Raw genomic sequence first — 57,671 nt, 5'->3', positions numbered from 1 at the left:
CAGGCTTCGGGGCGATGCACGCACTCTCAACGCGTAACGATGAGCCGACGCGTGCCAGCCGTCCTTTTGATAAGGATCGTGACGGTTTCGTCTTGGGTGATGGTGCTGGTGCGTTGGTACTCGAAAGTCTGGCGCATGCCAAGGCACGCGGTGCGACCATCTTGGCAGAATTGGTCGGCTTTGGGATGAGTGATGATGCCAATCACATCACCAGCCCATCAGCAGGCGGCGAGGGCGCGGAGCGTGCGATGGCAGCGGCACTACAGGATGCAGGCATCAAAGCCTCCCAGGTCGGCTACATCAATGCTCATGGCACCAGCACACCACAAGGCGATGTCGCTGAGAGTCAAGCCATCGAGCGACTATTTGGCAAAGATATCTTGGTCAGCTCAACCAAATCCATGACTGGTCACCTACTGGGTGCTGCAGGGGCGATTGAGGCGATTTTTACCGTACTTGCCCTACAAAATCAGCTGCTGCCACCGACCATCAATCTGGATAATCCTGATGAGGCCTGCACGCTTGACTACATCCCCCATACTGCGCGCCGTGTTGATGGTGTGAATTTTGCCATCTCAAACAGCTTTGGCTTTGGCGGTACCAATGGCTCGCTGCTGTTCCGCAAGTGGGATGACTAAACTAGCATCCAGCACGAAAGCTTTGGGCGATGGCTCAAGGCTTTTTTTGCGCCAAGTGGCTGTGAAGGTGTTGCTAGCAGCATTGGCAAAATTGTGGCATTTTCACTATAATGTGAGGCTGATGATGGCAAATTTGCCATAACCAACCCAATCGACCACTGTAGATGCCATGTCTGATTCTCACACCACTCAACAATCCTCTGCATTTTCACCTGCTACTGCGTCTCTGGCGCTCATCGTCATCGGACTGATGTTCGCTGCTGCCAACATGCGCTCGCCTTTGGTGATGATTGGCTCGATCGCACCGATGCTTGATCGAGACTTTGGCCTAAGTGCTGATCAAATCGGCTATCTGGGCGCGCTGCCGATGCCGTTGTTTGCATTGGGTTCTTTGGTGGCGGCGGTACTGGCTCGGCGCTTTGGGCTGGAGCGGATGATGATTTTGATGACGCTGTTGTTGGCTTGTGGTGTGGCGATGCGCAGCTGGTTTGGGGTGGCGGCATTGTTTTTTGGCACACTGATCTTGTCTTTTGCCATCGGCATGCTAAACGCTCTGACCGCACCATTCATCAAACAATATGCCCCAAATAACATCTCACTAGCCACAGGTGTGTTTAGCCTAAGTATGTCGCTGCTGGCTGGCATTGGCGCATGGTCTGTGGTGCCACTGGCAGACCATGTCGGCTGGCAGATGGCGATGAGTGCGTGGGCGGTGTTTGGCGTGGTGGCGGCACTGATTTGGTGGCGCATCTATCAGGCTCATAGAGGTGCAGCGAAGACGGCAAAGATGGCGCATAACGCTGCCATGATGAATCCTTGGCGCAAAAAAGCCGCTTGGCAAATGGCGGTGCTGCTTGGCTTGCAGTCATTCTTGTTTTATACCATCGCAAGTTTTTTGCCATCCATCGGCATGGGATTTGGGGCAAGTTTACAAGAAGCGACGCATCTGGCATTGGTTTTTCAGCTGATGGCACCGCCTGCGATCCTGATATTGACTTGGCTGATGCGACGCGGTGCATCGGCCAGAGCGTTGGCGCTGACAGGCTGTGTGATGAATGTCACAGGTGTGCTTGGGATGCTGTGGCTGCCTGCCGTGATGGCGCTGTGGTCGGCGCTGATGGGCTTTGGCTGTGCGCTGATATTTACACTTAGCCTAATGATGTTCTCACTGCGCACCACGAGCGCTGAGAGTGCGCGCGATCTGTCGAGCATGGTGCAGGCGGTCAGCTACAGTATTGCCATGTTTGGCCCTTTGATCATTGGCAAGCTGTATGCTTGGCAGGGCGACTGGCAGCTGCCTTTGATGGTGATGGCAGCATTGATGCTGGTCAATGTGCCGTTTGGCTATTGGGCAGCCAGCCAAAGCAAGATCGATACTTAGTTGCGCTTTGCTTTTTGATAACACCTGTTTTATAATCCTTAATAAGCACGGCCAACATAAAGCCAGAGACGATGGCCGCGCATCGGCTTTTTTGGTGTGCTGACTTTCACGATGGATCTTGCGCGCCTTGGATGATGGCGTCATAAGGGGGTGTTGATGATGGGATTGCAGCCATGGCATTGGGCAGTGATTGGCTTATTGCTCATGATTTTTGAGTTATTTTTACCAAGTTTTGCGGCCTTATGGTTTGGGGCGGCAGCGCTCATCACTTCGGTGGTGTCTTGGTTTGTGCCGATGGGTCTGCTTGCACAAGTCATGCTGTGGCTTGGGCTGTCGGTGCTGTTTTGTGTACTGTGGTTTCGCTTGGTGCAGCCGCGCATCAAGACGCGTACCAAAGCTGGTCTGGGTGGCGCGGTGATTATCGGTGAGATCGGTATGATCACGCAGGTGGTGTGTGATGGTGGTACGGGCATCGTGCGTTTTTCGGTGCCAAAAGTTGGTGCTGCCGAGTGGCTGTGCCGCAGCGCAGATGGTCAAGCCATCGCTGTGGGCGAGCGCGTCATCGTTACCCGCGTGATGGGCAATGAGCTGATCGTCACCAAAAAATAAAGCACAAATTCAAAGGATCGATCACGATCGTTATCATTGATTAATAAGGGGAAAATTATGGAGCTGAGCATTGTGGGTTTGGCGTTGATCGCCTTGGTGGTTTTCACCATTTATAAAGGGGTGAAAATGGTCTCCCAAGGCGAAAAATGGATCGTACAGCGACTGGGTAAATACCATCAGACGCTAGAGCCGGGTCTGAATTTTATCATTCCTTATGTGGATAATGTGGCCTATAAAGTCACCACCAAAGACATCGTGCTTGACATCCCAAGCCAAGAGGTCATCACCCGAGACAATGTCGTGATCATCGCCAATGCCGTGGCTTATATCAACATCGTGCAGCCTGAACACGCTGTCTATGGCATCGAAAATTATGAGCATGGCATCCGCAATCTGGTGCAGACCTCACTGCGCTCGATCATCGGCGAGATGGATCTGGATGCAGCATTGTCCAGTCGCGATCAGATCAAAGCGCAGCTCAAGCACGCCATCAGCGATGACATCTCCGACTGGGGCATCACCCTAAAGACTGTCGAGATCCAAGACATCAAGCCATCAGCGACCATGCAGCTGGCGATGGAAGAGCAAGCCGCCGCCGAGCGCCAACGCCGTGCGATGGTGACGCGTGCTGATGGCCAAAAACAAGCCGCCATCTTAGAAGCCGATGGTCGTCTCGAGGCATCGCGTCGTGATGCCGAAGCACAAGTGGTGCTGGCGCGTGGCTCAGAGGAATCGATTCGTCTGATCTCACAAGCGATGGACGGCAAAGAGATGCCGGTGGTCTATCTGCTGGGTGAGCAGTACATTAAGGCGATGAATGACATGGCGCAGTCAAACAACGCCAAAACTGTGGTACTGCCTGCTGATATTCTCAATACCGTCAAAGGACTGGTGGGCGATAAATTTAAGTCTTAATACCTCAAACCAAAACCCTTTGCCGTCACTTGTCAAAGGGTTTTGCTGGGGTATGTTATCAATGAGTTTTCGCCAACTGGTCTAATGGTCGGCACGCACCGCACCATGCGCATCCAAAAATGCCATGATTTCACGCACTTTCTCATCAAGCAAATCCGCATCGCCACGAGTTTCGATATTTAGGCGAATCAAAGGCTCAGTGTTGCTTGAGCGCAGATTAAATCGCCAATCGCCAAAGTCAAGACTTAAGCCATCAAGCGTATTTTTGGCAGGATTCAGCGCGCCATATTTATCTTCTAAAGCTTGGCTGATGGTCGCTGCATCAGACTGTCCAAGCTTGAAATTAAGCTCGCCTGAACTTGGAAATGCAGTAATATAGTCATCGACAAGTTCTGCCAAAGATTTGCCCGTCACTGATAACAGTTCAATCAATAGCAGCCACGGCACCATACCGCTGTCGCAGTAGAAAAATTCTTTGAAATAATGATGTGCTGACATCTCGCCACCATAGATGGCACCTGTTTCACGCATCACTTGCTTGATGAATGAATGTCCAGATTTACTCAGTGCTGGTGTGCCGCCCAGCTGCTCGATGACATGTTCGGTGTTATAAATCACGCGTGGGTCATAGACGATGGTCTCGCCCTGATGCTTTTGTAAAAATGCCGCTGCAAGCATACCGACAACATAACTGCCATCGATAAATCGACCATCGGCATCAAATAAGAAACAGCGGTCAAAGTCACCATCGAACGCCACACCAAAATCCGCCTGATGTGTAAGCACGGCATCACGGGTCGATGCTTGGTTGGCGATGATCATTGGGTTTGGGATACCATTTGGGAAGCTGCCATCAGGCGTATGATGCACTTTGATCAGCTCAATCGGTGCACCAGCTGACGCCAAGCGGGCTTCGATGGCATCAACCACAGGGCCTGCTGAGCCGTTGCCGCTGTTGACGATGATTTTTTTGGCGGTGAATTTGGCGGTATCCACAAAGCTCATCAGCTTATCGATGTAGGCAGTTTTGTCTGATTTTTCAATCACCCTCCCTTTTGGCGCATCAATAAACTCACCACTTTCTGCCAAGGCACGTACTTCAGCCAGTCCCGTATCAGCACTGATTGGGCGAGAATTTTCACGAACCATTTTTAAGCCATTATAATTAATTGGGTTGTGGCTTGCGGTGACTTCGATGCCACCGATAGCATCATAAAAACTGGTGGCAAAATACACTTCCTCAGTGCCTGTCATGCCAAGGTCAATCACATCGACACCGGCATCAGTGATGCCCTCGATGGCGGCTGATTTTAGGGCAAAGCTTGATGGGCGAATGTCTGCACCGATGACGATGGCAGGTTGGTTGTGTGTGGTGTTATTTGCCAAAATCTGTGCAAAAGCACGGCCGATGCGATAAGCGATGGACTCGTCCAGATTGACGCCAAGCTCGCCACGCACATCATAAGCCTTAAAGCAGTCGATGGTCATTGGGGCATATGTGCTCATAATTTTTCCTAATGAGTAGAGGTGATATTTGGTCTATTGTAGCATGACTTGGATGGATGTGTGACTGGATTTGGTAAAGTTTTGCAAAAGTGCTTATCTGCGCATAAGTTTATCAATTTTTAGACTAAGAATTTGGCGGTAAATTGTCAAAAAATTTGCTATGCTAATAGCACAATAATCACATCTAGGGAGTTTTTTTATGAAAATCGCCAAAAATATCACCGAACTCGTTGGCAACACACCGCTGGTTGAGCTATCAAACCTAACAGCAGGGCTGAAGGCTCGTGTGGTGGTGAAGCTTGAATCATTTAACCCTGCAAGCTCTGTCAAAGATCGTATCGCTCTTGCGATGATTGATGATGCCGAAAAATCAGGTCAAATCACCAAAGACACCACCATCGTCGAGGCGACCAGTGGCAATACTGGCATTGGCCTTGCAATGGTAGCAGCGGCGCGCGGTTATAAGCTTGTCATCACCATGCCTGAGAGTATGAGCCTTGAGCGTCGTGCACTACTGCGTGCTTATGGTGCTGAGCTTGTGCTGACACCAGCAGCTGAGGGCATGGGTGGTGCGATTGCCAAGGCGAATGAACTGGCAGCACAAGATGGCTACTTTATGCCACGCCAATTTGACAACCTTGCCAATCCACAAGTGCATCGTGACACCACCGCCCAAGAGATTTGGAATGATACTGACGGTCAAGTGGATATCTTGGTCGCAGGTGTGGGTACAGGCGGTACCATCACTGGTGTGGGTGAAGTGTTAAAAGCCAAAAAAGACAGCGTGCAAGTCGTCGCCGTCGAACCACAAGCATCGCCGGTACTCTCTGGTGGCCAAAAAGGCCCACACCCAATCCAAGGCATCGGCGCAGGCTTTGTGCCAGCAGTGCTGAACACCGAGATTTACGATGAGATTGTGACGGTGGCGAATGACGATGCCTTTAAGGTGGCTCGTGAGTTGGCTGCCAAAGAAGGTCTGCTTGTTGGTATCTCATCAGGTGCGGCAGTGAAGGCGGCACTGGAGCTGGCGGCTCGTGATGAGAACGCAGGCAAGCTGATTGTGGTGATTATCCCATCATCAGGCGAGCGTTATTTATCGACCGCATTGTTTGCAGATTTGGCACAATAATCCGCCAAGGCAAAACACTCAAAAACCATCGATTGTGGTATCATACCCATCGATGGTTTTGTACTTTAAATCACATTTATTCTTGCCCATAGATGATATATGTAGTATCTTCGACTTTGATAGCAATTTGAGAAAATATTTTAAAAAGCTTGCTATCCTCAGGGAGTGAATTTAAGGCACTCTTTTCCTGTTCAACAAGAATTTGCGTATCATCGGGATAATTCAATATTGTGATTTCAAGTGTGATTCTTTGATTTGTGATTTGATTAGTATTTGAATTAATATGACTGATCGCATTTTTATAAGTTTCACATAAATCAAAACTATCGGGTCTGTATTGCACACATGTATCTGGCGATGATGATGGTTTTGCATTAATGATGCAATGTAGTACACTGATATTTGTTTTGTGTTGCAGATCAAATTTCATATTTTACCTCCTAATTGGGTTTATTAGTCGTTTATCTTAACATAAACAAACTGGGTGAAAAAAATTAGTATAAAGGACTTATCATGACCAAACAAAATCTACCAACATTAGCAATCGCTGATACGCAAATTGCCCTATCTAGAGTAAGTACCAGCCTATCCATTGCCAATAAACTATTGGCAAATATCGATCCTTTTGAGCAACATTGGCGCTGGTGGAGTGGTCTTACAGTGGAATGGAAGTGGGGGCTAACTCAATCATATCTGCATTGGGGTGAGGAAATATGGGAGGTCGAGCATGACAAGCAGAGAATGCGAGACATATTAAGTGATTTGACTGCAAAATCAGGGTTAAGTATTCGTGGTTATTTATCTCAAGATGAATTTCAATATGTGCAATGTTTGTCTTATTTGAAAAATTTATCAGAGCTTAGCTTTGAGGATATGTCAGGGTATATTAAACTAGATTTTGTTCAATCCTTACCGAAGTTAAAAAGCCTAGAATTGGCAAACTACGAGTGTGGTATAATTTGGACTCCTTTAGATATTGATGATATTTCTTATTTGACGAGTTTAAAACATTTGGAGAATTTGGTTTTTGGCGGTCAAAAGCTCTATGATATTAGCCCTTTGGCACAATTGATAAGCCTAAAATCACTTGAGTTTACTGCAGAAAATATTTCTGATTTTTCATGTCTTGAAAATCTGAACAATTTGGTTTATTTAAGCATGGGGTGTGCTAAATCAATTCCTTATTTAAATCTTGAAAAGATGCATCATCTTAAAACTTTGGAAATTGAGTTTTGTTCTGACTTTAACTGGGGTAGGGTTGTTTTATCGGATTTGGCAAAGTTGGAGAGATTAAACATTCGTGGGAATGGATTATCAGATATTGAGCACTTATCTAAAATCAATTGTTATAATCTAAAAGAATTTGATTGTAGCTTTAATCATATTTCTGAAATATCTTGCTTACAAGACCTAAGCGGTCTTGAAGTTCTAAAGGCATTTTCAAATAATATTTCCAATATTCTCCCCTTAAAAAACCTAAAGAATTTAAGATTGCTAAGCTTGGGTGAAAATAATATCACTAATGTTGAAAGCTTGACAGATTTGGTGGATTTGGAGTTTTTGGATCTTAGGTCAAACCAAATTACCAATGTGACTTCATTGGCAGGACTCACAAAATTAACAGATTTGGTTTTAGTAGATAATCCAATCAGTCAATGGCAAATTGATCAACTAAGTACTTTATTGCCAAATTGCTCTATTTATTTTGGCGATGATTATCCACCAAATCAAGAAATTATTTTCTATGGTCATTCTATAGTCGAATTTAGAATGAGGATGCTTAACCATGCAAACTGAAGCGCTCTTTTCTAATATCGCCGAACGAATACAAACAGAAATCCAATCTGCCAAACAAGAGATTTATGTGGCAGTTGCTTGGTTTACTCACCGAGAACTGTTTGCTGCTTTGCTACAAAAAGCACAATCAGATGTTAAAGTACAATTGATGATTTCCAACGATGACATCAACCAAAATGCCATTGATTTTGAGCAACTCAATTTGGGTAAGTCTGCCATCTATCGGGTTGGCGATGGCAATATGGATTTGATGCATAATAAATTCTGTGTGATTGATGGCTATACAGTGATAACTGGTTCATACAATTGGAGTTATAAGGCTCAAAAGAATCATGAAAATATTATCATTACCAAAGGTGATGATGTGTTGGCGAGGCAATTTATCAATCAATTTGTTGCACTTCGTCAAATGTATTTTGGTTCAATGCAGAATGCACAATCGGTCGATTTTGATTTGAACAAAGTTATTCGGCGACTAGATATTTTAAAAAATTACATTTTGCTAGAAGACGAAGAGGATATTGCTAGAGAGCAAGATAAGTTGGCAGCATATCAGCATGATGAATTGGATTTGATTATTCAAAGTTTACATGCGCAGCAGTATCATCAGGCAATACAGCTGATTGAAGAGTTCATTCAGAAAAATAAGCAGATCACTTTGTTTGTTGATGCAGAATTGACCGCACTGAAGTTTGAAATTCGAAAGCTTGAGCATCAGCTGCTGGCATATGATACAGAAAAAACCGAGCTTGAAAAGTTGCTTTCAGATTTTCATCATGCTCATACAGAAGCACTGGGTGATTGTATTGAGCGTTTATTATTTCTCAAGAAACAGTTGGCAAGCAATGAAGAAGAATACCGAGAAGCAGAGCAGGATGAACAAGCTTATCGAAAGCAAGTAATTCAAGAGCGAGAAAAGCAAATTATTCAATTAAGCAATGAAGAAAAAAGAGCATTGAAACAGGCTTATCGCAAAGCCAGCCAGATATGTCATCCTGACCGAGTTAGTGATGAGATAAAAAATCAAGCTCAAGAAATTTTTGTTGAGCTTAACCATGCATATGAGAAGAATGATTTGCAAGCGGTGCAAAATATTTTGAAGCAATTGCAAAACGGTGTCTTTAAAGCCAAATCAGATACGGTCAACCAAAAAGACGAATTGCACGCCGAGATTGCAACACTAAAGGCAAAAATTGCCAAGCTAGAACAGCAAATTTGTACAATTAAAGACAGTGAAAGCTATCAAGAGATTATGCAAATCGATGATTGGCAGCAGTATTTTGCAGACATTAAAGTGCAATTGCAAGATGAAATCGTGCGACTCGAAGAGATGTTATAATTCCCATCGATGGTTTTATTTTAGGATAATCACATGACCCCAAGCCGAGACATTGCCGATTTACTTGCTTTGATGGCGCGCCTGCGACGCGACTGCCCGTGGGATGCCAAGCAGACCAACCAAAGCCTAGTGCCATACGCCATCGAAGAGGCCTATGAGCTTGCCGAAGCCATCGGGCGTGGCGATATGGATGATATCAAAGGTGAGCTTGGTGATGTGCTATTACAAGTCGTGTTTCACGCACATTTGTACTGTGAGCAGGGTAAGTTTGATTTTGGTGATGTGATTTATCAGTTGATGGAAAAGTTAATCCGTCGCCATCCCCATGTATTTGATAAAGAAAATCTAAAAACTGACGAAGATGTCAAACGCCGTTGGGATGAGATTAAAGCACTTGAAAATCAAGGCAAGCCGCCACGCCGTATCTTGGATGTCAATGCAGGCAGTAGTCTGATGCAAGCCCAAGATGTCCAAAAAGCCGCTGCCAAAGTCGGCTTTGATTGGGATCATCTTGATGGTGCTGTGGCAAAATTATATGAAGAAATCGGCGAGCTTGCCGAGCTGATCCGTGATGCCAAGGGTAATTATCTGGATAAAGCAAACATCAATAGCCAAAAGGTAAGCGATGAGATCGGTGATTGTTTCTTTAGCTTGGTGAATGTCGCTCGCAAGCTTGGTGTCAATAGTGAGATGGCGACTTTGGGAGCGGTGATGAAGTTTCGCCGACGCTTTGAGTTTATCGAAGATCGGCTCATCGAACAAGACAAATCGGTGAATGATGCGACGCTCGATGAGATGGATCGGCTGTGGGATTTGGCAAAGACAACAGGGCTATGATGAAAAGTTGTGCGCTATCCATACTGATATTATTAAGTATTACTCATCAGTCATTGGCAAATACAGTCACGCCCAAGCAGTGCTATCCTGATGCCATCAGCGCTTATGAGGCCTTAACAAAATATGATCGCACGCATGCCAAGATCATCAATATCAACACCGCCAGTGCTGCCGAGCTGACTTCATTGACAGGCATCGGGCATACCACTGCAGCTGCCATCATCGAGTATCGCAAAGCCAATGGTAGCTTTGGCAGTGTCGATGAGCTGTTATATGTCAAGGGCATTGGTGCTGCGACTTTAAACAAAAATCGCCATCGCCTAAGCGTCATGTCGCGTTAACCAAAGTTTGGCCAAATTGACAGGTTCACCACCGCATCGCACTGGCAGATTCTATGCCCCAAAAGGGTGGTGATGTGATGAAATTGTGTTTTTTATTCGCTTTTTTGGCAGATACGCGTTAAAATAAAGGGTTTAGTAAGATAACTTTATGGGACATTTCCCAACATCAAGGAGTAGGCATGGGCAGATCGCCTAAAAAGCCAAAACAAAAGAAAATCATGCGTAGCACGCATTCGGCAAAATCCCTGCAACTACAAAAAGGCAGCTTGCCGCACAGCATCGTCGAGGTCATCGGCGCACTCCATAAAGCAGGCTTTGAGGCGTACATCGTCGGTGGCGGTGTGCGTGACAGCTTGCTTGGCCTTGCGCCCAAAGATTTTGATGCCGTCACCGACGCACGACCTTATGAGATTAAGGCGATTTTTGGTGGTCGTTGCCGTATCATCGGGCGTCGTTTTCAGCTGGCTCATGTGTATTCTGGCCGTGAGATGATCGAGGTGGCGACTTTTCGTGCGCCGCCCAAAGATGACACGCACACCACGGATGAGGGCATGATTACCCGCGACAATGTCTGGGGCGATATTGAGCAAGATTTTGCGCGCCGTGATTTTAGTATCAATGCCTTGTATTATCAGCCGATCAAAGGTGAGGTACTGGATTTTTGTGGTGCGCTCGATGACATCGAAAATAAGGTTTTGCGCCTATTGGGTGATGCGCGTGTACGCATTGAAGAGGACCCTGTGCGCCTATTGCGCGCATTGCGCTTTAAGGCAAAACTGGGCTTTGAGTTTGATGATGCGTTGGCGGCTCAATTTCATGAGGATAATTGGGCGCTACTTGAGCAAGTATCAGCGCATCGTTTGTATGACGAGAGCCAAAAGATGTTTGGCGGCGGCTATTTGGCTGCGCTGTTGCCTTTACTATTTAAACATGGCGCGATGAACAGCTTGATGAATTATGCGCCAAATGAGCCGACTGTGCTGATGACAGCGGTGGCAATCAATACCGATCGTCGTGTGGCGATGGGCAAAAGCGTCAATCCTGCGTTCTTTTATGCAGCGATGCTGTGGGAAAATTATCTGCATCAATTGGCAAAATACAAAAAGCGCGGCCTGCCATTTCATGAAGCACAGCTCAAAGCTGCCGAAAAAACCATCGATGCTCAGCGGATTAAGACCGCGATTCCAAAGTTTGCCGAGCAATTTATCAGCGATATTTGGATCTTGCAGCCGAAGCTTGTCAATCCACGCGTGCGCGACATCGCCAACCTTGAACGCTTGCCGAAGTTTCGGGCGGCATTTGACTTTTTGGTGATGCGAGAAAGCCATGATAATCATCCGCTCACCGAGCCGACCAATGGCATGGGCGCATGGTGGCAAGCCTATCAAGAGGCATCGGCTTCTGATAAAGCGCTGATGATTGAGAATTTCGGATCCGAATCAGGCATTCCCAAGCGCCGCCGCCGCGAGCGCAATAAAGACGCCAAAAGCCGCGAACTTGATCAGCTGAGAGAGCTGTCACTGCGCAGTGATGAGGTGATCGCCACGCGCCCTGAGCCACTGTTCGTGGTGCCGGGCGCTGAGGCTGTGGTCAAAGATGCTGCCAAATCCTTAAAAGTAGCGCAGCTTGAGCCGACTAAGCCTGTGCCTGTATTTGATCCAGTGGAGTTTAGTGAAGCGGATTTTGCCAAATTGCTGGCCAATGACGAGCCATACATTCCGCCATCGCGCCATCGTAAGCGCAAGCCATCATCAAACTTATCCATCATCGAGCGCGAAGCTGGACTTAGTGAAAGCGATGTGGCAGCGCAAGATGATGGCTTATTCAGTCAAGAAAGCACCACGCCAAAACGCCGTCAGGCCAAACCAGCAGCCAGCAACAAACGCACCAAAGCTGCCAAGCCAAGCAGTAAAGCTAAGGCAAATCAATCAACAGCCAACTCCAATGCCGCTGTGGTGGCGGATGATGCGACAGACAAGCCAAAACGCCGTCGTCGCAAGTCCAATGCTAAGCCAAAGGCAGATGAGTGATGGATGGACAGATGACCATTTGTTATATCGGATTGGGCGGTAATATCAGTAATGCGCTTGGCACGCCCACCGAGCATATCGGCAACGCCATCACAGCGTTTGTGGATAGTGATGATTTTGATGATGTCAAGGTGTCATCGCTATATACATCCAAGGCGTATGGCGTCACCGATCAGCCTGATTTTGTCAATGCGGTATTGATGGCAAAGACCAGCTTATCACCCTTGGCATTGCTTGATTTTTGCCAAAGTCTTGAGACGGGTGCGGGGCGGGTACGGCTACGCCATTGGGGTGAGCGAAGTCTAGATGTCGATGTCCTGCTGTATGGCGACGCCATGATCGATAACGAGCGACTGATTGTCCCGCACAAAGAGTTGATGCTGCGTAATTTTGTGCTGATTCCACTGCTTGAGCTGACGCCTGACTTGATGGTACAGGGGCAAGCATTGGCACAGCTACCTGCCGCCCAAGATTGGCAAGGGCTTGAATTGGCAAAATAAACCACCATTAATCCAGCGATCGCCAAGCCATTTTTGGCTAAGATTTTGCAATGACAATTTTGGAATTATAATAATGAGCTATCTTGCCACACCTGCCAAGCCACCAGTCACCTTAAGCACGCTAAACAAACTCAAAGCCAAAGGCGAGAAATTCTCTTGCCTAACTTGCTATGATGCCAGTTTCGCCCATGCGATGGATCAAGCAGGGATTGAGACCATTTTGGTCGGTGACAGTCTGGGCATGGTGGTACAGGGTCATGATTCGACTCTGCCTGTGACGGTAGCGGATATGGCATATCACACTGCCAATATCGCTCGTGCCAATCGCACTGCACTGATTTTATGCGATTTGCCATTTTTGAGTTATGCCACTTTGTCTGATGCCATCAATAGTAGCCGTGCTGTGATGCAAGCTGGTGCCAATGTCGTCAAAATCGAAGGCGGTCGTGAGCTTGCCGAGACGGTACGAGTACTGGCACAAGCAGGCGTGCCGACCTGCGTGCATCTGGGGCTGACACCACAGCTTGTCAACGTCTTTGGTGGCTATAAGGTGCAGGGCAAGACTGATGAAGCTGCTGCCAAGCTACTGGAGGATGTGCAGATTTTGGTGCAGGCAGGTGCCGCGATGGTACTGCTTGAGTGCGTGCCAGCGGCACTTGCCAAGCAAGTGACCCAATCGGTCAGCGTGCCAGTCATCGGTATCGGTGCAGGCGTGGATACTGATGGCCAAGTGCTTGTCATGCATGATATGCTGGGCGTCTATACTCGTAAGCCTGCCAAATTTGTCAAAAATTTTATGACAGACAGCACCAATGTGACAGGCGATATCACAGGGGCATTTGCTGCTTATCATCAAGCAGTCAAGAGCCAAACTTTCCCAACCGATGAGCATACCTTTTAATCCCATAATTACAACAATAAGGATACGCTGATGCAAATTTTTCATACCATCACTGAACTGCAAGCCGCATTGTCTGCTACTCAAGGCAAAATCACCTTAGTGCCGACGATGGGTAATCTGCATGAGGGGCATTTGACCCTTACCAAAATCGCTCGCACCCATGCTGATGTCGTGGTGGTGAGTATTTTTGTCAATCCGACTCAGTTTGGCGTGGGTGAAGATTTTGACAGCTATCCACGCACACTGGATGCGGATGTGGCGGCACTCAGTGATGTGGGCGTGGATTTTGTTTTTGCGCCGAGCGTCGATGAGATGTATCCGACTTATCCGCCGAATGTGCAGGTGCTCTCAGGTGAGATTACCAAGCTATTGTGTGGCAAATCCCGTCCGACGCATTTTGATGGCGTAGGTTTGGTGGTGAGTAAATTATTCAACATCGTGCGTCCTGATGTGGCGGTCTTTGGCAAAAAAGACTACCAACAGCTTGCCATCATCAGACAGCTCAATGATGAGCTGAACTTTGGTATTGACATCATCGGTGCTGACATCGTGCGAGCCGATGATGGTTTGGCATTATCATCACGCAATCAGTATCTGAGTGTCGATGAGCGAGCGGTTGCACCTGTGCTATCACAGACATTGCAAGCATTGGCGGACAAGCTTGCACGGGCAAGTATCATTGATTATGGTGCTTTGATTGATGATGCCAAGGCGACGCTGACCCAAGCAGGCTTTGTGGTGGATTATCTAGAAATTTATAATCGACAATTACAAACTGTCAGCCAAGCGGACAAAGCTTTGGTGATTTTGGCGGCGGCATGGCTTGGTAAGGCACGCCTGTTGGATAATCTGGAAGTGGATTTGACCCAAGCAAGATAGCGTGCTACTTGTGGTCATGGTGCGGTATTCGTTGGTCAATTGATGACAAAAAAGGTTTCACATGAAACAGGTACAAGACAGCCCAATTTCAATCATCATTGTTTCAGGGCGTAGTGGCTCAGGTAAGACTTCGGTGCTCAATATCCTAGAAGACTTTGGCTATTATGTCATCGATAATTTGCCGCCATCACTGCTGGCAGGGGCGGTGGCTCGCTTGACCGATGATACCAACATCCGTAAAATCGCACTGGGCGTTGATGTGCGTGTACCAGGGGCGGATTTGTCCAATTTCCCAACCGTACACGAAGAGCTGATTCGCCAATACGGTGAATCCGCCATCAAAGTTCTGTATGTCACGGCAGATGAGCCAGTGCTGGTGGCACGATTTGGGGCGACACGCCGTGTGCATCCGTTGATGGCAAATGGCACGGTAGGCAATCTGCCCAAAGCAATTCACAGTGAGATTGAGCTACTTGAGCCCATCGCCCAGCTTGCTGATATTAAGATTAACACGAGCCTGCTAAACACCCATGAACTCAAAGAGCGGGTGCGTGATCATCTGGGCGTTGAGACAAAGGTCACGGTGAATCTGCTGTCGTTTGGCTTTAAATATGGCACGCCGATCGATGCCGATTTTGTGTTTGATGTGCGTATCTTGCCCAATCCGCATTGGGATGAGACACTGCGCGCGCAGACAGGTGAAGATGAGTCGGTAAAAGCGTTTTTTGGGCAGTATCCAGAAGTCGATGCGATGGCGGATGATATTGCCGAGTTTTTGGGTAAGTGGTTGCCAAATTTCTTGCACAATAACCGCCACAGCCTCACCATTGCCATCGGCTGCACGGGCGGTAAGCATCGCTCGGTGTATGTGACACGTGGCGTGGAGGATAGGCTTGCCAAGCTGCTGCCTGATGAGATGATGATCAAAACCAAGCACCGTGAAAAACGCTATTGGTGCTGCTGATTAAACCTTGGGCATGGTTTGCCATCTGCGCTAAACTGATTAAAAATTGAACAATATAACTTGAGAGCTTTATGATAGACTGGTCAAAAATGGATATGCGAGTCTCTCGCACCGAAATCAAAAAATCCCACGAACGCTTGCAGGCACTGGCGTTGCCACTTGCCAATCTCTCCAAAAAACAACAAAAAAATCTGCCAGTCAGCGAATATTTTTTGGATGAATTGGCGCAGTTATCCAGCATCAGCTCGGCAGCCGCCAAAAACCGCCAAATCAAGCGTATCGGCAAGCTGATCGTCGAAGAAGATCGTCATAGTTTGACCGCGGCGTTGTTTGAATGCAAATTTACACCAGAGCAGATCGCCAAGATTGAGACTTGGTATAGCCGTCTGAATTTGGCGGATGAAGCGACAATCAAGCAGTTTGTTAAGCAGTTCAATGCCAGTGAATTTAACAGCATTTATCAGCTGCTACTGTGGATCGAATATGCCAAGCATCTGAGCGACGATGAATTGTTGGAAGAGAGTTTGGCGGATTTTCATAGCTATGTCAAAGAAGTGGCGATTTTATCGACTTGATGGATCGTGATATTGGCAGCCATAAAATGGCCTTGTTGCCAGCTTGGCGCTGCGATCAAGCCGCTCATCTATCCTGCAGAAGTGACCGCTAATCAATGTAACAATTCAATGTAACAATGCCACATGAAATTGGGTTCATGTGGCATTGTTACTTGTCCTGTTCAAAGCTTTGGCACGCGGTTTAACTTGCGTATCTTGGCTTAGCCCTATGTGATTTCCTTAATACAGCCATCATCCGTGAGCCAGTCATTCCATCGACTGTATTCCTTTGCTGTATGATCATTATCGCAAATTGCCAAAATGTACGCCAGTGGCAGATGACGGCAATCTGTGTAAGCATTTTCTTACAAAGCAACGCTCTGCTTGTCTAACATGAGAATCTGCGCTATCATGCAAGCACGGATGAAAAACTTAAGGAGAATATCATGGCTCGCGTGAAACTCAATCCACCGCCAACGGTACTGTACCGCACACAGATGCAGGTGCAAGTCGGGGATTTGAATTATGGCAACCATTTGGCCAATGATGCGGTACTAAAACTGGTGCATGAGGCGCGTCTGCGTTGGTTGGCTACAGGTGGATTTTCTGAGCTTGACGCTGGCGGGGCAGGACTGATCATGGCGGACGCGATGGTGCAATATGCCGCCCAAAGTTTTTATGGCGAGGTGCTAGATTTTGCCATCGGAATCGGTGAGATCACGGGTTCAGGCATCGAGATTTACACCACCATCACGCGTAAGGCCGATGATCAGCTGATTGCTTTGGTTAAAAATGGCATGGTATTTTTTGATTATCAGCAACAAAAAGTAGCGAAAGTGCCGGAGCGATTTGTGCAGTTTTTGGGGATTTAGTTGGAAGGGCGGGCCGTGTACCCGTATTTTTGCCAAACTGTGATTTAGATCGCTGCTTGGCCGCTCACACTCAAACAAAAAAATCAGCATCTGTTGGGCAGATGCTGATCAATGACCGAAAATTACTTCTTCTCTTCACGCACTTTATTGACTAGAAAATCAACCACTTGCGGTACTTTGGCATCTTCGCCTGAGACCACATATTTGCCATGCACCACGACGGCAGGTACGCCCGACAGACCATAGCGCATCGCACCAGCTTTGGCGCGCTCGATTTTGGTGGTGACAGCGAATGAGTTATATAGACTGTCAAATTTGGCCTTATCCACGCCTTGTGAGGCATACCAGTTGCTCAGCTCAGACTGTGAGCCGATGACGCGACGGTTGCCGTCTTTGTGGACGGTGTCAAATAGGATTTGATGGGTTTTTTCTTGAGCGCCAAGCTGCTGAGCGGCATAAAAGCCACGCGCTGCCACTTCCCACATTGGGTTCATCGCCGCTGGGGTTTGGAAGAATGCCACATCATTGGCACGGGTTTTTGCCCATTTTTGCATATGCGGTTCTAGGTTGTAGCAGTGTGGGCAGCCATACCAAAAGAACTCACGCACCACGATGACATCGCCTGCGATATTCTCAGGATTGGCCAAAACCTGATAATCCTTACCTTCAACAAAATTGGCGTGACTAAGTGTCGCAAGGCCAACAGCGGCCGCCAGCAGTGTCGTTTTTAGAGCAAATTTCATGAGTCTTTCCTTTATTGCGCTACACATAACATAAAAAAGAACAAAACCCTCAGCCATCGTCGGTGATGGGTCTTGGGTTATTAATACAATGGGTATAGTTTAGCGCATTTTTTGGCAAATGTGGCAATAGTTTTCTTAATGCTTCGTTGCAAATTGTGTAAATTTTTGTAGTCATCCCTCAATATTGGGTAAAAATCTGTCTCATTGTTAAGCTTAGATGACACGGTTTTAACATCCAAAAAGCCAAATCAGATCACCCGTTGTGCATGGCTGTCAAACTGACTGTCAATTTTTGGTTGCTAAAACCAAGTCTATTTTTATCCAAAATTGCTCAAAAACTCAGCGCATCACTGTGATCAAAAGTGGTCAAAACCATCGAAAAATGGTAAGATAGAGCCAATTTATCTTTTATATAACCTAGGAAGCACTATGCACAGCCAAGCAGATACCACCGCGCATAACGCCGATTTTGATGAGATTGGCAAATTCACCAAGCTTGCCGATGAGTGGTGGGATCGTATGGGGGCGTTCAAGTCCTTGCATGACATCAATCCGCTACGCCTAAACTGGATCGAAGATCGTACCAATGAGCATCTAGGCTCGCCGCTACAAGGCAAAAAAGTCGTGGATATCGGCTGCGGTGGCGGGATTTTAGCGCACTCGATGGCGGTGCGTGGCGCAAGCGTGCTGGGCATTGATCTGGGTGATGAGAACCTAAAAGCCGCTGCCATCCATGCTGATAAAACAGGCATGAGCGAGCAGGTGCAGTTTCGCTGTGTGCCGGCTGAAGTCTTGGCAAGCGATGAGGCTGAACAATATGATGTGGTGACCTGCATGGAAATGCTTGAGCACGTGCCTGATCCATCGGCGATCGTGCAGGCGTGTTTTGATTTGACCAAGCCTGGTGGCGTGTGCGTGATGAGTACCATCAATCGCAATCCAAAATCCTATCTGTTCGCCATCGTCGGCGCTGAATATGTGCTCAATCTGGTCGATAAAGGCACGCACGATTATCACAAATTCATCACGCCAGCAGAGCTTGACCAGATGGCACTGCGAGCAGGTTTTCGCCGATTTGACATGACAGGCTTACACTACAACCCCATCACTAAGCACTACTGGCTGTCCAATCGCAATGTCGATGTGAACTACATGATGGCATTTGTTAAGCCAAGCGAGTAACTGATGAAAAAACTGCAAGCGGTCTTATTTGACCTAGATGGTACGCTGATTGATACTGCCCCTGATTTTATCCGTATCATCAAAGACTTATGCCGTGAAGATGGGCGAGATGCTCCATCGGATGCTGCCATTCGTGAGCAGGTATCGGCAGGCGCTCGTGCGATGGTGAAGCTGATTTTTGGCGAAAAATTCCACGATGTCAGCGATGATGATGCTGAGCTGTTGGCGTATCGTCAGGCGTTTTTGGATCGTTATGAGGCCGATATTTGTGTCGATAGCCAAGTCTTTGCAGGGCTAGAGACGCTACTGGCGACGCTTGAGCAGCAAGGCGTGCCTTGGGGGATTGTGACGAATAAACCTCGCTATTTGGCGACCAATTTGCTCCATCGACTTGCCCTAAGCGATCGCTGTGCGGTGCTGGTTTGTCCTGATGATGTAACGCATACCAAGCCTGATCCTGAGCCGATGTATCTGGCGTGCGACACCCTCAAGGTCGATCCGACGGCGTGCCTGTATATCGGCGATCATCATCGTGATATCGAGGCAGGTAAGGCAGCAGGGATGACGACGGTGATTGCCAAGTTTGGTTATTTATCCAAAGACGATTTGGCAAGCCTAGATACTTGGGGTGCGGACGCCATCATTGAGACACCAGATGAGCTGCGTGAGTGGGTGCTTGGGCAGATTTAAGTTTATCAAAGTATTTAAGTTTATAAGTATATTGGAAAATTATGACAAAGCAAACTATCACGCACGATCAGATGCGTGCTTTTGATTATCAAGCCGATAGCCTAGCAGGCAAAATTATCCTAGTCACTGGCGCAGGTGATGGCATTGGCAAGGTAGCGGCATTGACCTATGCCAAATGCGGTGCGACTGTACTACTGCTTGGCAAGACCCAATCCAAGCTTGAGGCGGTGTATGATGAGATCGAAAACTTGGGGCTTGCTGAGCCTGCGATTTTGCCACTGGATTTAGAAAAAGCCAGCTTTGCCCAGATGCAAGAGCTTGCCAATCTGATCGAAAAAGAATTTGGCCATTTAGATGGCGTACTGCACAATGCGGCGATTTTGGGTGCTTTGACACCGCTTGAGATGTATGATCCGATTACCTTTGAACAGGTGATGCGTGTGAACTCAACCGCTGTGTTTATGCTGACCCAAAGCTTGTTGCCGCTACTTAAAGCTGCCCAAAGTGGCTCGGTGGTCTTTACCACAAGTACCGTGGGGCATGATTTGCGTCCGTTTTGGGGAGCGTATGCACTCTCCAAGCAGTCTGTTGAGGGTATGGCCACCATCTTTACCCAAGAAACCCAAAAATTAACCGCGCTACGCTTCAACTGCATCAACCCTGGGGCGACACGCACCAACATGCGCGCGCACGCATTTCCTGGCGAAGACCCAAACACCCTTAAGACCCCCGAAGACATCATGGCGGTCTATGTGTATCTGATGACCGATGGCGCATCGGGTGTCAAAGGGCAGGTGGTGGATTGTCAGCCTAAGTAAGCCGTGTCATCTGGCCATCAAGGACAGCGATCAAATTGACTGCTGGCATAGGCTTGAGCATTTGTTAGAAATTTTTGGCGAACCTTCGCGCTTTTGGTGGCTTGGTATATTGTCAGCTGGGTTTGATTTTCGCCATATGGACGAAAATGCAGCGCAGAGCTGGGTTTATCACCTGTATCGATATCGATGACCGCCAAGGCAGCTTGTCTGTCCAGATCGGTTTTGACATAAGTGCCTGGTATGGTGGTCATGGTTTGGATGGTGGTGCCCATGCTATTGACATAAATGGGCGTTTGAAAACTGGCTTTGGCGACACATTTTTCGTAATTGTGCTTAGCATTGGCAAAAGCATCAATGTAATCCATAGGCAGAATCATCGAACCGGCAGGCGTGTTAAGTAGCTTTTGGTGTTTTTCTGCTCGCTTGTTGGTGGTTGCACAGCCAGCGATGACCAAGCAAGACAATACCAATACACAGACAGATTGAAAAGATCGTTTCATTTTGATGGCTCCGTTTGGGTTTTAGCTATTGTAATAAAGTTTTGCTAAGATTGGAATATGATTAAAAATTTATTGATGATGAGCGCGGTGCTGGGTTTGACAGCGTGTACCGCCAACCCGTTAACAGCTTATACCACCAAAAGTCAGCATGATTTTTTGGCAGGTGTAGAAGCGTACGCAACTCGTGCCGCGACCCACGATCAGCCGCATGCGACGATCAGAATTTATCCTTATGTCACCGCCTTTGGTCATGGGCAACTCTCCCCACGACCGATGAATATCAAGCAGATCAATGAAGTGATCATTGACCCTAAGGATACATTCTCGCAGGTGTATGAATTAAAAATGCCGTTTGAGAAAATCAATGTTCCTGCAGGTGAACAAACCATCATCGCAGGCACACATCGCGATCAACACATCAAATTTACAATGAACTTTGTTGATGGTAAAGATTATATCATCAAACCTGAGAAGATTGCAGCGGCAGGTGCGGCGTGGCGTGTGTATGAATATGAGCAAGATGCAAGATTTGCTGCCAATGCCAAAGAAGGCATCTTATTAGGTCAGCCAGTGACAGCGGTGTTGGTTGCTGATTATTCTTGGAAGCGGTAGTATCCGTATTTTTTGTTGAGCTGAATCGATTATTGGTATTTGCATGAGTTTATTTCAAAATTTGCTGATCATCACAGCGCTGATCCTGATTTCCAGTTTTTTCTCCATTTCCGAGATCGCACTGGCAGGCGCGCGTAAGATCAAGCTAAAGCTACTGGCAGAATCAGGTGACGAACGTGCTGACAAGGTATTGCGACTCCAAGAAAATTCTGCCGACTTTTTTGCCACTTCGCAGATTGGCCTAAACGCCGTCGCCATCTTGGGTGGTTCGGTGGGTGAGGGGGCGCTGCGCCCTTATTTTGCCGAATGGATTGGCATGGTCTATCAAGGGCCATGGCTTGAGAGCATTGCTTTTTTTGCGTCGTTTTTGATCGTCACCTTATTATTCATCTTATATGCCGATCTGATTCCAAAGCGCATCGCGATGATTAATCCTGAGCGTGTGGCACTGGCGGTGATTAATCCGATCAATTTGGTCATCACGCTGGTCAAGCCGTTGGCATGGATCATCAATGCCATCGCCAATTTGACCTTTCGCATCTTTAAGGTCAACACCAACCGTGATGATAACATCACTTTTGATGACATCTCCGCCATCGTCGATGCTGGTGCTGAGGCAGGCGTGCTGATGGAACAAGAACAGCATTTTATCGAAAATGTGTTTGAGCTTGAAGAGCGTACTGTGCCATCGTCGATGACGGCGCGTGAAGATGTGGTGTTTTTTACCCTAGATGAGAGCGAGGACAGCATCCGCCAAAAGATTGCTGATTATCCATATTCCAAGTTCTTGGTGTGTAATGAGCACATCGACCAAGTCATCGGCTATGTCGATACCAAGGATATCTTGGTGCGGATTATGAAAAATCAGTCGTTTTTTCAGCTCAATGAATCCACGATCCGCAATATCTTGATTATCCCTGATACGCTGACGCTCTCAGAACTGCTGGACAAATTCCGTGCCAGTAACGAGAAAATGGCCGTGGTCATCAACGAATATGCGCTCGTCGTCGGCGTGATTACGCTATCAGATATCATGATGACAGTGATGGGCGACTGGGCATCGGCCGAGCCTGAAGATCAGCAGATTATCCGCCGTGATGAAAATTCGTGGTTCATCGATGGCATTACCCCGATTGATGATGTCAAGCACGCACTGGATATTGATGAATTTCCAGACTGGGATCATTATGAGACCTTGGCGGGCTTTATCATGTATCGCCTGCGTAAGATTCCCCGCCTAGCGGACTGGGTGGAGCATGAGGGCTATAAATTTGAGGTGGTGGACATCGATCATTATAAGATTGACCAGCTCTTGGTGACGCGTCTGATTCGGGAAGATAAGCCGATCTTTAAGGAGGATGATTAAGTCGGCCAGTGCGTTGACAGGTTGTCCAAATTAATATTTTAATAACAAAACATTCGTCAGATTATGTTACTATGGCTGCTTTGTTTGATAAAACTTGATGGCGATGCTTGGGATTATGATACGATCACACATTGCATCATATACTGCTGAATTGACATTTACCAAGATTCAGCAAAAATCATAGGAGTGTTTATGGCATCAAATGCTCGTTTTGGGCTGCCTGTGTGGTCGATGGCATTGCCATTGGTGGCTTGGGGCTTGTATTTTGTGGGTATCAAAGGCAGCATCCTGTTGCAGATCTTGGGCGGTGTGCTGCTTATCGGTAGCGTATTGTCCGCGGTCTATCATGCCGAGGTGGTGGCGCATAAGGTCGGTGAGCCTTTTGGTACGATCATTTTGGCGCTTGCCATCACCATCATCGAGGTGGCGCTCATCATCTCGCTGATGGTGGCAGGTGGCGATAATGCCGCTTATCTGGCGCGTGATACGGTATTTGCTGCGATTATGCTGATCTTAAACGGGATTTTGGGCTTATCATTGATGATTGGTGGCCTAAAGCACCGTGAGCAGTTTTTTGGTCAAAAGTCGGCCAGCACAGCGCTGATCACATTGGTGTCGATTTTGGTGATGACGCTGATTTTACCAAACTTCACCACCAGTACTGCTGAAGGCACTTATGCATCATCGCAGCTGATTTTCGTTGCCATCGCCTCTTTGGTGCTGTATGGCTCATTCATTATGGTGCAGACGGTGCGCCATCGCGATTATTTTTTGGCGGCTGATGATGACTTGGATCATCATGCTGAGCCACCATCGGGCAAGGTGACAGCGGCTAGTTTTGGCTTTTTGCTTGTCTGTTTGGGTATCGTGGTATTGCTTGCCAAGAGCTTATCGCCCAGCATCGAATCGATGGTGGCGGCGATGGGTGCGCCAGCAGCACTCGTGGGCGTGATCATCGCAGCGGTGGTGCTACTGCCTGAGGGCTTGGCTGCGCTGAATGCAGCGCGTCGCAACCGCTTTCAGACCAGTCTGAACTTAGCACTAGGTTCAGCACTTGCCAGTATTGGTTTGACCATTCCTGCGGTGACCATCGTTTGCTTGCTATACGATATTCCGCTGGTGCTGGGTCTGGATGGCAAATCGATGGTGCTACTTGGCTTATCGACCTTTATCGTGATGCTGTCGCTGAATCAGGGTCGCACGAACATGCTGTATGGCATCGTGTTACTGGTGAATTTGGCCGCATACATCTTTACCATCATCGTGCCTTAATGCATGAGTAGTATCAAATGGCTTGTGATCTGTGATCCAGGCTATTTTTTATGGCTATAACATAACATTAATGTGATTATGGCTTGTAATTAAAAAGTTATCAACTTATAATATCAGCTTATATATCTTAAGCTGTAACCCAAGGACATTTGTGAGTACCACACTTCGACAACTCAGAGCCTTTGTGCTCGTCGCCGAACAAAATAGCTTCACCAAAGCTGCCGAAACGCTGTGTCTGACGCAGTCGGCGTTGTCAGGGCTGATCAAGGAGCTGGAGCAAAATCTGGGCGTCAAACTGTTTGACCGCACGACACGCAAGCTGTATCTGTCTGATGCAGGCATGCGACTGTTGCCCCAAGCCAAACGGGTGCTGAATGAGATGAGCGTGCTGAACGAAAAAGTCAGCAACCTAAAATCGCTGCACCAAGGCCATGTGCGCCTAGCAGTCTCGCAGCAGCTGTCGGCGAGTGCGATGCCAAAGTTTGTGGCCAAATTTTGTGATATTCACCCAAACATTCAAGTAACGCTGACCGACTGTTCGGTGGATCAGGTCGTCGATCACATCGAAAACCTAGAAGCTGATCTGGGCGTGGCACCCGAGCGCGTGCATTCTGATGATTTGGATGCCAGCGTGCTATTTTCATCACCATTTTATTTGGTGCTGCCAGCGACACATCCTTTTGCCAAAAAAGATGTCGTGCGCTGGACGGATCTGTTGAATGAGCGCCTGATCACATTGAACGGCCCATTCATCCAAAGCCTACAAAACGAGCTGCCAGCGCAGATCTCCAGCCGCATTTTTAATCCTGATTTTGAAGTCAATTTCTTATCGACGGCACTTGGCATGACGCGCATGGGTCTTGGTGTGACCTTGTGTCTGCTCTATGCTGCCGAATGGGTGGAGCAAAACGGCCTTGTGATGCGGCCGATCGCCGACCCTGTCGTTGAGCGCAAATTTTTGCTTTATACCCACAAAAACCGTTCGCTATCGCCAGCGGCGTTGGCATTTAAGGAGTTTTTGGAGCAAAATGCGCACGAATTTTTGGTCAGCCATTCCAAAGCAGCCAAATTTTAATCACTACCGTCAGGCGTATGCTTGGCGGTTTTATTTTAAAATTATGCAGATGACGATGAATTTTCATCCACAAAGTACGAATTTTGCGTTATACTAAGTCATGCCAAATTTTGTTGTATTAACTAATAATTGATTAATACATTTTTAAAATTGTCAAACAAGAAGGATTAAGCCATGTTTGAACATGTGACCCCCTATGCAGGTGACCCGATTTTGGGTTTGATGGATAAATTTGCTAATGACCCACGCACCGATATTAAGGTGAATTTGGGCGTTGGTGTGTACTACACCGAAGATGGCAAATTGCCAGTGCTTGAGTGCGTCAAGGCAGCTGAAGCAACCATCGCCAATCCACCACGCCCACGCGGCTATTTGCCGATGGATGGTCTGCCAGGCTATCGCAAGGCTTGCCAAAACTTGCTATTTGGCGAAAACCATCCAGCCGTCGCTGAAGGCCGTGTCGCCACCATCGCAACATTGGGTGGCTCTGGTGCGCTCAAAGTCGGTGCAGACTTTATCCATCAATGGTTCCCAACTGCCAAATGCTATGTCTCAGACCCAACTTGGGGCAACCACATCAGCATCTTTGAAGGTGCAGGCATTGAAGTGGGCAAATATCCATACTACGACCCTGCGACCATCGGCGTGAAGTTCGATGAGCTGTGTGCATTTTTCAAAACGCTCAACGAAAATGATGTCGTACTACTGCACCCATGCTGCCACAACCCAACTGGTGTGGATTTGACCCGTGAGCAGTGGGATGTGCTACTACAAATCGTCAAAGACCAAAAGCTGATTCCATTTATGGACATTGCTTATCAAGGCTTTGGCGACGATATGGACGGTGATGCTTATGCCATCCGCCGTGCGGTTGAGATGGGCTTGCCTGTGTTTGTCAGCAACTCATTTTCAAAAAATCTATCGCTATATGGCGAGCGTGTCGGCGGTCTATCAGTCGTCAGCCCAACCAAAGAAGAGTCGGACAAAGTCCACGGTCAACTCAAATTCACCGTACGTCGCATCTACTCAAGCCCACCATCACACGGTAACGCAGTCGTTGACACCGTGATGAATGACGAAAAACTATTCGCTCAATGGGTGGGTGAAGTCTATGAGATGCGTGACCGTATCCGTGAAATGCGTCAAAAGCTACAAGATGTGCTATCGGCCAAGCTGCCTGAGCGTGATTTTAGCTACTTTACCAAGCAGCAAGGTATGTTTAGCTTCACAGGCTTGAGTGCTGAGCAAGTGGTGCGTCTGCGTGATGAGTTTGCGGTGTATATGGTCGAAAATGGCCGTATGTGTATCGCAGGCTTGAATAATGCCAATGTCGAATATGTCGCTAATGCGATGGCAGAAGTGCTGAAATAATCAGCCGATCTGAACAGCCCATTTTCGTGATGAAAATGGGCTTTTTTTGTGCCATTAAGCGGCATCTACTAATTGCTTTGCGTCAATGAACCCCATGGTTGTGACGCAGTCTGGCCATTTTCGGCGCTTTGCAGTAGCTTTGGTGTGAATTGGCCCAAATCAACCCATCAATCTTCATCAGTCATCGATCGCTTGTCATCACAATAAAATGATCTGGCAACAAAACTTGACGATTTAAATGTAATAGTATAACATTACAAACACAATGCCGATCATTGACGCGATCGGCCGTGAATCTGCAATTTGCCAACCATCCAAATCCATCCAAGGTGTCCTATGAGTCGCTACCACCCTTTATACTGGTCGCTGATCGCAGCCATCAGTACCACCGCTTATGCTGCCGATACAGCAGCTCATACAGAAGATCTGCTTAGCACTGTCATACTGCCTGAAGCAAATGTCACCATCCAACGAAACAACATCCCTGGCAGCCGGTCGCTGAATGGACATGTCGCCAAGCATGCTCTACAAAGGCGATCAGCAACCTTAGGCGATGCGCTGGCAGGCGAGCTGGGCGTACATTCTAGCCACTTTGGCGGCGGTGCATCGGCGCCGATCATTCGCGGCCAAGAGGGTAAACGCATCAAGGTGCTGCAAGGCGGCAGCGATGTCGTCGATATGTCGAATATGTCACCAGATCATGCGGTGATGGTCGATACCGTGCTGTCTGATGGTGTTGAGATCATACGCGGCGCCAGTACGCTGCTGCACAGTTCTGGCAACGCGGCAGGCGTGGTGAATGTACGAGATCAAAAAATCCCCGATGCCATACCTGAGCGTATCGAAGCAGAAGGCTTGATTCGCCACATGAGCGCCAATGATGAGAAGCTGGCTGCTGCTGGCGTCACTGTACCCATCGGCGAGCAGGTGGCGGTGAGAGTCGAGGGGCTGCGTCGTCATGCAGGTGATTATCAGACGCCTGATTATCAGCACGGCACTTATGCAGACCTTGAGGATTTCCAAAAACGCAAGCTTAGCTACCAAACGCTCGATCATTTGCCTGACAGTTGGGCTGAGTCGTCGGTCGCGACACTTGGCGCGGCATGGATCGGTGAGTCGGCATCACTTGGGGCAGCTTATACGCATCGCAAGGATCAGTATGGCTTGCCTGCGCACAATCATCTGTATGATGGCTGCTATGTGCGCATCATCGAAGAGGGTGTCAAGCTGCGCCATCCGCACCTGTATCCTTATCCAGAGCTGGCCAGCAGCGAGCAGGTGTTTTGGGCCAATCCTGGCGTGATCATGAAAGACTGTCACGCGCATGATCTGGCTGCTGCGCCTTTTGTGGATTTGAGCAGTCGCCGTTTTGATGTTCAAGGGTCGATCAAACAGCCATTTAAAGGCATCGAAAAAATCGAGCTAACAGGCAGCCGCGTGCATTATCAGCACAGCGAAATCGAAGGCACAACCCGTAGCAATGACTTTAAAAACATCGGCACGGTCGCCAGGCTTGAGCTGACCCAAGCACCGATCGGTGGCTTGACGGGCGTGTGGGGCGTACAATATCTCAAACAACAAAACAGCGCACTATCACCTGCCGATTCTCACAGTGATCATGCGCACCGCGGTTCGCAGCAGCTACTCAATAACAACACCATGCAAAACTTAAGCGTGTTCGGTCTACAAAGCCATCAATGGGATACTGTGCGTGCCGACATCGCTGCACGGGTCGAAAAACAAACGGTGCAAAAGTCCTTTGATCATGACAAAGTGATGGCAGAATACCACTCAGCGCTGCCTGCTGTGATGGCATCGCCCAGCGAAGCCCAAAAAGTGATCGATCATTATCAGCAATTAACAAAGCCGCACAAACAAACCGCCGTTTCTGTGGCAAGCAGCATCGATTGGCAGTTTTTGCCGCGGCATACACTAAGCTTATCTGCCTCACATCAGCAGCGCCTGCCCACCGCCCAAGAGCTGTACGCGCACGGCATGCACCTTGCTACCAATTCCTTTGAGATGGGCAATAAAGATCTTAACAAAGAAAAATCAACCAATCTGGAGCTGGCTTTGTCATATCGAGGTGAGCGCTTTGATTATCGACTCTCGGGCTATGCTTATGATTTTGATAATTATATTTATCTTGCGACCCTCAATGCCGATCCAAATAACCCAAACGCCATGAAGAGTGATCACGATCTGCGCGTAAACCGCTATATGCAAGCGCCTGCCAAATTTAAAGGCCTAGAGGCGAGCATCGGTTATGCGCTGTCGGATAAATATCACCTCACAGTCTTTGGCGATGTCGTCTGGGGCAAGCTTGCTGCGCATGATCGACGGGTGAATGACAAGGTGTATTATGTCGATAATCCTGCCTTTGTTGAAGCGGTGGCACAGACACAGGCAGCAGGTCAGATTCGTCCTTGGCGAGTGCGTAACTATGTCAAAGATACGCTTGGCATCGAGCCTTATCTGGAGGTCGCAGAGCCTGTGTATGTCCATGAAGCTGAGCAATATACGCCGCGTCTGCCGCCTGCGCGAGCGGGTCTGAAGATCCAAGCCGATTGGACGCCAAGCTTGTCAGGGGAGCTTGAGTATTATCGGGTGTTTGATCAAGATAAATTGGCCAGATTTGAAAGCAAAACCGATGGCCATGATATGCTGAATTTGGGCGCAACTTATCACAGCGCATTGGGTATGGGTGAGTATGATCTGTTCATCAAAGCCAATAATCTGCTCAATCAATCCGTCTATGCGCACCAAACGCATCTGCCGTATCAGCCGCAAATGGGGCGCAGTGTAAGCTTGGGAGCGACTTATCGCTTCTAAGGCTTATTCTGCCATCAGCAAACTTTGCGCTTGGCAAATTTATAAGGCTAAATTTATAAAGTCAAAAACGCAGCGACTTTGGCTGCGTTTTTGGTGATGCTTGGCGTGGATCAGCTGTCAGCTTGGCTGCGCAGATACTGAGTCAGCAGCGCCACAGGGCGGCCAGTGGCGCTCGCGGTGCCGCTTTTCCAAGCTGTGCCTGCGATGTCCAAGTGCGCCCATGCTTGGTTGTCTTTGATGAAGCGTTTTAAGAAGCATGCTGCCGTGACTGAGCCTGCTTCACGACCGCCGATGTTTTGCATGTCGGCGACTTTTGATTTGAGCTGCTCATCATAGCCATCGTCGAGCGGCATGTGCCAGACCAGATCGTTGGTGAATTCGCTGGCGGCTTCTAAAGCGAACAACAGATCTTCATCGTTACTGTACAGACCTGAGCGCACACTGCCCAGTGCGATCACGCAGGCGCCTGTGAGTGTGGCGGTGTCGATGATGGCTTTTGGCTTATAATTTTCTTGAACATAACACAGTGCATCGCACAGCACCAGACGACCTTCAGCATCGGTGTTTAGCACCTCGACGCTCATCCCATTCATGGCGGTGACGACATCGCCTGGGCGAGTGGCGCGTGCGGATGGCATGTTCTCTGCGCAGGCGAGTATTGCGACAACATCGATCGGCAGATTCGCTTCGGCGATGGCTGTGATGGTGCCTAGAATCGAGGCAGCACCGCCCATGTCAAATTTCATCTCTTCCATGCCAGCTGATGGCTTGATCGAGATACCACCTGAGTCAAAGGTCAAGCCCTTGCCCACCAAGGCGATCGGGTCAGATAGGCGGGCTTTTTTGCTGGCTTTGCCAGTTTTGCCGTAGTATTCGATGACGGCCATTTTGCCCTCTTCGTCTGAGCCTTGGCTCACTGCCAAAAAGCAGCCCATGCCCATTTTTTGCATTTCTTTTTCGCCAAGTACAGTGACGCTGATTTTGTTGGCGTATGCTTTGGATAGATGCTTGGCTTTTTTGGCAAGTTCAGAGGGGGTTAGCACATTGGGTGCTTCGTTCGCCACATCGCGCGCGGCACTGATGCCTTTATCGGTGGCGATGGCAAAGCTCAGCGCAGTCTCATAAGCGGCCAATTCATCGCGATTATTGACCAAAATCACTTCTTTTAGTGCATCGGCATCGGCGCTGCTGCTCTTATGATGATCAAAGCGGTAGCTGGCGGCTTGTAGCGCAAGCACAAACTGGGTGAAATGCTTATGGCAAATCACATCGCCCCACAGTAGCGCAGCTTTTGGTGCGCCTTTGATGGCGGCATAAGTGTTGGCAGCGACTTTGGCGATATTAGCACCCAGCTTGTCCAATTTGCCAACGCCGATGAGGGTGATGGCTGGCAGATCTTTGGCATGCAGCGCATAATCACTGACATGCTCGCCCAAGCCGCCTTTAAAATTGGCACCATCGATCAATGCCTCAGCGCGGCTTAGATATTCAGCCTCGCCCAAAGCGCCTAAGATCTCGGCTTGATCATTGACATACAGGACGATGGTGGGTAATGGGTTGTTTTTGCTTGGTTTTTTTAGGGTAAGTGCGTTGGTGACGCCAAGTTTTAGCGCAGCTGATGGCATGGTAAATCCTTATTCATATTGTGAAATTGTAGTTTTATGATCAGTGATAATGATGATAAAACATAAGGTTAGTGTAGCACATTTATCCTGCTTTCAAAAAGGAAATTTATGGATCGTGCGCTGATGGCAGGCTTGATGGGCGGTTTGGTGGCATTGCGTACTTGATTGGGTTTTTGCTGATCTATACAGCAACACCTAGCAACAAATTAATCTGTCAAATCAGAATAATCGCTTAAAACTTGAGCGGTTTTTTGTTATCATAGCTCATTTGCTATCGCTTTTTGGGAAAGTGTTTTTGTGATTTTACGCCGTTACATCACCAGCCAAGTCGCTACGACCACCGCCTTAGTTTTGGGCTTTTTGGTGGTGATGCTGCTTGGTGGCCGTCTGATCCGCTATTTTGGTATGGCGGCAGAGGGCGGACTGAATGTCGGCGTATTATTCAGTCTGATCGGCTATAATTTGCCCTATTTTCTTGAGCTGATCTTGCCATTGTCATTTTTTATTGGCTTGATGCTGGTATTTGGGCGGCTGTATTCGGATCATGAAATGGCGGTGATCAATGCCAGTGGCATCAGTCGCGGCCGCATCGCTCGATTGCTCATTCCGCTGGTCATCGTGCTGATGTGTGTTGAGGGCTGGGTGTCGATGGCTGCCAAGCCGTGGGGCATGGAGCGCGCGACCAATATCTGGAAAGAGCAATCGATGGCGCAGGTGTTTGATCTGATTCGCCCAAAAGAATTCATCAGCAGTGGTGATTATCATCTGTATGTCGGCGAGGTCGGTGCCAATCGCGAATCGCTACAAGATGTCATCATCGTGCAGATGAATAGCCGATCTTCACTGCCTGCGCCATCTGGTCAGACGCCTGCCGATCAGGTGGTGGCTGAGTTGCCCGATGCAGTCGCAGAACAAATCAGCAGCAAAGACTCCATTATTTTTGCCAAATCAGCCACTCAAGTTGAGAACACCGCAGGCCAAATTCAGCTGGATTTATATCAAGGTCGGCGCTATGAGGTCGATCCGACGAGTCGTCAATACAGCCAAATCGGCTTTGAGCGCTACCGCATCACTTTGTCGGCAGATCGACCTGCAGACAGCAGCAGCATGCGCATCGAGGGCATCTCAACGCCGCAGCTCATTGGCATCATTCAAGGCACGGCATCAAGAGACAATCCACTCGAGGCACATGCTGAGCTGGGTTATCGGCTGAGCATGCCGTGGCTGATCGTGCTGGCTGTGATGATGGCAACTCCTTTATCTTATGTGCGTCCGCGCCAAGGTCGATGGCTCAAATTAATTCCTGCGATTTTTATTTATGTGGCGAGCGTGTTGGTGATCATCTCGCTCAAAGACAGCATCAGCAAAGGCAAACTACCGCCGATGACTTATCTTGTGGCGGTTGTGCTGCTGACGGCTTTTGCGCTGTATTTGAATTACCATCAGCGACTGATGGCGCGGATGCAGTTGACGCGGCAGCATAAGGAGGCGGCATGAAGCCTTGGATCTTGCCCAGATATGTGATTCGTTCGGCTTTGCTTGCGATGACAGGTGCGGTCGTTGGGCTGTGGCTATTGCAGATGGTGTTTGCTTATTTGGGTGAGCTTGAGAACATCAGTGACACTTATACTCTCAAAGATGCGCTACAATTTATCTTATACCGCTCGCCGTATTTTTTGGTGCAGTTTATTCCCACAGGCGCGCTACTGGGCGCTGTGATCGGCTTGGGCTTGCTTGCCAATCACAGTGAGCTGGTCATCATGCGCGCCTCAGGGATTAGCCTATATCGGATCATCGGCTGGGTGATGTTGCCAGCGTTTATTTTTGTGGCGATCTCTTTGGCGGTCAATCAGTTTGTGCTGCCTGTGGCCAATCAGCATGCCGCCGCCATAAAAAACGACACCATTTACGAAAAACTCATCACCATCGATGGCTATTGGGCGGTACAAAATGAGGGCGACACCCAAGAGGTGGTGTACATCAGCTACGCGGACAGTGAGGGCAAGCTTGGTGAAGTCAAGCGCTATCAGCTCAAAGATGGACAGCTGCTCGCAGCGTTTCGTGCCGATGCTGGCACCTATCAGCCAAAGCCGCTCGATGCTGGCACAGATGCCCGCTATACTTGGCAGCTGTCAGGGGTTGATGAGGTCACGGTAGGCAGTGATCGCGTCGAGCAGCAGCATGCCGATGCGCGTTATCTGACTTTACCGATCGCACCCACCGATGTACATCTGCTCACGCGCGAGCCTGAGGATCTGTCTTTGAGTGATCTGTATGCGCATCATCGTCTAATGCAGCATCAAGGCGCGCGGTCGATCCGCCATGAGCTGGCTTTTTGGCAGAAGCTGTTATCGCCATTTGCCGTGCTATCACTGGTGCTGGTGGCCTCATCATTTGTGTTTGGATCGCTCAGATCACAAGGCTTGGGTTTGCGCATCGTATTGGCGCTGCTCACAGGTTTGTTATTTAGCTATTTGACTGATCTGACAGGCTTTGTGGCGCTGGCGACAGGATTGCCGCCGCTGTTGATGGCGGTGCTGCCGATCGTGATCAGCACCTTGGCAGGGATGTATTTATTAAATAAAAAATCCAAATAAATCCATCGCAGCAGGATGTTGACGCTTCACGACGCCCAAATCAGCATGCCAAGCGATGTCCAAATCACACCAAGCGCTGCTTTTTGGCGGTCGCCATGCAGGTCTGATAGCGGCCATCGACGCGAGTGGCGAACCAGTTGGTATTATAATCTCGGCTCAGCTTCGGCCCTGAGATGACGACTTTTGGCATGATGGCATAGGCGGCTTTACGCCCCATTTTGTCATGAAACATCTTGTTGACCGTTTGATAAGTCACCGTTTGCTCGAAGGCTTGGGTTTTTTCCTTTTTAAAATCATTACGAATCTGCCGTTCACTCACGGGTGTGGGCGCGGTCGCTAACAGGGCGATGGCGGCGGCCTCGGTCGAGGATTTTTTGGTCAATGGGCTGCCATCTTTATATAATAACAAGTCTCCATCAATATCAATCTTCTCACCGCTCAATGTCACCAGTCGCTGCTGAAAGGCAGCATTGCGGCTAGAATACATCCCAGAGTTATAATCAGCAAAGCGATATATGGGCTTGTCATAATCAGCCTGATACACCATCAAGCGATGGATGCCATAATACAGACCGCCATATTGGGTGTACAGATCGGCTCGTAAGTCTCTGTCGCTCATGCTCATGCGCCGATGTGCGCGTGCATAATCGATGTGTACTTGCATCGAGCCGAGGGTGGTGATGGGATTGACGCGTTCATCGATGCCTTGGCCAGACAGCTTGGTGATGTTGGTTAAGGCAGCAACTTTATAAGTGCTGGTAAAATAATCAAAAATCTCTTGGTACAGCTCATCGAGTTGTTTTTCGGTTTTTACTGCTTTGATTTGCTTGATGAAATTATTGTCTTTGGTGGGGCGCGTCTCTAGCATGGTGCGAAAAACGCTGGCCATATTTTTGCCCAGTTTATCTTCTAATTTCTCATCGATCGCGGATAAGGCAGCATTGCCCAGATTGGGGACGGCAGGGTCGGCATGAAAGTTGGATTCTTGATCGATGACCGCGATGGCGGTGCAGATGCTGCTGGCGTCTTTGGGTAATTTTAAGTCATCATAGATGGCCGAGATGTCGGCAGCCCAGCTTTTGGTGTTTTTGACGCGTTTGGGGATCAGTTTGGCGATTTGGGCATCGGTGAGTGCTTTGGTGTCACCAGAGATGGTTTGTTTGACGGCATCACAGCCTGCGACTGCGGCCGTCGCCATCATCAGCGCCACAAATGAAAGTTTTTGCATGACTGTCACATCCAAAAAAGAGCCAAAACAGGTCTGATCATAAAGGTAGTTTATGATAGTGTCAGCCTGCCATCGCGTCAATACTTGGGTACAAAAATATACCAAAGCGCAAGACTTTTACCCAAATCTGCCTTGATGATTGCCAGCAGTGTGCGCTCAACTGCTGCTGGTGAGACGCTCAGAATCTGGATGTAGGCGCATCAGGCATTCTTGTTGGGTGGTGGCGATCAGCTGACCATCTTGCCAAAATTGGCCATGGTTTAAGCCCTTGGAATGACTGGTGGTGTCGCTCCACATGTCATACAGCAAGTATTCGCGGATATCAAAGGGACGGTGAAAATGCATGCTGTGGTCGATGCTGGCGGCTTGCAGTCCACGCGTCATAAAAGTGATGCCATGACCGATCAGCGCCGTTCCTGCCAAATAAAAATCCGACACAAATGCCAACAGCGCCTGATGAATCGCCACAGGCTGCTCACCAATGTCGGCGATGCGCAGCCAATTGGCTTGATGCGGCCGCGCTGGTGCTGGATCGACAGGATCCATCGGTGTGACAGGACGGATCTCCACATGGCGTGGGCGCAGGTAGCGTGCCTGTAGGATCTCTGGGACTTTATCCAGATATTGAGCCTTAAGCTCTTGTTCGGTCTTAAGCGTTTCAGGTGGTGGCACTTGCGGCATGTCTTGTTGATAATTTAATCCACCTTCCATCGGCGAAAATGACGCAATCATCGAAAAAATCACCTGTTCTTTGGTCACTTTCTCGCCATCGTCATTCACTGTTTCGACATACTGCACCGCGATGACCTCGCGCGCTGACAGACTTCGACCATCGCGCAGACGACGCACTTGATACACCACAGGCAGGCGAATGTCACCGCCTCTTAAAAAATAGCCGTGTAAGCTGTGACAAGGCTTATCATAGCTCAGCGTTTTGGCCGCTGCCAGCAATGCTTGCGCCAAGACTTGGCCGCCAAAGATGCGCGGGCCAACATAATCAAAACTTGCGCCTTGAAACACATCTGGCGACAGCTCGGTAAGCTTGACGGTATTTAATAGATCCTCGACTTTTGCCTGCATGGCATCGGGCGTCAGTGCGTAGCGTTCAAAAGAAGTTTTCATAAGGCTCTGCCAAGATTAACGGTGAAAGCGATTGGGAAATTTGGATTTAAAAAATGTAAAATTGCCAAAATTATAACATTTTTTGTCAAAAATTCACCCAAAGAATGATAAAATAAAAAGTCATATTCCTTTGTTGATAGATCGATCGATTTATGTTAAAAATTTCTAATTGGCTCAAAAAAGACCGCGCCCAAGACAAAGATTCAGCATCAACTGGCGCCAATCGTCTGCCCAGCCCTTATCGCCGTGCATCGGCCAAAGGATTGTCCTTGGCGGTCAAGCCGACAGTCATCGGTGAAGTGCCACAGCTTGATCCATCGATTCCGACCTTCTATGTCATCCGTTCGTACTCTCGCTCAAACAGCCTGCTTGTCGGGATGCAGACTGATGTGCTTGGTTTGCCATCAGCACTGGCTGAAGTGCGTGCCGATGGCATCCATGAGACTTCGGCGATGATTTTTTTGCGCGATCGCCGATCGGATGCGATCAACGGCAAAGTGCCTCGACTAGAGCGCTTGATCGCGGCTTGTCTGGCCAATCCACAGCTTGAGATTCAGCTGGTGCCTGTGACGATCTTATGGGGGCGGGCGCCTGATAAGGAAGATTCATTATTTCGCCTATTGATGGCCGATGAATGGGCAGCGCCATCAAAGACCAAGCAGCTGTTTAACATCGGTGTGATGGGACGCGATACCTTTGTGCGATTTAGCGAGCCTAAGGATCTGCAATCACTCATCCGTGATGCTCAAGCAGGCGTGGGCGAGGATCTGAGCATGACCATCGCCATGCGCCTAAAAGGCTATCTGGATAAGCAGCGCACGAGCATCGTCGGCCCTGACTTATCGGATAAGCGCAATATTGCAGGTACGATCCTGTCATCACCTGTGGTCGCTGATGCCATCGAAAAGCACGCCGCCGAGACCGGCAAATCCATCGCTGCTGTCAAAGCTGAAGCCCAAGGCTATTTGGGCGAGATCACGAGCGACTATTCGCATTCGGTGGTGCGTTTTTTTGATCATTTCTTGACATGGCTATGGACACGACTGTATGACGGTGTGGAAGTGCGTCATTTTGAGCGTGTGCGTGCTTTGGCGCCTGATTTTCAGATTGTCTATGTACCATGCCATCGTAGCCACATCGATTATCTATTATTGTCTTATGTGATTTATAAGCGTGGCCTGCGCATCCCGCATGTCGCTGCCGGTGAGAACCTAAATATCCCGATCCTAGGCGAGATCTTACGCAGTGGCGGGGCGTTCTTTATGCGCCGTAGCTTTAAGGGCAATGCCTTATATAGCACGGTGTTCAAAGAATATGTACACAGCCTGATGCAGCGCCAAGCACCGATTGAGTACTTCATCGAAGGTGGTCGCTCTCGCTCGGGTCGTCTGTTGCCACCGAAGCTTGGGATGCTGGCGATGACGGTCAATAGCCACCTGCGTGAGCCCGCCAAACCTGTGGTATTTATCCCGACTTATATCAGCTATGAGCGCATCATGGAAGGGGCGACTTATGTCGGTGAGCTCAAAGGCAAGCCAAAAGAAAGCGAAAATTTATTAGGCCTACTAAAAACTGCCCGTAAGATTGAGCGGATTTTTGGTACGGTGCATTTGGCCTTTGGTGAGCCGTTGTATCTCAATGATTTTATGGCAAAATTCGATGTTGCCATCCAAGATGGTAGCGATGAGAATACCGCCAAGACGCACGCCATGGTACAAAACCTTGGCGTCAAAGTGATGCAAAACATCAACAAAGCCGCCGTGGTCAATCCTGTGTCACTGCTGGCACTGGTGCTGCTGTCCACACCCAATGCTGCACTTGATGAAGCGCAGTGCCTAGAGCAGATCAAACTGTATCAGCACATCGCCCAAGCGCTGCCTTATGATCCTGACACCCATGTCACCGACATGAGCCCAAAAGAGATCTTAGAATACGGCATTAAGCTTAAGCTCATCGAGCGTACACCGCATATCCTAGGCGATATGATCCGTGTGGCGGATAAGCAAGCACCGCTACTGAGTTATTTTAGAAATAATATTTTGCATGTGTTTATCATCGCAAGCTTCCTTGCGGCATTGGTGCAGCGAAATGGCCGTATCTACCGTGAGAAGCTTGAGAGCATCACCGAGCTTTTGTATCCATTTTTACAAAGTGAGCTGTTCCTAAAAACTGCCCTACGCAATATTGCCGATCAAGCCGAGCGTGTGCTAAATCTGCTCATCGAGCGCGGCGTCATCGTTGATCTCGGCGATGGCGTGGTCGGCAGCCCCGAGGGTAACTCTGAAGCGTATCAGCAGCTGATGGTACTGGCAAGCCCCGCCCAGCAGAGCCTTGAGCGCTATTTTATGGCGCTGACATTGCTGTCTGAGCAAGGCTCAAACCGTCTAAATACCGAACAAGTGGTCAATCTGTGCTATGTGCTTGGTCAGCGTGTGTCAGTACTACATGCCGATGATCTGCCAGATATGTTTGATAAGGCATTGTTCACAAGCTTTATCGATACCTTAGTGCGCGTCGGCTATGTCACCATCGATGACAAGACGGGGCTCTTGATCTTTGATGAACGCATCGATAAGATCGCTGAGCATGCCAAGTTCGTCCTACATCCTGATATGATGCAGCTATTGCGCCACACGGCAAGCCTAAGCCATGATGAGATTACGCTTGCGATGCAGGAGATGGGCAAGAAGAAGCGGTGGCGGTAGGGTGAGTGATGACAGAAGAGAATGTGTTATGCCAAATGCTTCCAATGAATGTTAACTGATGTGTATTTGTGTGGATTTTCTCAAAATAACATGAGTGCTTATTTTGAGAAAATCCATTTTGTGAAAATAAGAGGCTGTATTATTTTAAGTAAATGCTAATTTTTTTGAGATATTGTCATGAAATCAGAACAAAAAATTGAAACCTTTAAAGCGGGAAGGTGGCAAAACCGCTATCAATATAAAAGTTTTGAGCCAACGCTGATTAATACATCGTGGATATGGGAAGAGCCAAAGATCAATACGATGTTAGAGCGTGCAACTAAGGCCTTGGGCGAGCTGAATGCTTTTTCTTTGATTGTGCCTGATATTGATCTGTTTATCCAAATGCACATCGCTAAAGAGGCTCAAACCTCTAGCAAAATCGAAGGTACGCAAACTCAGCTTGATGAGGCTTTGATGCCGGAGGAGCAGATTCAGCCCGAAAAGCGAGATGACTGGCGAGAGGTGCAAAATTACATTAAGGCTATGAATCAAGCTGTTGATAGTTTATCTGCTTTACCATTATCTAACCGGCTATTAAAGCAAACGCATCAGACACTTATAAGCGGAGCACGAGGTAAAGAAAAACTACCAGGAGAATTTCGTAGTAGCCAAAACTGGATTGGTGGCTCAAGTCTAATGGATGCTGCATTCATTCCACCTTATCATGAGAATGTCGGTGAGTTAATGAGTGATTTAGAGATGTTTTGGCATAATGAAAAGATTTTTGTGCCACATCTGATTCGAATTGGTATTAGCCACTATCAGTTTGAGACCATTCATCCATTTTTGGATGGTAACGGGCGTGTAGGTCGCTTGCTTATTCCTTTGTATTTAATCAGCCACGGCGTATTGGAGAAACCTTCATTTTATATTTCGGATTTTTTCGAACGCAACCGCGCCAGTTATTATGATGCCCTGATGGCCGTTCGCTTGCGTAACGATTTAATGCATTGGATTTTATTTTTCTTAAAAGGCGTGGAAGAAACTGCAAAGAAGGGATGTCAGACTTTTCGCCAAATCTTGTCTTTGCAACAAGAAATGCAGTCTGTTGTCATGACAATGGGTAGGCGAGCAGAGATAGCGGGTCGCTTATTACAATTACTTTATGCGCAGCCAATTCAAACACCGCAGGCGATTGAAATGCATTTAGATATTTCAGCCTCAACTGCAAATTCCTTATTAAAAGAATTTGAAAAATCTGGCATCTTGCATGAAATTACAGGTAATAAGCGTGGGCGTATGTATGCAATGACGCATTATTTGAACATATTTTAACAACCGACACAAGGATGTAACTATCCGATCTACTATTAAGTCTAATACAAGAGATGGGCAAGAAAAAGCGGTGGCGGTAAGATGATACCGTATCTATGATGGACTATGCAGGTTGAAATGTACCAGTTTTATAAACAAAAGTGTCTGAAACATACCTAGGTGTATTTAGAAACCATCGCCAATTCTGCTGATAATAAGCAGTCATTCCTGCTATCAGCTGTGGGTTGGTTTTAGGATTGATGGTGCAAACCTTTCCTGTTGGTTGATACATGCCATCACAAAAGTCATTCATGTCATTATGATGCCGTGTAGCGACATAGTGTGCCAATACACCGATGTGCTCATCGGTGCGGTGATGGACCAATCTGCCAAGCGCACGGTCCAAGAGCTTTAGGGGTAAAGGATCGGCAAAGCATTCAGTTAGACCGCTTATTGTTTCATCGGATTGTACTGTGCCGACAAGCATTTCTTGCCAACTTTGACTTGGGCTAATATCAGAGACGATGATATGCATGACAGCTGCATAAGGAAAGCCGATGTTTAATAATCCTGCTGCTTGAGTGAAGCCAAATTGATTGGGGGATTTATTTTGTTTTTCAAAACTGGCTCTAATGACTTTTGCCTCAATTGCCAAGCTTTGTGAAAAGTTAATGGTGCGCTTTGCATAGGGAATAATCAGCATATCCACATCGCCAGGCATGACTAGCTCTGGATGAAGCTGTTTTGAATCAACAAGGATATCAATGAGAACACCGCAATACTCACTGTCCTGAAAGAAGGTTGGGTGTAAGTATCTGACGCACTCACCAATAAATTGTCTTTGTAGTGCTAATTTAGCAATCAATCCTCGCTCGTCATGATTTTTGAACCACTTTATTGGAAATGCAACTTTAGTATTTTCAGGGATAACGGGTGGCATCTGTAGCATAATATAAGCCTTTAAACTAGTACGAATTTTAAAAGTGCTTAAGCCTTATTATAGTCATATTTATCCCAATTGTGTCATGCTAGAGAACAAATTGAATTTCATCACTATTTATAACACAAATAGCACAAAATATGATTTCTTTTGACACAAAGCTTGCTATAATGATAATTTATGGTGTATTCAATTCTTGACTCATACTATTATTGCTAAATGGGTAACTTATGAATAAAATTTTAGTTGTTGGGCATGAGCAATCTCGTTATCAAAAAATCGCTCAGCTTCTTGAGGAGTGTGGTGTAAAAAATGCTATGCCATCTCAAGCCTACAAGCTATCCGCTGAAGAAGTCGGCGTCAAGCTACTGCAGGCCAGCGATGTGTTGCCAAATAGCCAGGATGTGACCAAACATACTGCAGCTCATGGAAGAAAAAATAGAAAGCCATACAATAAAGCTGCTGTGCAGACTGTGTATGCTATGCAATCGGTATCACCTTATGCACAAAGACAACCCAAAAAAACCTTTAATACACTAGCGTTTGACTTATTATTGGCAAATAGCGAGCAGTCGCTTTGGGGATGGGCGGATACAAATGCAGTCAGCTTGCTTGATTACTGGGCAGATTTCGATGAAGAAATGTTCTTTGTTTTGGTATACGACAAACCAGATTCACCGCTTCAATTAGCATTAAACAATGATACAGAAGCTGAGTTGCAGCCACAGTGGGAGGACTGGATTGCATACAATCAGGCATTGCTACAATTTGCAACAAAATATTCAAATCGCTGCGTGCTGGTCAATGCTGAACAGGCAATGAAGCATAAAGCCCAGTTTCTTCAGTCTTTGCTTGCAAAAAAACTACCAGTGAATCATCTCACCTCTGATGAATCAACTTCAAAGGCACAGTTGGGAGCGGATGAGCAGGCACTTGATTTATATCATCAACTCATTGAAATTCAAAAACAAAAAGTTTTTGTTGAACAAAAAACTGTATACGATGTATTTTTGGCGATGCAAAATCGCGCAGATCTTGCAGGTCAATTTGACAATTATCAACCAATCTCTAAAGAGCAGGTGATTGAAGCTTATACAGCACTTTATCAATCAAAAGCAGATCAAGATAATCAAGCTACAGTTACACAATTGCAGCAGCAAGTGCAGTCATTAAATGCTGAGCTTGATGCCAAAAAATCTGAGATTGAGCCGCTTAAGCAAAAAGAGCAAAATACCCAGACCAAAATTACACAATTGCAGCAGCAAGTGCAGTCATTAAATGCTGAGCTTGCTGCCAAAGAATCTGAGATTGAGTCGCTTAAGCAAAAAGAGCAAAATACCCAAACATCAAAGGCGCTAGCAGAAGAAAACAATCTATTAATCGCCCAGCTGCATCACACTCAAGAAGAGCTAGAAAAATACTACCTAGAAAATCAGCGATTAAAATCAGAACAGCCACAGCCAGCTGCTGCCAATCTACCAAGCACCGCTGTGTACTATGGAGCGGCAGAGCGTGTCAAGCAGGATCTGCCCTACCGTCTAGGGGCGACAATGGTCAGTCATTCTAAATCCACCAAGGATTTGGCGAAATTACCTGTGGCTTTATTTAAAGAGTATCAAGAATTTCAAAAACATCAAGGTGATCAAAAAGATTTACCGCCGATTGAGGAATATCAAGATGCCAAAGAAGCAGAAAAGGTGAAAAAGCACCTTTCTTATAAACTGGGCAAGACCTTAGTGGATGGTGTGAAATCACCAAAGAGTATTTTGGATTTACCTGTGAAAATGGGTAAAGAGATTGTTGGGTTTAAAAAATAGATAATTATAGGTAGGTAGCTATGGCTAGTTTTATCAAAGCTAAAGAATTGTACAACCAGGGTAAATTTCAAGAGGCTTATGAGGCATATTTGGAGCTAGGAAAGATTTTTGGTACTAGTATTGTTGCTTTTAATTTGCATGAATGCAAGAAGCATTTAAATAACTTGAATGCCAATGTACATGTTAATAAGATTAAACATATAGAGCCTGTATCCGTTAGCAGTATTCACCAGTACTTTGATCATATTTATGTTGTAAATCTTGAACATCACATAGCTAAAAAATTGAAAGTGGCAAAGCACTTATCAGAGCATGGAGTTGGGTTTGAGTTATTTAAAGCTGTCAATGGATGTCAAGGGGAGCCATTAGAGATTTGGAAGAAGTATGAATCACAACCCATTCAGTCTTTTAAAAGATTTCCAGAGCTTGCAAAATTGAATCGCAAGTCCAAATTGATAGAATCCGCAGGAGCGGTAGGCTATATCTTTAGTTATGTCAAAATTCTTAAAGAAGCGAAACAAAAAGGATACAAAAGAATTCTTATTTTAGAAGATGATGTTTTATTAGATAAAAATTTTGAAGCTAAGTTTAAAAAATTTATATCTCAAGTTGAATCTGATTGGAAAATTTTGCAACTTGGTGCGTCTCAATATGGCTGGAGAGGTATTAATGAAGAGGAGAGTATCAAGTGTGGCTATTATTATCCTAGAAACATTGATGGCTGTGCAACCCGCGGATCTTTTGCTATAGCTATTAATATGGATATTGCTGAAGAAATTATTGAGGCGTCACTTGCTTTTGAAGCACCTTTTGATCATGCTCCATTAGGAGAGGTGTATGAGAAGTATTTGGGAAAATGTTTTGTGGCTTATCCTAATATTATTATGCCTGATGTTTCTTTCAGTAGTATACGGGGTAGTCGCGATCAATTTGCCCATGCTGCAAGAGTTAAATGGAGAATTCAAGAGTTTGACTTTCCATTAAATAAACCTATTATTGCAGTGTTGTTAAAGTCCAAGGAAAGTTTGCGATATATAAATAGTGTGGTCGGCGGGTATGAATACCCCTTTGGGCTGAAGCTCTTTATAGAAACAGCAGATGGTCTTCGCCCCGTGCACAATGCTGAGCTGTTGGATCGTCAGTATAATCAATTTGCTGATTTGGCTGATAATAATAAAATATTGGATGCTGATTATGTAGTTACTTTATCAGAAGATATTGCTTTAACAGAAAATGATATTATTAAGTTTCTAGAATTTAAATTCGACATCAGAAAAAGTAATTTATCTAATTTACGAGAGGTTGCATTTAGCTTACCTTCAATTAAAAAAGGACGTGCTAGTGTTATCATCCCAACATTTAGCAGACCAGAAAATTTGGATAAAGCAATTGCTTCAGTGGTTGGTCAGGACTATAAGGATATTGAAGTTATTGTAGTTAGTGATAATGGCACGGGTTCAAAATTTATTGGAGAAACTAGAAAAATTATAGATAAATATCAAAATGTTGGTCAAAATTATGTAGTAAAATTTATTGAACATACAGTAAATAGAAATGGCTCCGCTGCTAGAAATACAGGTTTTCTAGCATCTACGGGTGAATTTATTAGTTTTTTGGATGATGATGATGTATATTTGCCTGGTCGATTATCCAAGACGATTGACTGTTTGAAACAGCAGGGGAAGGATGTTGGTGCGGTTTATTGCGGTTTTTTAGGATGGAATTCTAAAAACAATAACCTTAGTCGATATAAAGAAGGTGATTTAACAGAGGATTTTTTAGCCTTGAACTTTCTAAATCATTATGTGCATACTAATACTGTAACTTATAAACGCAAAGCTATTTCTGATTTAAACGGTTTTGATGAATCTTATATTCGCCATCAAGATCTAGAGATTAATTTAAGATTTTTCGAACTATATAAAATTTCTGCTGTCAAAGAGGTTTTAGTTAAGCTTAAGCCAACCCCAACTAATGTGAATAATATTCCAAAAGGAATAAAGATGATTGAGGTTAAGAGTAAGTTTTTAAAACAGTTTAGATATGCTATAGAAAAGTTTCCTGAAGAGATTCAGTTTGATATATATAGTAAACATGTAAATGAAACTTTAAAATATATTAATGATTCTCAAGTCTTTATGAGTTATTATAGAGATAGTTTTTCTGATTTTAAAATACATCTGTATTTAAAATTTCTTACTGATAATGTTCCCAGTGTAAAAGATTTGGTTGCTTACGATGCATTGCAAAAAAGATTTGCTCGTTCTAAGATAGCTTTATACAGAATTATTGGTAATAACCATCCTTTGTTACAGAACTATGAACAGACAGTTGAAAATATAAATAAAATTTTAGAGGATGAAACAACTTTTGAAGATGTTGATAAAGTGTATATTTTAAATAGAATTACTAATAATGATTTAAAAAATAAATTAATAGAGGTTCTTCATAAATATAATGCAGCATATGAAGAAATTATCTATGATCCGCAAGTGTATCAGAAAATTGGCTACGATTTTTTAAACCTACCTGTTACAGATTCATGGTTTTTTGAAACAGATAGTTGGCAGCGACTAGTAATGCATACCGAACTAAGAGAGTCAAAAAATCGGTATTTAATTAATAATAATGGTGCACGCAATTTTGCAATTAAGCATGGACAGGATAGAAAGTATCGGTGGGTTATGCCTTGGGATGGTAATTGCTTCTTGAGCGATACTCAGATGTCGGATATTAAAAAAGTATTTGCTGAGCATCAGGATGATAGTATTAAGTATATTTTAACTCCTATGCAACGAATCATGAAAAATGTCCAAGCTTCAAAGACTTCGATATCAGGAGATGCACAAGAGGAGCCACAGATCTCATTTCGTTTTGATGCATTAGAGAGATTTAATGAAGAAAGAGTGTATGGTAATCAACCCAAAGTTGAGCTATTTAAAAGATTAGGAGTAAAAGGTATTTGGGATGACTGGCACTTTTTGGCTCCTTGGCGTCCATTGGAATATAAGCCTGCGACCGATGGTGCATCGTCTGTATTATATGCCTCATCCGTATTTCGATTATCATCTGGAAATAAAAGCGCAATACAGCAAGCGAGCCAAAGAAACATATTAAGAAAACAAGCAATTATTAGCTATATTGACTCCATGGAAATTGATGATTTGGGCGATAGATTAAAAGATGTACAGCTTGGTAATGTATATGCAGATTCATTAAAAGGTTATATTGCCAATCATGACATTAGAAAGATCGGAAATCAGATCATTTATGCTAATAAGCATCAAAAACAAAGCGATTTACAAGTTAGTTATAATAAATTACTTGATATTATCCGTGGCACTGATAAGTTGGATCAAACATGGGCTGTAAGCATTCTTTTTGCTCAAGGAGTTTTAAAAGATTTTTTAAAAGGCTTGAATTTAGAAATATTTGTGGAGGATGTTACTAACATTGTACAATATTATAAAACAAGAGACTTGAAAAAAACAGACAATTTTATATCTGTATATTCATCTTTATTTATGACAATGTTGAAGTTCTTGGCAGAGGATGAATTGTTGAACGCAAACTTGTTAAAAACTGAATTGGCCGTATTGAGTTATTACTATTGTAAAAATATTGATAGTATTGGCAGATCTAAAAACATATATGATTTAATATTTATCAATAACTTTATTAATAAATCTATATTTCAGTATGATTTATTAGCAGATTTGTATCGAAATGGGTATGATAAGTCGAAGTTATTTATTACACCATAAATGTATTGGTATTATTTATTAATAAGGTTAAGTTTGTATGAAAAGAGCTATTAAACTGAGAGAACATGGTATCTTGGCAAGTCAAATAGTCAATCCTTCTGAGAAATATGCCGAGAGCAAGCGCCATCTAAGCCATCGATATGCATATCAAATACAGACGGACGAACTGGGATTTATATATTCTGGTAGAGATTTCAAACCTGTGAATAGTGTATGCTTCATTGGTGATTCCTTTGTTGAGAATAAATTTGTTGATTGTGAGAGTCGATGGCATTCTGTTCTAGAAAAGTTGTTTTTAGAAAATGGTAATAAAATTCGTGTATTAAATGCAGGGTATTCTGGTGCGACCTCACTAAACATTCTTAACACTATCATCAATAAGGTTGTAAATAGTAATGTTCGTACATTAATTTATGTGTTATCATCAAATGACTATGGTGCACTTAGATACCATGAAGGTTATTGGAATAAAACCAAAAATCACTCCAACTTACTATTGTCTGAGTATGTAGAAGAAGAAAGAGGTAAGCCCAATAAAGACATGTTCAGAGCTATGCTAAAATCCATTTATGATTTGAGCAGAAATTTCGGCATGGAGCTGTATTTTAGTACTTATCCAAATTTATGTGACAATAAGGCTTTGATGGAGTTAAATGATTGGCTCAGAGAGTTTTGTGACGAAAATGACTACCCTCTAGTGGATATGGATTTGTTAATGCAGCCGTATGTTGAGCAGGGTCAAGAGCTATTCCATGATAAATTACATATGAATGAAAAGGCATCTAAAATTTTTTCTGAAATAATTTATGATAATTTATTTAAGAATCGATATACCATACAAAAAAATCTATTGCAGCAAATTTCTGTCAATAAAACAGAGAGTGATAGTTGGCGGTGTGTATTAAGAAATCAAAATTTTAACAGCAGCATTTATACATCTGTCTCTGTCATTATTGATATTAATAATCATGGTTTATTTGCAGATAGATTGCTAATTCAATTAACTTCTAGCAATCCTATTAACGGTGGTTTGCATAATAACTTGCTTTTTTCTGAAGAGTTAGGGTGGCATATCTGGGTGAATATTCCTAAGTTTGAACATTTACAAATCAGAACTGGTTTTAATATTCAAATGGTTGAAGATTTGAATATAAACATGTGTTTAGAAAGCAAATCGAATATAGCAGAAGTTATTCATGATATTTATGTAGAATATATTATATAGAAGTGAGTTTTGAATTATGAGACAACCAAAGTTATTTGTTAATCATAATGATTTTTTAATTACTAATAAAGATAATATTAGCTTTGAAAATGTTGATATTCAACAAGTGGACTCTGTAAATAGGATTTTTGGTTATTGTATTACAGATAAAGAGCATTTTCAGAATGAAAATTTGTCTGAAGGTGCTATAAATTACATTGAAAAAAATAATATTGATATCAGTGGAATATTTTGTGCTGTTAGATTATCAGATCAATCAATCACTTTGTCCTTAGATCCTTTATGTCAGTTTAATTTATTTTATTTTTCGTGTGAGAGCTTTTTTATTATTTCATCAAATATTGACATGATGAGAAAACTTCATAAATTTGATATTAATCCCAATTATATTTTTGATCAATTGGCATATAAAAGCATTATGCGTGGACAGACCATCCTAAAGAATATTTATTATCTGCAGCTTCAGGATGTTAATAGTGAAGAAAATTCACAGAGTATTTTAAATGTATTGGAAGATTTTAGTATTTATATCAATCGACCCGAATATTCCAAATATGATAATCTAAATTATTATGACCTGCTAAGATTATATAGAAAAAGATTAGATGATCGAGCTGAAATAGTGGCAAATAAGTTTGACGAAATACATATACAGTTAACAGGAGGGGCGGACAGTCGACTTGCTCTCAGCTCATTCGCCAAGTTTGATCATATCAAATGCAGCGTCTATGGTGATGGTACCTCTCAGAATAGACTGGTGTTTGAGGAGATTGTTTCATCTCTTGACATACAGGTAGCAAACCCTGAGAGGTTTATTGGACAACCCTTGAATAATTCATCAAGAGTTATTGGTGCTTTAGCTAGATCTAGCTATATGAAGTTGAACAACCTAACTTTTTATATGAATGGCTTACCTCATGATACTCTTAAATTGTGTAAAATTACAGGATACTACGGTGCAAATATTGCAGGAGGGGTTGATTTACCATATCAATCAAACATTCGAAATACTCGGTTAGAGTCTGTACCAAAGGATCGGTTTACTTATTTTAAGTATGTATCAGATTTTGTAAATAAGCATAAAAATTTGCGTCCAGTTGCACTTTTGGATTTGTTTTATATTAATAATAGGGGTAAATCTCATTATGCGGCACATTCTTTGTTGGATAATATTTATGCCAGCTCGGTTGATATCCTATATGATTATATAAATATCTTGTTAGTTAGGAAAGCGCCTTATTCTGATGGGGATATTAATAAAAACGCTATATCTGTGGATTTGATTTATTTGCAAAACCCTCAACTTGCAATGTTTCCTTACGATAGTAGAAAAATTCCTGAATATAGATTATTTGAGAATATTCCTTTAATAAATTGTTTTAAGGGGTATATGTTTGCTCATAAAAACCTTAAATCATTTCCTGTATTGAGACCCTCTCCAAATAATGATGATAAAAATTTTATTAGGCTAACAAACGAGCAGGGTAGCGAAGTTTGTGATGTTCGTTTATTCACAAATGATTTAATCAGAGAACGAGCCTCGCATTATCCAGAGCTAAAACACCTGACAAAAGAATATGATATATATTCTAGAATATTTTTATATTATTTGCTAAGCGAAATACAAGTTTTGGATTTGTGCTAAGGCTTTAAGAAATTGTAGGAGATAAATGATGCCAAACATTACCATTGCAGGCACGGGTTATGTTGGTTTATCTAACGCTGTCCTTCTTGCTCAAAAATATCCAGTCATTGCATTAGATATTGACGAGCAAAAGGTAGCTAAGATTAATCAGCGTCAAGCACCGATTGAAGATGTGGAAATTGAGAATTTCTTGGCTCGTAAAGAGCTTAATCTAACAGCGACCACGGATAAGCAATTGGCTTATACCGATGCTGATTATGTCATTATTGCGACGCCAACCAATTATGATGCCAATACCAAATTTTTTGACACATCCAGTGTGGAAGCGGTGATTGCTGATGTATTGGCGATCAACCCACAAGCGATTATTATTATTAAATCCACTATTCCTGTGGGCTTTACAGAGGGTATTAAACAAAAGCTTGGTGTAGATAATATTATTTTTTCACCAGAGTTTTTGCGTGAGGGTAAGGCGTTATATGATAATTTATACCCTTCTCGCATTATTGTGGGCGAAGACAGCGATCGAGCTCGTCAGTTTGCCAATATGCTTGCTGAGTGTGCTGTCAAAGAAAATATTGAAATTCTTTTGACGAATAACACAGAAGCAGAAGCGATTAAACTGTTTGCCAATACTTATTTGGCACTGCGTGTGGCGTATTTTAATGAACTTGATACTTATGCGTCAGTACATGGACTAGACACTGCCCAGATTATTAAAGGGGTGAGTTTAGATCCAAGGGTAGGCGATTATTATAATAATCCATCGTTTGGCTATGGTGGCTATTGTCTGCCCAAAGATACCCAGCAATTATTGGCAAATTATCAAAATGTGCCACAAAATCTCATTGAAGCGGTGGTGAAGTCTAATCAGACTCGTAAGCAATTTATTGCCAATGATATTTTGGTACAGCAGCCAAAAGTAGTAGGTATCTATCGTTTAATCATGAAAGCTGGTTCGGATAATTTCCGTGATTCTGCTATTTTTGATGTGATTAAATATCTGCGGGCTAAAGGTGTGCAAATTATCATCTATGAGCCAAATGTGACTGAGTCGCAGTTTGCTGGTTTTGATATACAAAATGACTTGGTCGTGTTCAAAGAGCAAGCAGAAATCATCGTTGCTAATCGCATAACTGATGAACTTGATGATATTATCCATAAAATTTATACACGAGATTTATCAGGAGTGGACTATTAAGTTTTTTGGGGTCCGTAGCTTTGCTCAAAAACTCGCACGCTATCCATCTAAACTTCGCTATGTGACACCCAAGCAGCTCTGGATGGCGATGCGGTTGGGGCTATACCAAACGGTATTGTCAAAAAGATCAGTCTTCGCTACGCCAAAATCGCAAGTCGTGCACTTGATTTCAACACTAAAGCGACAAGAATTGAATGAAGGGCAGGCTCATGTAGTGATTTTTGAGGTGCTTGGTAAGCAAAAACTTGCCAAGTATCATCGAGAGTTCGTAAAAGAAACTTTTTATCTTTATCCTATAGCATTCGCCGACTATTTTGAGCGGCATCCCAAATGGTTATCAGATCCTGACTATAATGGACTGTATCTATCTTATCTATCTACTCAGCCAAAAGCTGGGGAGAGTTGGAATGTATCACAGCTATTGCAGTTACCACAAGATGTTAATCGATTTTGCCTTGAGAGCAATCTGAAAAGCGGTACTGATATCAGCACCTTAAATCAAGTGCTGATATCGCATCGGTTGGTAGCCCTGTCAGTATCTGGCGCACAGCCATTGACGGTCAGTCATTTGCAAGCCAACACTCCGTATCAATACAAGCAAGCACAAACAGTCAGTGTGTTGGTAACAGCATATAATGCTCGAAATACCCTGTCTATTTGCTTGCAAAGTTTACTAAAGCAAACATGGCAATCACTAGAGATTATCGTCATTGATGATGCCAGTACTGATGATACGGCTAAAATCATTCATACCTTTGCCAAGCAAGATAAAAGAATTACCGGTATTTACTTACCAAAAAATGTCGGCACATTTGTTGCAAAAAGTATTGGAGCAGGCTTTGCAACGGGGGAGTTTTTGACCTGTCAAGACTCGGATGATTTTGCGCATCCCCAAAAGATTGAAAGGCAGGTTCTACCTTTGATTGATCGCCCTGAGCTAATCGCCACCACTTCACAATGGCTACGCCTTGATGAATGTGGGCGGTTTTACGCTAGGCAGTATTATCCATTTTTGCGACAAAATCCAGCTTCGCCACTGTTTCGGCGAGAGCGAGTAGAGCAAGAGATTGGGCTATGGCATTTGGTACGCACAGGGGCGGATAGTGAATTTTGGCATCGGCTAAAGCTGTACTATGGTGATGATCGCATTATGGCGATTAAAGAACCATTGACTGTTGCCAGCCATCGTGCAGATTCATTGATGAATGCAGGGGATTTTGGTGTCCATGACAAGGCTTCAGCGCTGAGGCGACTTGATTATTGGGAGGCTTGGAATTTGTGGCATATTGCGTGCTTATCCAAAAAAAGACAGCCAGCCATGCCAAGTATTAGCGAGCAGATCATCAATCCTGTTTTTGAAGTTGACGAAAGACTACTTGTGAATCCTGATGATATTCGTTACAATTTAGAAAACTTAACCATAGAGAAGCAAGATGACTAAAATCACCCACGCCATTATCCCCGTTGCAGGCTTCGGTACGCGTATGCTACCGCTATCTAAGGCGGCGCCAAAAGAGCTGTTGCCATTGGGTAACAAACCTGCTATTCAGTACGTCATCGAAGAGGCTATCGCTGCCGGGATCAAAAATATCGTCCTAGTCAATCACGCCCAAAAGATGGCGATTGAGAACTATTTTGATATCAACAGCGAGCTGGATACTCAGCTGCGTAGCAAGGGCAAAGATGCACTTGCTGACAGCCTAAACTTCTTGCCTGATGATGTCACCATCACTAGCATCCGCCAAGGCAAGCCATTGGGGCTGGGTCATGCGGTTCTACAAGGTCGTGCCGTGGTCGGCGATAACCCCTTTGCTGTGCTACTACCCGATGTGGTACTAAACCCTTATGCGTCTGATTATCAGGCTCATAACCTTGCCTTTATGATGGTTGAATTTGCCAAGACAGGCCGCAGTCAGATTTTGGTCGATCCTGTGGCGACGGCAGACATTCATAAATATGGTATCGCTCGCCTATCTGATACCCAAACCATTGAAAAATCAGACAGTAATATCTGCTTTGATGTCAAAGGCTTTGTCGAAAAACCATCGGCTGATGTCGCACCGTCAAATTTGGCAGTGGTGGGTCGCTATGTGTTTGATAATGCGATTTTTGAGTATCTTGCCAAGACTGCCCCAAGCGTTGGCGGCGAGATTCAGCTGACTGATGCCATTGATGCACTGATTGGCACACAGGGTATGGATGTAGTGACGATGGTGGGCAACAGCTTTGATGCTGGCGATATGACCAGCTATATGCAGGCCTTTGTGTATTTTGCTGATAAATTGGGTGTCAAGCCTGCGAATTAAGGATAATTCATGAGCCATACCACCAACACCGCTTGGCAAGCTCTACAAAATCTTGCTGCCACCACACCAAATATCGGTGAATTATTTGCTGATAGTAGTCGCAGTGAGCAATTTAGTGCAGCTGCCTGTGGGATTTATATGGATTATAGTAAGCAGGCGCTGGATAATGAGCGTCTGTCGGCATTGATAGCCCTTGCCAAATCCAAAAATTTATCTCATAAAATCAATGAGTTATTATCAGGTGTCAAGGTCAATGACACCGAAAATCGTGCTGCCTTGCACACGGCTCTACGCCTGCCAAAGGGTGAGTCTTTGCTGGTGGATGGCGTGGATGTCGGTGGGCAGGTGCATGATAGCCTAGATAAGTGCGAAGCGATTGTCAGCCGTATCCGTACAGGTGTGTGGCGTGGCTATTCGGGCAAGGCAATCACCGATGTGGTCAATATCGGGGTTGGTGGTTCGGATTTGGGACCGCTCATGGCGGCGACGGCACTGGAGGAATGGGCAGATACGGACATTCGAGTGCATTTTGTCTCCAATATGGACGGCACACAGCTCGATGGCTTGCTAAAAAAACTCAATCCGCAAACGACACTGTTTATCATCTCGTCCAAATCTTTTGGTACGATTGACACACTCTCAAACGCCAAAACTGCCAAGGCGTGGCTACTCTCCACCGGTGCCAAAGAACAAAGCCTGCTGCGTCGGCATTTTATCGGTATCTCGACTCGCACCGATAAGATGAGTGCGTGGGGCATTCATACGGACAATCAGCTCTTGTTGTGGGACTGGGTGGGTGGTCGCTTTAGTATGTGGTCAGCCATCGGGCTTGCCATCGCCATTCGCATTGGCATGACTGGCTTTCGTGCACTGCTGGCGGGTGCCTATGCGATGGATACACACTTTGCCACCGCTGACTTTGAGCACAATCTGCCTGTGCTGCTTGGCTTGATTGGTGTGTGGAATTCTACCTTTTTGGGGATCAATGCCCATACGGTGTTGCCTTATGATGGGCGATTGTCATTTTTCCCCAATTATCTGACCCAGCTTGAGATGGAGTCCAACGGCAAATCGGTGGCGCGTGACGGCGTGGCGGTGGATTATGATACCTGCCCGATTCTGTGGGGCGATATTGGTTCAAACGCTCAGCACGCTTTTTATCAGCTACTACACCAAGGTACTCAGCGGGTGTCGTGCGATTTTATCACGCCGATTCGCCGCTATGACAATCAGCAGCACCATCACGATGCCTATTTAGAAGAGCAGCATAAATTATCCTTGGCAAACTGCTTTGCGCAGTCGCAGGTGCTTGCTTTTGGTAATGGGGCATTGGGCGAAACCGCTCAAGATGAATTGAATGAGTTTAAACGCTATCGCGGTAATCAGCCATCTACAACCTTATTATTAGACAGTTTAAGCCCGTCTACTTTGGGCGCACTGATTGCCTTATACGAGCATAAAGTGTATGTGATGAGCGTGTTGTGGGGGATTAATCCTTTTGACCAATGGGGCGTGGAAGTGGGCAAAGTGATGGCAAACAGTGTGTTTGATGCTCTAAATGACGGCAAGGCGGATGGCTTTGATGGCTCAACCAATGCTTTGCTTGCCAAGATTCTACAGGCTCAAGCCGTACAGGGGGGTGTGTGATGAGCAATTCAATCCTACTGATTGGCTGTACCAATGAGTCCATCAACACTGCTATTTGGCTGGCCAGTCTAAATAAATCAGTGCAGTTACTCGCTGATGACAGTGCAGTGTCGCACACATTGGCAAGCTACAAGTTTGACCATCAAATGTCGGCCCTATGGCAAATGTACGCACAAACAGGGCAAATCACCGTGGTGGATACGCCTAGTGTTGCCGCCTATGTGTGGCTATTTTTGGATGCGCAAGGCGTAGATGAGCAGTTGCCATCGTTATTTGACACGATAGCTCAAGTCATCTTAAGTGGCTCGGTGGCTATCGGTGATGTGGCAACTTTGGCAAATGAGTTTGCCACCAGCCAAGTCTGCTATGTGCCGTTTGTCTTTATGAAAGATGGTACGGGTTTTGGTTCATTATCATCGCCTGATATGGTGATGATCGGTGAGAAGACCCTAGGCGTGCATACGACCAATGAGCTGCTACTCATGCTGTTATCTCGCACGGATCAGCAGTTTGTTGGTAATATTAAGACGGTGGAATTTGCCCGTGCAGGGATTATGGCGATGCTTGCCACACGCCTAAGCTTTGTTAATGAGATCGCGCGCCTAGCGGATGCCAGTGGCGTGGATATGACAACGGTGCAGGCGGTGATGGGGCTGGATAAGCGTATCGGCAAGGACTATCTGTCGGCAGGGTGGGGCTTTGGTGGTCAGACACTGCCTACCGAAGTTGAGTTACTTGATCAGTTTTTTAAACAAAATCAAGTCCAAAGCCGTCTATTATCCACTGTCTGTCAGATTAATGAAGACCAAAAAGAGCTGATTTTCCGTAAATTTTGGCGCTATTTTGATGGCTTTATTGATGGTAAATCAGTGATGATTTGGGGGGCAGGCTATCGCACCAATACAGGTCGTACCACCAATGGGGCGATTCATCCACTTCTAAAGCTGTTATGGTCATATGGCATCAAGACGAGCATTTATGCCCCGAATGCAGGCTTTGAGCTGACGGAAATTTATGACGGTGAGCCGCTGTTTGGCCTATGTGATGATGCTTATGATTTGGCAGGGCGTGATGCTTTGTTTATTCTAAACTGGTCAGAGGCGGTACCGCCAAATATTGAGCAATTAAATCAGTTTGGCTTACCGATTTTTGATGCCAAAAATATTTTGAATAATCAAATGGTCGCACAATACACAGGTGATTATCATGGTATTGGGCGTAATTATAGCAAAGTGGAAATATGATGAAAAAAATTTTAGTTACCGGTGGCGCAGGCTATATCGGCTCGCACACCTTGATTGAATTGATTGCAGCAGGCTTTGAGCCTGTAGTGTATGATAATCTGTCCAATTCAAGCCCTGTGGCAATTGCGCGAGTTGAAGAGATTGTAGGGCAAAGCATCCAATTTATCCAAGGTGATATTTTGGACAAAGATTTGCTTGCCAAAACCTTTACTGAGCATGACTTTTTTGGTGTGATTCATTTTGCTGGACTAAAAGCAGTGGGTGAGTCGGTTGCCAAGCCCGTCAAATATTACCAAAATAATGTCGCAGGTACACTCAACTTGCTAGAAGTCATGCAAGCATATGGGGTGAAAAACTTTATTTTCTCATCATCAGCCACTGTCTATGGCGACCCTGAAGTATTGCCAATTGTCGAAACTGCTAAACGTTCTTGTACCAATCCGTACGGACAGTCTAAATTGACTGTTGAATATATCTTGGAAGATTTGGCAAAATCGGATGATCAGTTCAATGCTGTACCCTTGCGATATTTTAACCCTATTGGTGCGCACGAAAGTGGCTTGATTGGCGAAGATCCAAGTGATATTCCCAATAATTTAATGCCCTATATCAGCCAAGTAGCGGTGGGTAAGCTTGAAAAGCTGTCCGTATTTGGTAATGATTATGACACCATCGACGGCACGGGTGTGCGTGATTATATTCATGTGGTGGATTTGGCAAAAGGTCATGTGGCGGCACTGGAATATTTGGTCAAGGTATCAAGCACTGTTGGCTTTTGCCCTGTCAATCTAGGCACGGGCAATGGCACATCGGTATTGCAGCTTGTGGATGCGTTTGTGGCAAATACAGGACAAACTGTACCATATGTCATCACTGATCGCAGACCTGGTGATGTGGCAGCTTGCTATGCCAGCAGTGACAAGGCGCGTGAGCTGTTCGGTTGGACGGCAGCACTGGGTATTAATGAGATGTGTGCCGACACTTGGCGTTGGCAAAGCGGCAATCCAAACGGTTATCGCCAAAGCTAAAGATAAAGAAAAGATCCTTTGTCAGCAAAGGATCTTTTAATTGTAGGCGAGTAATTAGGTATCATACTAATAATTCCGTAACTATTTGATTTTATTGATTCCTTATTTATTAGAAAAATTAATTAGGTATCATATTCAAACCACTTGTTACACTCCAATCCATAATTTTATAAGTAATTAGGTATCATACTGGAAATTATTTTTTACTGTCAATTGAGTAAGTGTTGAACTACCTTGAGAATATATAAAGATTTGCATTATGAATGTTCAACCCCCCCAGTTATAAAATTTCTATTTTATCATCAATTTTTGATAAAAAAATCATAGGGTAAAGGGTATTGATAGTGGCGACAAGCAAGTAACAAAATCACTGGAATTCGATATTTTATAGCCGATAACTCTTCAAATGTAGTTGAGTTTTTACACTGATAAAGTAATTCTTCTAGCCAATCACTCATAGGCATATTTAAGTCCAAGTTTGCCAATGTAGCTCCATGAATTGCACTATGAACCGTCCCGGGATTGTCGGAGACCCAAAACTCTGAGACAATACCCTTATGAAAACCAAACAATACTCAACTGAAATTAAGACTCGAGCCGTCGAATTACTCATCGAATCACAAAAAGA

The 57,671-nt window shown here is 45.3% G+C and carries 47 protein-coding genes (1 of these 47 running past the window's edge); 39 read left to right on the top strand and 8 right to left on the bottom strand.

Annotated elements, in window-relative coordinates:
* The 4 genes from fabF to AZ602_RS06600 form a co-directional block, all read left to right on the top strand.
* Nucleotides 1-638, top strand: the 3' end of a protein-coding gene (fabF, locus tag AZ602_RS06615; RefSeq protein WP_103034257.1) for a beta-ketoacyl-ACP synthase II. The gene continues 685 nt to the left of window position 1, outside the view; the window shows 638 of its 1,323 coding nt (coding positions 686-1,323); the start codon falls outside the window, past its left edge; its stop codon occupies nt 636-638.
* Nucleotides 639-807: 169 nt separating this feature from the next.
* Nucleotides 808-2,019 carry an MFS transporter gene (locus tag AZ602_RS06610; protein WP_103034256.1) on the top strand — a complete coding sequence of 404 codons (1,212 nt, stop codon included), beginning with the start codon at nt 808-810 and terminating at the stop codon, nt 2,017-2,019.
* A 159-nt stretch (nt 2,020-2,178) separates the two neighbouring features.
* Nucleotides 2,179-2,628, top strand: a complete 450-nt coding sequence (locus AZ602_RS06605; RefSeq protein WP_103034275.1) for an NfeD family protein — start codon at nt 2,179-2,181, stop codon at nt 2,626-2,628.
* A gap of 57 nt (nt 2,629-2,685) precedes the next feature.
* Entirely contained in the window at nt 2,686-3,543 is an 858-nt protein-coding gene (locus AZ602_RS06600) for an SPFH domain-containing protein (protein WP_103034255.1), read from the top strand.
* A gap of 81 nt (nt 3,544-3,624) precedes the next feature.
* On the opposite strand, the gene AZ602_RS06595 is transcribed toward AZ602_RS06600, so the two are convergent.
* A complete protein-coding gene (locus AZ602_RS06595) occupies nt 3,625-5,049 on the bottom strand; it encodes a phosphomannomutase CpsG (protein WP_103034254.1) in 1,425 nt (474 codons plus the stop codon).
* Between the two features lie 199 nt (nt 5,050-5,248).
* Between AZ602_RS06595 and cysK the strand changes: the two genes are divergently transcribed.
* Nucleotides 5,249-6,178, top strand: coding sequence for a cysteine synthase A (gene cysK, locus AZ602_RS06590; protein WP_103034253.1), 930 nt, complete (start codon nt 5,249-5,251; stop codon nt 6,176-6,178).
* Nucleotides 6,179-6,254: 76 nt separating this feature from the next.
* Here cysK and AZ602_RS06585 read toward each other — a convergent pair whose 3' ends face one another.
* On the bottom strand, nt 6,255-6,608 hold the full coding sequence (locus AZ602_RS06585) for a hypothetical protein (RefSeq protein WP_103034252.1): 354 nt from the start codon (nt 6,606-6,608) through the stop codon (nt 6,255-6,257).
* 83 nt (nt 6,609-6,691) lie between these two features.
* Between AZ602_RS06585 and AZ602_RS06580 the strand changes: the two genes are divergently transcribed.
* The 11 genes from AZ602_RS06580 to AZ602_RS06525 all read left to right on the top strand — a co-directional run bounded on the left by AZ602_RS06580 (nt 6,692) and on the right by AZ602_RS06525 (nt 17,192).
* Nucleotides 6,692-7,975: a leucine-rich repeat domain-containing protein gene (locus AZ602_RS06580; protein ID WP_103034251.1), complete on the top strand. Its 1,284-nt coding sequence runs from the start codon at nt 6,692-6,694 to the stop codon at nt 7,973-7,975.
* Nucleotides 7,965-9,314 carry a phospholipase D-like domain-containing protein gene (locus tag AZ602_RS06575; RefSeq protein ID WP_103034250.1) on the top strand — a complete coding sequence of 450 codons (1,350 nt, stop codon included), beginning with the start codon at nt 7,965-7,967 and terminating at the stop codon, nt 9,312-9,314. Before AZ602_RS06580 ends, AZ602_RS06575 begins: the two co-directional genes overlap by 11 nt.
* Nucleotides 9,315-9,347: 33 nt before the next feature.
* On the top strand, nt 9,348-10,151 hold the full coding sequence (gene mazG / locus AZ602_RS06570; protein WP_103034249.1) for a nucleoside triphosphate pyrophosphohydrolase: 804 nt from the start codon (nt 9,348-9,350) through the stop codon (nt 10,149-10,151).
* Nucleotides 10,151-10,492, top strand: a complete 342-nt coding sequence (locus AZ602_RS06565; protein ID WP_103034274.1) for a ComEA family DNA-binding protein — start codon at nt 10,151-10,153, stop codon at nt 10,490-10,492. The genes mazG and AZ602_RS06565 overlap by 1 nt, the downstream gene beginning before the upstream one ends.
* A 179-nt stretch (nt 10,493-10,671) precedes the next feature.
* Nucleotides 10,672-12,522, top strand: a complete 1,851-nt coding sequence (pcnB, locus tag AZ602_RS06560; protein ID WP_103034248.1) for a polynucleotide adenylyltransferase PcnB — start codon at nt 10,672-10,674, stop codon at nt 12,520-12,522.
* 11 nt (nt 12,523-12,533) lie between these two features.
* Nucleotides 12,534-13,022 carry a 2-amino-4-hydroxy-6-hydroxymethyldihydropteridine diphosphokinase gene (folK, locus tag AZ602_RS06550; protein ID WP_103034272.1) on the top strand — a complete coding sequence of 163 codons (489 nt, stop codon included), beginning with the start codon at nt 12,534-12,536 and terminating at the stop codon, nt 13,020-13,022.
* Between the two features lie 73 nt (nt 13,023-13,095).
* Complete coding sequence (gene panB, locus AZ602_RS06545) at nt 13,096-13,923, top strand: 3-methyl-2-oxobutanoate hydroxymethyltransferase (protein ID WP_103034247.1); 828 nt, start codon at nt 13,096-13,098, stop codon at nt 13,921-13,923.
* Between the two features lie 30 nt (nt 13,924-13,953).
* Nucleotides 13,954-14,802: a pantoate--beta-alanine ligase gene (panC, locus tag AZ602_RS06540; RefSeq protein ID WP_103034246.1), complete on the top strand. Its 849-nt coding sequence runs from the start codon at nt 13,954-13,956 to the stop codon at nt 14,800-14,802.
* A gap of 61 nt (nt 14,803-14,863) precedes the next feature.
* Entirely contained in the window at nt 14,864-15,766 is a 903-nt protein-coding gene (gene rapZ / locus AZ602_RS06535) for an RNase adapter RapZ (RefSeq protein ID WP_103034245.1), read from the top strand.
* Nucleotides 15,767-15,837: 71 nt separating this feature from the next.
* The gene (gene yjgA, locus AZ602_RS06530; protein WP_103034244.1) at nt 15,838-16,341 is read left to right on the top strand and encodes a ribosome biogenesis factor YjgA; all 504 of its coding nucleotides are present in this window, start codon (nt 15,838-15,840) and stop codon (nt 16,339-16,341) included.
* Between the two features lie 425 nt (nt 16,342-16,766).
* A complete protein-coding gene (locus AZ602_RS06525; protein ID WP_103034243.1) occupies nt 16,767-17,192 on the top strand; it encodes a thioesterase family protein in 426 nt (141 codons plus the stop codon).
* Nucleotides 17,193-17,314: 122 nt separating this feature from the next.
* On the opposite strand, the gene AZ602_RS06520 is transcribed toward AZ602_RS06525, so the two are convergent.
* Entirely contained in the window at nt 17,315-17,935 is a 621-nt protein-coding gene (locus AZ602_RS06520; RefSeq protein WP_078317349.1) for a thiol:disulfide interchange protein DsbA/DsbL, read from the bottom strand.
* 429 nt (nt 17,936-18,364) lie between these two features.
* Here AZ602_RS06520 and ubiG point away from each other — a divergent pair, with 429 nt between their 5' ends.
* The 3 genes from ubiG to AZ602_RS06505 are packed head-to-tail and all read left to right on the top strand — an operon-like array spanning nt 18,365 to nt 20,625.
* On the top strand, nt 18,365-19,117 hold the full coding sequence (gene ubiG, locus AZ602_RS06515; protein ID WP_103034242.1) for a bifunctional 2-polyprenyl-6-hydroxyphenol methylase/3-demethylubiquinol 3-O-methyltransferase UbiG: 753 nt from the start codon (nt 18,365-18,367) through the stop codon (nt 19,115-19,117).
* Between the two features lie 3 nt (nt 19,118-19,120).
* On the top strand, nt 19,121-19,807 hold the full coding sequence (locus tag AZ602_RS06510) for an HAD family hydrolase (protein WP_369803881.1): 687 nt from the start codon (nt 19,121-19,123) through the stop codon (nt 19,805-19,807).
* A 41-nt stretch (nt 19,808-19,848) separates the two neighbouring features.
* The gene (locus AZ602_RS06505) at nt 19,849-20,625 is read left to right on the top strand and encodes a YciK family oxidoreductase (RefSeq protein ID WP_103034240.1); all 777 of its coding nucleotides are present in this window, start codon (nt 19,849-19,851) and stop codon (nt 20,623-20,625) included.
* Nucleotides 20,626-20,642: 17 nt separating this feature from the next.
* On the opposite strand, the gene AZ602_RS06500 is transcribed toward AZ602_RS06505, so the two are convergent.
* A complete protein-coding gene (locus tag AZ602_RS06500; protein WP_103034239.1) occupies nt 20,643-21,125 on the bottom strand; it encodes a hypothetical protein in 483 nt (160 codons plus the stop codon).
* 57 nt (nt 21,126-21,182) lie between these two features.
* On the opposite strand from AZ602_RS06500, the gene AZ602_RS06495 reads away from it, so the two are divergent.
* The 6 genes from AZ602_RS06495 to AZ602_RS06470 all read left to right on the top strand — a co-directional run bounded on the left by AZ602_RS06495 (nt 21,183) and on the right by AZ602_RS06470 (nt 29,653).
* Complete coding sequence (locus AZ602_RS06495) at nt 21,183-21,737, top strand: hypothetical protein (protein ID WP_103034238.1); 555 nt, start codon at nt 21,183-21,185, stop codon at nt 21,735-21,737.
* Between the two features lie 43 nt (nt 21,738-21,780).
* Entirely contained in the window at nt 21,781-23,103 is a 1,323-nt protein-coding gene (locus tag AZ602_RS06490; RefSeq protein WP_103034237.1) for a hemolysin family protein, read from the top strand.
* Between the two features lie 192 nt (nt 23,104-23,295).
* Entirely contained in the window at nt 23,296-24,375 is a 1,080-nt protein-coding gene (locus AZ602_RS06485; protein ID WP_078317342.1) for a calcium:proton antiporter, read from the top strand.
* 151 nt (nt 24,376-24,526) lie between these two features.
* Nucleotides 24,527-25,450, top strand: coding sequence for a LysR family transcriptional regulator (locus AZ602_RS06480; protein WP_078317341.1), 924 nt, complete (start codon nt 24,527-24,529; stop codon nt 25,448-25,450).
* Between the two features lie 174 nt (nt 25,451-25,624).
* The gene (locus tag AZ602_RS06475) at nt 25,625-26,821 is read left to right on the top strand and encodes an amino acid aminotransferase (RefSeq protein WP_103034236.1); all 1,197 of its coding nucleotides are present in this window, start codon (nt 25,625-25,627) and stop codon (nt 26,819-26,821) included.
* A gap of 336 nt (nt 26,822-27,157) precedes the next feature.
* Entirely contained in the window at nt 27,158-29,653 is a 2,496-nt protein-coding gene (locus AZ602_RS06470; RefSeq protein WP_103034235.1) for a TonB-dependent receptor, read from the top strand.
* Between the two features lie 110 nt (nt 29,654-29,763).
* Here the strand turns inward: AZ602_RS06470 and AZ602_RS06465 are convergent, their stop codons facing one another.
* Nucleotides 29,764-31,278 carry a leucyl aminopeptidase gene (locus tag AZ602_RS06465; protein WP_103034234.1) on the bottom strand — a complete coding sequence of 505 codons (1,515 nt, stop codon included), beginning with the start codon at nt 31,276-31,278 and terminating at the stop codon, nt 29,764-29,766.
* A 297-nt stretch (nt 31,279-31,575) separates the two neighbouring features.
* On the opposite strand from AZ602_RS06465, the gene lptF reads away from it, so the two are divergent.
* Both lptF and lptG read left to right on the top strand, forming a co-directional pair.
* On the top strand, nt 31,576-32,775 hold the full coding sequence (lptF, locus tag AZ602_RS06460; protein WP_227525191.1) for an LPS export ABC transporter permease LptF: 1,200 nt from the start codon (nt 31,576-31,578) through the stop codon (nt 32,773-32,775).
* Nucleotides 32,772-33,875: an LPS export ABC transporter permease LptG gene (gene lptG, locus AZ602_RS06455; protein WP_103034233.1), complete on the top strand. Its 1,104-nt coding sequence runs from the start codon at nt 32,772-32,774 to the stop codon at nt 33,873-33,875. Before lptF ends, lptG begins: the two co-directional genes overlap by 4 nt.
* A gap of 64 nt (nt 33,876-33,939) precedes the next feature.
* On the opposite strand, the gene AZ602_RS06450 is transcribed toward lptG, so the two are convergent.
* Both AZ602_RS06450 and AZ602_RS06445 read right to left on the bottom strand, forming a co-directional pair.
* Nucleotides 33,940-35,103 carry a DUF1615 family protein gene (locus AZ602_RS06450; RefSeq protein ID WP_103034232.1) on the bottom strand — a complete coding sequence of 388 codons (1,164 nt, stop codon included), beginning with the start codon at nt 35,101-35,103 and terminating at the stop codon, nt 33,940-33,942.
* 156 nt (nt 35,104-35,259) lie between these two features.
* Entirely contained in the window at nt 35,260-36,225 is a 966-nt protein-coding gene (locus tag AZ602_RS06445) for an acyl-CoA thioesterase II (RefSeq protein WP_078317336.1), read from the bottom strand.
* Nucleotides 36,226-36,377: 152 nt separating this feature from the next.
* Here AZ602_RS06445 and plsB point away from each other — a divergent pair, with 152 nt between their 5' ends.
* Both plsB and AZ602_RS06435 read left to right on the top strand, forming a co-directional pair.
* Nucleotides 36,378-38,930: a glycerol-3-phosphate 1-O-acyltransferase PlsB gene (gene plsB, locus AZ602_RS06440; RefSeq protein ID WP_103034231.1), complete on the top strand. Its 2,553-nt coding sequence runs from the start codon at nt 36,378-36,380 to the stop codon at nt 38,928-38,930.
* Nucleotides 38,931-39,107: 177 nt separating this feature from the next.
* Nucleotides 39,108-40,247 (top strand): Fic family protein, encoded by a 1,140-nt coding sequence (locus AZ602_RS06435; RefSeq protein WP_103034230.1) that lies wholly within the window; start codon nt 39,108-39,110, stop codon nt 40,245-40,247.
* Between the two features lie 103 nt (nt 40,248-40,350).
* On the opposite strand, the gene AZ602_RS06430 is transcribed toward AZ602_RS06435, so the two are convergent.
* On the bottom strand, nt 40,351-41,175 hold the full coding sequence (locus AZ602_RS06430) for a hypothetical protein (RefSeq protein WP_103034229.1): 825 nt from the start codon (nt 41,173-41,175) through the stop codon (nt 40,351-40,353).
* A 221-nt stretch (nt 41,176-41,396) separates the two neighbouring features.
* Between AZ602_RS06430 and AZ602_RS06425 the strand changes: the two genes are divergently transcribed.
* From AZ602_RS06425 to galE, 10 genes are all read left to right on the top strand, one after another.
* Nucleotides 41,397-42,983, top strand: coding sequence for a hypothetical protein (locus AZ602_RS06425; protein WP_103034228.1), 1,587 nt, complete (start codon nt 41,397-41,399; stop codon nt 42,981-42,983).
* A 20-nt stretch (nt 42,984-43,003) separates the two neighbouring features.
* Nucleotides 43,004-46,747, top strand: coding sequence for a glycosyltransferase (locus tag AZ602_RS06420; protein WP_103034227.1), 3,744 nt, complete (start codon nt 43,004-43,006; stop codon nt 46,745-46,747).
* A gap of 37 nt (nt 46,748-46,784) precedes the next feature.
* Nucleotides 46,785-47,972: an SGNH/GDSL hydrolase family protein gene (locus AZ602_RS06415; protein ID WP_103034226.1), complete on the top strand. Its 1,188-nt coding sequence runs from the start codon at nt 46,785-46,787 to the stop codon at nt 47,970-47,972.
* A 16-nt stretch (nt 47,973-47,988) separates the two neighbouring features.
* Nucleotides 47,989-49,617, top strand: a complete 1,629-nt coding sequence (locus tag AZ602_RS06410; protein WP_103034225.1) for a hypothetical protein — start codon at nt 47,989-47,991, stop codon at nt 49,615-49,617.
* Between the two features lie 28 nt (nt 49,618-49,645).
* The gene (locus AZ602_RS06405) at nt 49,646-50,818 is read left to right on the top strand and encodes a nucleotide sugar dehydrogenase (protein WP_103034271.1); all 1,173 of its coding nucleotides are present in this window, start codon (nt 49,646-49,648) and stop codon (nt 50,816-50,818) included.
* A 163-nt stretch (nt 50,819-50,981) separates the two neighbouring features.
* Nucleotides 50,982-52,259 carry a glycosyltransferase family A protein gene (locus AZ602_RS06400; RefSeq protein WP_158245120.1) on the top strand — a complete coding sequence of 426 codons (1,278 nt, stop codon included), beginning with the start codon at nt 50,982-50,984 and terminating at the stop codon, nt 52,257-52,259.
* Nucleotides 52,252-53,124: a UTP--glucose-1-phosphate uridylyltransferase gene (locus tag AZ602_RS06395; protein ID WP_103034223.1), complete on the top strand. Its 873-nt coding sequence runs from the start codon at nt 52,252-52,254 to the stop codon at nt 53,122-53,124. The genes AZ602_RS06400 and AZ602_RS06395 overlap by 8 nt, the downstream gene beginning before the upstream one ends.
* Nucleotides 53,125-53,133: 9 nt before the next feature.
* The gene (pgi, locus tag AZ602_RS06390) at nt 53,134-54,771 is read left to right on the top strand and encodes a glucose-6-phosphate isomerase (protein ID WP_103034222.1); all 1,638 of its coding nucleotides are present in this window, start codon (nt 53,134-53,136) and stop codon (nt 54,769-54,771) included.
* On the top strand, nt 54,771-56,015 hold the full coding sequence (locus tag AZ602_RS06385) for a UDP-glucose 6-dehydrogenase (RefSeq protein WP_103034221.1): 1,245 nt from the start codon (nt 54,771-54,773) through the stop codon (nt 56,013-56,015). Before pgi ends, AZ602_RS06385 begins: the two co-directional genes overlap by 1 nt.
* The gene (gene galE, locus AZ602_RS06380; RefSeq protein WP_103034220.1) at nt 56,015-57,043 is read left to right on the top strand and encodes a UDP-glucose 4-epimerase GalE; all 1,029 of its coding nucleotides are present in this window, start codon (nt 56,015-56,017) and stop codon (nt 57,041-57,043) included. The genes AZ602_RS06385 and galE overlap by 1 nt, the downstream gene beginning before the upstream one ends.
* The last annotated feature ends 628 nt before the right edge of the window (nt 57,044-57,671 follow it).

It is taken from the genome of Moraxella sp. RCAD0137, from assembly GCF_002894025.1.
Taxonomy (GTDB): domain Bacteria; phylum Pseudomonadota; class Gammaproteobacteria; order Pseudomonadales; family Moraxellaceae; genus Moraxella; species Moraxella porci.
The sequence above is the reverse complement of the archived record's forward strand: the minus strand, read 5'-3'. Positions and strand labels throughout refer to the sequence as shown.

Bases quoted from the DNA above. Each gene is read 5' to 3' on its own strand.
- AZ602_RS06610 (WP_103034256.1), top strand. From the start codon at position 808: ATGTCTGATTCTCACACCACTCAACAATCCTCTGCATTTTCACCTGCT.
- AZ602_RS06605 (WP_103034275.1), top strand. From the start codon at position 2,179: ATGGGATTGCAGCCATGGCATTGGGCAGTGATTGGCTTATTGCTCATG.
- AZ602_RS06600 (WP_103034255.1), top strand. From the start codon at position 2,686: ATGGAGCTGAGCATTGTGGGTTTGGCGTTGATCGCCTTGGTGGTTTTC.
- AZ602_RS06595 (WP_103034254.1), bottom strand. From the start codon at position 5,049: ATGAGCACATATGCCCCAATGACCATCGACTGCTTTAAGGCTTATGAT.
- cysK (WP_103034253.1), top strand. From the start codon at position 5,249: ATGAAAATCGCCAAAAATATCACCGAACTCGTTGGCAACACACCGCTG.
- AZ602_RS06585 (WP_103034252.1), bottom strand. From the start codon at position 6,608: ATGAAATTTGATCTGCAACACAAAACAAATATCAGTGTACTACATTGC.
- AZ602_RS06580 (WP_103034251.1), top strand. From the start codon at position 6,692: ATGACCAAACAAAATCTACCAACATTAGCAATCGCTGATACGCAAATT.
- AZ602_RS06575 (WP_103034250.1), top strand. From the start codon at position 7,965: ATGCAAACTGAAGCGCTCTTTTCTAATATCGCCGAACGAATACAAACA.
- mazG (WP_103034249.1), top strand. From the start codon at position 9,348: ATGACCCCAAGCCGAGACATTGCCGATTTACTTGCTTTGATGGCGCGC.
- AZ602_RS06565 (WP_103034274.1), top strand. From the start codon at position 10,151: ATGAAAAGTTGTGCGCTATCCATACTGATATTATTAAGTATTACTCAT.
- pcnB (WP_103034248.1), top strand. From the start codon at position 10,672: ATGGGCAGATCGCCTAAAAAGCCAAAACAAAAGAAAATCATGCGTAGC.
- folK (WP_103034272.1), top strand. From the start codon at position 12,534: ATGACCATTTGTTATATCGGATTGGGCGGTAATATCAGTAATGCGCTT.
- panB (WP_103034247.1), top strand. From the start codon at position 13,096: ATGAGCTATCTTGCCACACCTGCCAAGCCACCAGTCACCTTAAGCACG.
- panC (WP_103034246.1), top strand. From the start codon at position 13,954: ATGCAAATTTTTCATACCATCACTGAACTGCAAGCCGCATTGTCTGCT.
- rapZ (WP_103034245.1), top strand. From the start codon at position 14,864: ATGAAACAGGTACAAGACAGCCCAATTTCAATCATCATTGTTTCAGGG.
- yjgA (WP_103034244.1), top strand. From the start codon at position 15,838: ATGATAGACTGGTCAAAAATGGATATGCGAGTCTCTCGCACCGAAATC.
- AZ602_RS06525 (WP_103034243.1), top strand. From the start codon at position 16,767: ATGGCTCGCGTGAAACTCAATCCACCGCCAACGGTACTGTACCGCACA.
- AZ602_RS06520 (WP_078317349.1), bottom strand. From the start codon at position 17,935: ATGAAATTTGCTCTAAAAACGACACTGCTGGCGGCCGCTGTTGGCCTT.
- ubiG (WP_103034242.1), top strand. From the start codon at position 18,365: ATGCACAGCCAAGCAGATACCACCGCGCATAACGCCGATTTTGATGAG.
- AZ602_RS06510 (WP_369803881.1), top strand. From the start codon at position 19,121: ATGAAAAAACTGCAAGCGGTCTTATTTGACCTAGATGGTACGCTGATT.
- AZ602_RS06505 (WP_103034240.1), top strand. From the start codon at position 19,849: ATGACAAAGCAAACTATCACGCACGATCAGATGCGTGCTTTTGATTAT.
- AZ602_RS06500 (WP_103034239.1), bottom strand. From the start codon at position 21,125: ATGAAACGATCTTTTCAATCTGTCTGTGTATTGGTATTGTCTTGCTTG.
- AZ602_RS06495 (WP_103034238.1), top strand. From the start codon at position 21,183: ATGATTAAAAATTTATTGATGATGAGCGCGGTGCTGGGTTTGACAGCG.
- AZ602_RS06490 (WP_103034237.1), top strand. From the start codon at position 21,781: ATGAGTTTATTTCAAAATTTGCTGATCATCACAGCGCTGATCCTGATT.
- AZ602_RS06485 (WP_078317342.1), top strand. From the start codon at position 23,296: ATGGCATCAAATGCTCGTTTTGGGCTGCCTGTGTGGTCGATGGCATTG.
- AZ602_RS06475 (WP_103034236.1), top strand. From the start codon at position 25,625: ATGTTTGAACATGTGACCCCCTATGCAGGTGACCCGATTTTGGGTTTG.
- AZ602_RS06470 (WP_103034235.1), top strand. From the start codon at position 27,158: ATGAGTCGCTACCACCCTTTATACTGGTCGCTGATCGCAGCCATCAGT.
- AZ602_RS06465 (WP_103034234.1), bottom strand. From the start codon at position 31,278: ATGCCATCAGCTGCGCTAAAACTTGGCGTCACCAACGCACTTACCCTA.
- lptG (WP_103034233.1), top strand. From the start codon at position 32,772: ATGAAGCCTTGGATCTTGCCCAGATATGTGATTCGTTCGGCTTTGCTT.
- AZ602_RS06450 (WP_103034232.1), bottom strand. From the start codon at position 35,103: ATGCAAAAACTTTCATTTGTGGCGCTGATGATGGCGACGGCCGCAGTC.
- AZ602_RS06445 (WP_078317336.1), bottom strand. From the start codon at position 36,225: ATGAAAACTTCTTTTGAACGCTACGCACTGACGCCCGATGCCATGCAG.
- plsB (WP_103034231.1), top strand. From the start codon at position 36,378: ATGTTAAAAATTTCTAATTGGCTCAAAAAAGACCGCGCCCAAGACAAA.
- AZ602_RS06435 (WP_103034230.1), top strand. From the start codon at position 39,108: ATGAAATCAGAACAAAAAATTGAAACCTTTAAAGCGGGAAGGTGGCAA.
- AZ602_RS06430 (WP_103034229.1), bottom strand. From the start codon at position 41,175: ATGCTACAGATGCCACCCGTTATCCCTGAAAATACTAAAGTTGCATTT.
- AZ602_RS06425 (WP_103034228.1), top strand. From the start codon at position 41,397: ATGAATAAAATTTTAGTTGTTGGGCATGAGCAATCTCGTTATCAAAAA.
- AZ602_RS06420 (WP_103034227.1), top strand. From the start codon at position 43,004: ATGGCTAGTTTTATCAAAGCTAAAGAATTGTACAACCAGGGTAAATTT.
- AZ602_RS06415 (WP_103034226.1), top strand. From the start codon at position 46,785: ATGAAAAGAGCTATTAAACTGAGAGAACATGGTATCTTGGCAAGTCAA.
- AZ602_RS06410 (WP_103034225.1), top strand. From the start codon at position 47,989: ATGAGACAACCAAAGTTATTTGTTAATCATAATGATTTTTTAATTACT.
- AZ602_RS06405 (WP_103034271.1), top strand. From the start codon at position 49,646: ATGCCAAACATTACCATTGCAGGCACGGGTTATGTTGGTTTATCTAAC.
- AZ602_RS06395 (WP_103034223.1), top strand. From the start codon at position 52,252: ATGACTAAAATCACCCACGCCATTATCCCCGTTGCAGGCTTCGGTACG.
- pgi (WP_103034222.1), top strand. From the start codon at position 53,134: ATGAGCCATACCACCAACACCGCTTGGCAAGCTCTACAAAATCTTGCT.
- AZ602_RS06385 (WP_103034221.1), top strand. From the start codon at position 54,771: ATGAGCAATTCAATCCTACTGATTGGCTGTACCAATGAGTCCATCAAC.
- galE (WP_103034220.1), top strand. From the start codon at position 56,015: ATGAAAAAAATTTTAGTTACCGGTGGCGCAGGCTATATCGGCTCGCAC.